At 71.9% G+C, this 54,778-nt stretch carries 59 protein-coding genes and 1 riboswitch (1 of these 60 cut by a window edge); of the genes, 37 read left to right on the top strand and 22 right to left on the bottom strand.

Annotated elements, in window-relative coordinates:
• Positions 1-86: 86 nt before the first annotated feature.
• Positions 87-3,197: a M14 family zinc carboxypeptidase gene (locus AB0J06_RS18830; protein WP_357430159.1), complete on the bottom strand. Its 3,111-nt coding sequence runs from the start codon at positions 3,195-3,197 to the stop codon at positions 87-89.
• A 145-nt stretch (positions 3,198-3,342) separates the two neighbouring features.
• Positions 3,343-3,813 carry a MarR family transcriptional regulator gene (locus AB0J06_RS18835; RefSeq protein ID WP_357430161.1) on the bottom strand — a complete coding sequence of 157 codons (471 nt, stop codon included), beginning with the start codon at positions 3,811-3,813 and terminating at the stop codon, positions 3,343-3,345.
• 95 nt (positions 3,814-3,908) lie between these two features.
• On the opposite strand from AB0J06_RS18835, the gene AB0J06_RS18840 reads away from it, so the two are divergent.
• From AB0J06_RS18840 to AB0J06_RS18850, 3 genes are all read left to right on the top strand, one after another.
• A complete protein-coding gene (locus tag AB0J06_RS18840; protein ID WP_357430163.1) occupies positions 3,909-4,280 on the top strand; it encodes a DoxX family protein in 372 nt (123 codons plus the stop codon).
• A gap of 58 nt (positions 4,281-4,338) precedes the next feature.
• Positions 4,339-5,196 carry an SDR family oxidoreductase gene (locus tag AB0J06_RS18845; protein WP_357430165.1) on the top strand — a complete coding sequence of 286 codons (858 nt, stop codon included), beginning with the start codon at positions 4,339-4,341 and terminating at the stop codon, positions 5,194-5,196.
• Positions 5,197-5,341: 145 nt separating this feature from the next.
• Complete coding sequence (locus AB0J06_RS18850; RefSeq protein WP_357430167.1) at positions 5,342-6,220, top strand: YcnI family protein; 879 nt, start codon at positions 5,342-5,344, stop codon at positions 6,218-6,220.
• A 3-nt stretch (positions 6,221-6,223) separates the two neighbouring features.
• Here the strand turns inward: AB0J06_RS18850 and AB0J06_RS18855 are convergent, their stop codons facing one another.
• Complete coding sequence (locus AB0J06_RS18855; RefSeq protein WP_357430169.1) at positions 6,224-7,894, bottom strand: copper resistance protein CopC; 1,671 nt, start codon at positions 7,892-7,894, stop codon at positions 6,224-6,226.
• Between the two features lie 190 nt (positions 7,895-8,084).
• Between AB0J06_RS18855 and AB0J06_RS18860 the strand changes: the two genes are divergently transcribed.
• The 6 genes from AB0J06_RS18860 (at position 8,085) to AB0J06_RS18885 (ending at position 13,567) form a co-directional block, all read left to right on the top strand.
• Positions 8,085-8,660, top strand: coding sequence for a type 1 glutamine amidotransferase domain-containing protein (locus tag AB0J06_RS18860; RefSeq protein WP_357430171.1), 576 nt, complete (start codon positions 8,085-8,087; stop codon positions 8,658-8,660).
• A 355-nt stretch (positions 8,661-9,015) separates the two neighbouring features.
• Positions 9,016-10,071: an iron ABC transporter permease gene (locus AB0J06_RS18865; protein ID WP_357430173.1), complete on the top strand. Its 1,056-nt coding sequence runs from the start codon at positions 9,016-9,018 to the stop codon at positions 10,069-10,071.
• Positions 10,068-11,105: an iron ABC transporter permease gene (locus AB0J06_RS18870; protein WP_357430175.1), complete on the top strand. Its 1,038-nt coding sequence runs from the start codon at positions 10,068-10,070 to the stop codon at positions 11,103-11,105. The genes AB0J06_RS18865 and AB0J06_RS18870 overlap by 4 nt, the downstream gene beginning before the upstream one ends.
• Positions 11,102-11,941, top strand: coding sequence for an ABC transporter ATP-binding protein (locus AB0J06_RS18875; protein ID WP_357430177.1), 840 nt, complete (start codon positions 11,102-11,104; stop codon positions 11,939-11,941). The genes AB0J06_RS18870 and AB0J06_RS18875 overlap by 4 nt, the downstream gene beginning before the upstream one ends.
• Positions 11,941-12,882, top strand: a complete 942-nt coding sequence (locus AB0J06_RS18880; RefSeq protein ID WP_357430179.1) for an iron-siderophore ABC transporter substrate-binding protein — start codon at positions 11,941-11,943, stop codon at positions 12,880-12,882. The genes AB0J06_RS18875 and AB0J06_RS18880 overlap by 1 nt, the downstream gene beginning before the upstream one ends.
• 271 nt (positions 12,883-13,153) lie before the next feature.
• Positions 13,154-13,567: a TrmH family RNA methyltransferase gene (locus tag AB0J06_RS18885; RefSeq protein ID WP_357430181.1), complete on the top strand. Its 414-nt coding sequence runs from the start codon at positions 13,154-13,156 to the stop codon at positions 13,565-13,567.
• Positions 13,568-13,574: 7 nt separating this feature from the next.
• Here the strand turns inward: AB0J06_RS18885 and AB0J06_RS18890 are convergent, their stop codons facing one another.
• From AB0J06_RS18890 to AB0J06_RS18900, 3 genes are all read right to left on the bottom strand, one after another.
• Positions 13,575-13,793, bottom strand: coding sequence for a hypothetical protein (locus tag AB0J06_RS18890; RefSeq protein WP_357430183.1), 219 nt, complete (start codon positions 13,791-13,793; stop codon positions 13,575-13,577).
• Between the two features lie 71 nt (positions 13,794-13,864).
• Entirely contained in the window at positions 13,865-14,095 is a 231-nt protein-coding gene (locus AB0J06_RS18895; protein WP_357430185.1) for a ferredoxin, read from the bottom strand.
• On the bottom strand, positions 14,089-15,297 hold the full coding sequence (locus AB0J06_RS18900; protein ID WP_357430187.1) for a cytochrome P450: 1,209 nt from the start codon (positions 15,295-15,297) through the stop codon (positions 14,089-14,091). Before AB0J06_RS18900 ends, AB0J06_RS18895 begins: the two co-directional genes overlap by 7 nt.
• A 573-nt stretch (positions 15,298-15,870) precedes the next feature.
• On the opposite strand from AB0J06_RS18900, the gene AB0J06_RS18905 reads away from it, so the two are divergent.
• On the top strand, positions 15,871-16,005 hold the full coding sequence (locus AB0J06_RS18905) for a hypothetical protein (RefSeq protein WP_357430189.1): 135 nt from the start codon (positions 15,871-15,873) through the stop codon (positions 16,003-16,005).
• 22 nt (positions 16,006-16,027) lie between these two features.
• Here AB0J06_RS18905 and AB0J06_RS18910 read toward each other — a convergent pair whose 3' ends face one another.
• The 4 genes from AB0J06_RS18910 to AB0J06_RS18925 form a co-directional block, all read right to left on the bottom strand.
• Positions 16,028-16,663, bottom strand: coding sequence for a hypothetical protein (locus AB0J06_RS18910; protein ID WP_357430191.1), 636 nt, complete (start codon positions 16,661-16,663; stop codon positions 16,028-16,030).
• A gap of 40 nt (positions 16,664-16,703) precedes the next feature.
• The gene (locus tag AB0J06_RS18915; protein WP_357430193.1) at positions 16,704-18,110 is read right to left on the bottom strand and encodes a selenium-binding family protein; all 1,407 of its coding nucleotides are present in this window, start codon (positions 18,108-18,110) and stop codon (positions 16,704-16,706) included.
• Positions 18,111-18,260: 150 nt separating this feature from the next.
• A complete protein-coding gene (locus AB0J06_RS18920; protein WP_357430195.1) occupies positions 18,261-19,358 on the bottom strand; it encodes a TIGR03118 family protein in 1,098 nt (365 codons plus the stop codon).
• Positions 19,359-19,755: 397 nt separating this feature from the next.
• Complete coding sequence (locus tag AB0J06_RS18925; protein ID WP_357430197.1) at positions 19,756-20,352, bottom strand: hypothetical protein; 597 nt, start codon at positions 20,350-20,352, stop codon at positions 19,756-19,758.
• A 233-nt stretch (positions 20,353-20,585) separates the two neighbouring features.
• On the opposite strand from AB0J06_RS18925, the gene AB0J06_RS18930 reads away from it, so the two are divergent.
• A complete protein-coding gene (locus AB0J06_RS18930) occupies positions 20,586-21,971 on the top strand; it encodes an acyltransferase (protein WP_357430199.1) in 1,386 nt (461 codons plus the stop codon).
• A 66-nt stretch (positions 21,972-22,037) separates the two neighbouring features.
• Here the strand turns inward: AB0J06_RS18930 and AB0J06_RS18935 are convergent, their stop codons facing one another.
• Both AB0J06_RS18935 and AB0J06_RS18940 read right to left on the bottom strand, forming a co-directional pair.
• Positions 22,038-22,706: a dienelactone hydrolase family protein gene (locus tag AB0J06_RS18935; RefSeq protein ID WP_357430201.1), complete on the bottom strand. Its 669-nt coding sequence runs from the start codon at positions 22,704-22,706 to the stop codon at positions 22,038-22,040.
• A gap of 43 nt (positions 22,707-22,749) precedes the next feature.
• Positions 22,750-23,976, bottom strand: coding sequence for an erythromycin esterase family protein (locus tag AB0J06_RS18940; protein WP_357430280.1), 1,227 nt, complete (start codon positions 23,974-23,976; stop codon positions 22,750-22,752).
• Between the two features lie 278 nt (positions 23,977-24,254).
• Here AB0J06_RS18940 and AB0J06_RS18945 point away from each other — a divergent pair, with 278 nt between their 5' ends.
• The 12 genes from AB0J06_RS18945 to AB0J06_RS19000 all read left to right on the top strand — a co-directional run bounded on the left by AB0J06_RS18945 (position 24,255) and on the right by AB0J06_RS19000 (position 32,621).
• A complete protein-coding gene (locus tag AB0J06_RS18945) occupies positions 24,255-24,458 on the top strand; it encodes a hypothetical protein (protein ID WP_357430283.1) in 204 nt (67 codons plus the stop codon).
• Between the two features lie 272 nt (positions 24,459-24,730).
• On the top strand, positions 24,731-25,180 hold the full coding sequence (locus tag AB0J06_RS18950) for a hypothetical protein (protein ID WP_357430203.1): 450 nt from the start codon (positions 24,731-24,733) through the stop codon (positions 25,178-25,180).
• A 214-nt stretch (positions 25,181-25,394) separates the two neighbouring features.
• On the top strand, positions 25,395-26,024 hold the full coding sequence (locus AB0J06_RS18955; protein ID WP_357430205.1) for a CDP-alcohol phosphatidyltransferase family protein: 630 nt from the start codon (positions 25,395-25,397) through the stop codon (positions 26,022-26,024).
• The gene (locus AB0J06_RS18960; RefSeq protein WP_357430207.1) at positions 26,021-26,977 is read left to right on the top strand and encodes a DUF881 domain-containing protein; all 957 of its coding nucleotides are present in this window, start codon (positions 26,021-26,023) and stop codon (positions 26,975-26,977) included. Before AB0J06_RS18955 ends, AB0J06_RS18960 begins: the two co-directional genes overlap by 4 nt.
• The gene (locus AB0J06_RS18965) at positions 26,974-27,306 is read left to right on the top strand and encodes a small basic family protein (RefSeq protein ID WP_357430209.1); all 333 of its coding nucleotides are present in this window, start codon (positions 26,974-26,976) and stop codon (positions 27,304-27,306) included. The genes AB0J06_RS18960 and AB0J06_RS18965 overlap by 4 nt, the downstream gene beginning before the upstream one ends.
• Positions 27,307-27,557: 251 nt before the next feature.
• Complete coding sequence (locus tag AB0J06_RS18970) at positions 27,558-28,442, top strand: DUF881 domain-containing protein (RefSeq protein ID WP_357430281.1); 885 nt, start codon at positions 27,558-27,560, stop codon at positions 28,440-28,442.
• A gap of 57 nt (positions 28,443-28,499) precedes the next feature.
• Positions 28,500-28,883, top strand: coding sequence for a glycine cleavage system protein GcvH (gene gcvH, locus AB0J06_RS18975; RefSeq protein ID WP_357430211.1), 384 nt, complete (start codon positions 28,500-28,502; stop codon positions 28,881-28,883).
• Between the two features lie 213 nt (positions 28,884-29,096).
• The gene (locus tag AB0J06_RS18980; RefSeq protein ID WP_357430213.1) at positions 29,097-29,549 is read left to right on the top strand and encodes an FHA domain-containing protein; all 453 of its coding nucleotides are present in this window, start codon (positions 29,097-29,099) and stop codon (positions 29,547-29,549) included.
• 124 nt (positions 29,550-29,673) lie between these two features.
• Positions 29,674-30,372: a MerR family transcriptional regulator gene (locus tag AB0J06_RS18985; protein WP_357430282.1), complete on the top strand. Its 699-nt coding sequence runs from the start codon at positions 29,674-29,676 to the stop codon at positions 30,370-30,372.
• Between the two features lie 213 nt (positions 30,373-30,585).
• Positions 30,586-31,050: a bifunctional nuclease family protein gene (locus tag AB0J06_RS18990; RefSeq protein ID WP_357430215.1), complete on the top strand. Its 465-nt coding sequence runs from the start codon at positions 30,586-30,588 to the stop codon at positions 31,048-31,050.
• A gap of 174 nt (positions 31,051-31,224) precedes the next feature.
• Positions 31,225-31,824 (top strand): MerR family transcriptional regulator, encoded by a 600-nt coding sequence (locus tag AB0J06_RS18995; RefSeq protein ID WP_357430217.1) that lies wholly within the window; start codon positions 31,225-31,227, stop codon positions 31,822-31,824.
• A 56-nt stretch (positions 31,825-31,880) separates the two neighbouring features.
• The gene (locus AB0J06_RS19000) at positions 31,881-32,621 is read left to right on the top strand and encodes an ElyC/SanA/YdcF family protein (protein WP_357430219.1); all 741 of its coding nucleotides are present in this window, start codon (positions 31,881-31,883) and stop codon (positions 32,619-32,621) included.
• Between the two features lie 185 nt (positions 32,622-32,806).
• Here the strand turns inward: AB0J06_RS19000 and mgrA are convergent, their stop codons facing one another.
• Positions 32,807-33,802 carry an L-glyceraldehyde 3-phosphate reductase gene (gene mgrA, locus AB0J06_RS19005; RefSeq protein ID WP_357430221.1) on the bottom strand — a complete coding sequence of 332 codons (996 nt, stop codon included), beginning with the start codon at positions 33,800-33,802 and terminating at the stop codon, positions 32,807-32,809.
• Positions 33,803-34,127: 325 nt separating this feature from the next.
• Positions 34,128-34,227, top strand: a riboswitch (glycine riboswitch).
• Positions 34,228-34,307: 80 nt separating this feature from the next.
• Here mgrA and gcvP point away from each other — a divergent pair.
• A complete protein-coding gene (gcvP, locus tag AB0J06_RS19010; protein WP_357430223.1) occupies positions 34,308-37,145 on the top strand; it encodes an aminomethyl-transferring glycine dehydrogenase in 2,838 nt (945 codons plus the stop codon).
• Positions 37,146-37,241: 96 nt separating this feature from the next.
• Here the strand turns inward: gcvP and AB0J06_RS19015 are convergent, their stop codons facing one another.
• Positions 37,242-37,442 (bottom strand): DUF5999 family protein, encoded by a 201-nt coding sequence (locus AB0J06_RS19015; protein ID WP_357430225.1) that lies wholly within the window; start codon positions 37,440-37,442, stop codon positions 37,242-37,244.
• 304 nt (positions 37,443-37,746) lie between these two features.
• Here AB0J06_RS19015 and def point away from each other — a divergent pair, with 304 nt between their 5' ends.
• A complete protein-coding gene (def, locus tag AB0J06_RS19020) occupies positions 37,747-38,244 on the top strand; it encodes a peptide deformylase (protein WP_357430227.1) in 498 nt (165 codons plus the stop codon).
• On the opposite strand, the gene AB0J06_RS19025 is transcribed toward def, so the two are convergent.
• The 3 genes from AB0J06_RS19025 to AB0J06_RS19035 are packed head-to-tail and all read right to left on the bottom strand — an operon-like array spanning position 38,241 to position 42,704.
• A complete protein-coding gene (locus AB0J06_RS19025) occupies positions 38,241-39,407 on the bottom strand; it encodes an alanine racemase (RefSeq protein ID WP_357430229.1) in 1,167 nt (388 codons plus the stop codon). The two genes, def and AB0J06_RS19025, sit on opposite strands and share 4 nt — an antisense overlap.
• A complete protein-coding gene (locus AB0J06_RS19030; protein WP_357430231.1) occupies positions 39,397-41,106 on the bottom strand; it encodes an IucA/IucC family protein in 1,710 nt (569 codons plus the stop codon). Before AB0J06_RS19030 ends, AB0J06_RS19025 begins: the two co-directional genes overlap by 11 nt.
• Entirely contained in the window at positions 41,103-42,704 is a 1,602-nt protein-coding gene (locus tag AB0J06_RS19035; protein WP_357430233.1) for an IucA/IucC family protein, read from the bottom strand. The genes AB0J06_RS19030 and AB0J06_RS19035 overlap by 4 nt, the downstream gene beginning before the upstream one ends.
• A 274-nt stretch (positions 42,705-42,978) precedes the next feature.
• Here AB0J06_RS19035 and AB0J06_RS19040 point away from each other — a divergent pair, with 274 nt between their 5' ends.
• A complete protein-coding gene (locus AB0J06_RS19040; protein ID WP_357430235.1) occupies positions 42,979-43,890 on the top strand; it encodes an alpha/beta fold hydrolase in 912 nt (303 codons plus the stop codon).
• Positions 43,891-43,918: 28 nt separating this feature from the next.
• Here AB0J06_RS19040 and AB0J06_RS19045 read toward each other — a convergent pair whose 3' ends face one another.
• Both AB0J06_RS19045 and AB0J06_RS19050 read right to left on the bottom strand, forming a co-directional pair.
• The gene (locus tag AB0J06_RS19045) at positions 43,919-44,689 is read right to left on the bottom strand and encodes a TSUP family transporter (protein ID WP_357430237.1); all 771 of its coding nucleotides are present in this window, start codon (positions 44,687-44,689) and stop codon (positions 43,919-43,921) included.
• Positions 44,690-44,901: 212 nt separating this feature from the next.
• Positions 44,902-45,615 carry a hypothetical protein gene (locus AB0J06_RS19050; protein ID WP_357430239.1) on the bottom strand — a complete coding sequence of 238 codons (714 nt, stop codon included), beginning with the start codon at positions 45,613-45,615 and terminating at the stop codon, positions 44,902-44,904.
• A gap of 348 nt (positions 45,616-45,963) precedes the next feature.
• Between AB0J06_RS19050 and AB0J06_RS19055 the strand changes: the two genes are divergently transcribed.
• From AB0J06_RS19055 to AB0J06_RS19100, 10 genes are all read left to right on the top strand, one after another.
• A complete protein-coding gene (locus AB0J06_RS19055) occupies positions 45,964-46,998 on the top strand; it encodes a hypothetical protein (protein WP_357430241.1) in 1,035 nt (344 codons plus the stop codon).
• A gap of 100 nt (positions 46,999-47,098) precedes the next feature.
• On the top strand, positions 47,099-47,770 hold the full coding sequence (locus tag AB0J06_RS19060) for an enoyl-CoA hydratase-related protein (RefSeq protein ID WP_357430243.1): 672 nt from the start codon (positions 47,099-47,101) through the stop codon (positions 47,768-47,770).
• A gap of 171 nt (positions 47,771-47,941) precedes the next feature.
• Complete coding sequence (locus tag AB0J06_RS19065; protein WP_357430245.1) at positions 47,942-48,322, top strand: hypothetical protein; 381 nt, start codon at positions 47,942-47,944, stop codon at positions 48,320-48,322.
• A complete protein-coding gene (locus AB0J06_RS19070) occupies positions 48,319-48,708 on the top strand; it encodes a hypothetical protein (RefSeq protein ID WP_357430247.1) in 390 nt (129 codons plus the stop codon). Before AB0J06_RS19065 ends, AB0J06_RS19070 begins: the two co-directional genes overlap by 4 nt.
• 257 nt (positions 48,709-48,965) lie before the next feature.
• Positions 48,966-49,322 carry a hypothetical protein gene (locus AB0J06_RS19075; RefSeq protein ID WP_357430249.1) on the top strand — a complete coding sequence of 119 codons (357 nt, stop codon included), beginning with the start codon at positions 48,966-48,968 and terminating at the stop codon, positions 49,320-49,322.
• Positions 49,319-49,753, top strand: coding sequence for a MerR family transcriptional regulator (locus AB0J06_RS19080; protein ID WP_357430251.1), 435 nt, complete (start codon positions 49,319-49,321; stop codon positions 49,751-49,753). The genes AB0J06_RS19075 and AB0J06_RS19080 overlap by 4 nt, the downstream gene beginning before the upstream one ends.
• Positions 49,753-50,013 carry a hypothetical protein gene (locus tag AB0J06_RS19085; protein WP_357430253.1) on the top strand — a complete coding sequence of 87 codons (261 nt, stop codon included), beginning with the start codon at positions 49,753-49,755 and terminating at the stop codon, positions 50,011-50,013. The genes AB0J06_RS19080 and AB0J06_RS19085 overlap by 1 nt, the downstream gene beginning before the upstream one ends.
• 27 nt (positions 50,014-50,040) lie before the next feature.
• The gene (locus tag AB0J06_RS19090; protein ID WP_357430255.1) at positions 50,041-50,373 is read left to right on the top strand and encodes a YnfA family protein; all 333 of its coding nucleotides are present in this window, start codon (positions 50,041-50,043) and stop codon (positions 50,371-50,373) included.
• Between the two features lie 140 nt (positions 50,374-50,513).
• The gene (locus AB0J06_RS19095; RefSeq protein WP_357430257.1) at positions 50,514-50,792 is read left to right on the top strand and encodes a hypothetical protein; all 279 of its coding nucleotides are present in this window, start codon (positions 50,514-50,516) and stop codon (positions 50,790-50,792) included.
• Positions 50,789-51,076 (top strand): hypothetical protein, encoded by a 288-nt coding sequence (locus tag AB0J06_RS19100; RefSeq protein ID WP_357430259.1) that lies wholly within the window; start codon positions 50,789-50,791, stop codon positions 51,074-51,076. The genes AB0J06_RS19095 and AB0J06_RS19100 overlap by 4 nt, the downstream gene beginning before the upstream one ends.
• A 92-nt stretch (positions 51,077-51,168) precedes the next feature.
• Here AB0J06_RS19100 and AB0J06_RS19105 read toward each other — a convergent pair whose 3' ends face one another.
• The 3 genes from AB0J06_RS19105 to AB0J06_RS19115 form a co-directional block, all read right to left on the bottom strand.
• Complete coding sequence (locus AB0J06_RS19105; RefSeq protein ID WP_357430261.1) at positions 51,169-51,678, bottom strand: hypothetical protein; 510 nt, start codon at positions 51,676-51,678, stop codon at positions 51,169-51,171.
• Between the two features lie 221 nt (positions 51,679-51,899).
• A complete protein-coding gene (locus AB0J06_RS19110) occupies positions 51,900-52,901 on the bottom strand; it encodes a tyrosine-type recombinase/integrase (protein ID WP_357430263.1) in 1,002 nt (333 codons plus the stop codon).
• A 508-nt stretch (positions 52,902-53,409) separates the two neighbouring features.
• Positions 53,410-53,718, bottom strand: a complete 309-nt coding sequence (locus AB0J06_RS19115) for a metalloregulator ArsR/SmtB family transcription factor (RefSeq protein ID WP_357430265.1) — start codon at positions 53,716-53,718, stop codon at positions 53,410-53,412.
• A 71-nt stretch (positions 53,719-53,789) separates the two neighbouring features.
• On the opposite strand from AB0J06_RS19115, the gene AB0J06_RS19120 reads away from it, so the two are divergent.
• Positions 53,790-54,778, top strand: partial view of an NAD(P)/FAD-dependent oxidoreductase gene (locus AB0J06_RS19120; RefSeq protein WP_357430267.1) — the 5' portion only. The gene runs 100 nt beyond the window's last position; the window shows 989 of its 1,089 coding nt (coding positions 1-989); its start codon is at positions 53,790-53,792; the stop codon falls past the right edge of the window.

Consider the following 54,778-nt stretch of genomic DNA (forward strand, 5'->3'; position numbering starts at 1 on the left):
GCCGGGCTTGGTTCGGCGATCATCGGAGACCACCTCGACCACGTCGGGATGCTACTCGCGCCGCACACCACGACGTCGCCACATGATCAGCGTCGTGACGCCGCCGCACCGAGCAGGTGCCGCATCGCGCGCGCCACCAGGTCGTCGCGGGCCGCCGGGGCGAGCCCTTCGAGTCCGAATCCGGTGTAGACGGTGTCGGCGGTGACGACCACCGCCCCCTCGTCGAACGCCTGCTGGCTGCGCGCCCAGTTGTTGGCCGGCTGCTGCGAACCGGCCGGTGGCGGCGCCACCGTCCAGCCGCCCAGGTCGGCCTCGAACGAGGTCTGCGCCACGGTCGCGCCGCCGACGACGACGCGGGCGTCGTCGAGGAAGACGCCGAGCCCCTGGGTGCCCCAGTCGGAGACGGAGGAGATGGCGATCTCCACCTGCTTACCGGCGTACCCGGACAGGTCGACCGACCACTCCTGCCAGCCGTTCGAGGCTCCGCTCGCCGCGTTCCAGCTGCCGGTCGTGCCGGTCGGCGAGCAGTCCGCGCCCTGGTAGTGGGCGAGGAACGGGTGCAGTTCATCCCAGCCCGACTGGCAGCTCTCCCCGGTGCCGGTGCTGGTGTGGCCGTTGCGGTCCGGCAGCGTGGTCCAGTTGTCGCTCCCCACCTCGTGCGCCTCGACGAAGAGGTAGTCCCAGTCCGCCTCGGTGTCGTAGGAGGTGAAGAACCGCAGCTCGCCGCTGGTCGCCGTGGAGAGGTCGACGGTGCGGGTGAGCCGCTTGTAGGAGACGTCGGACTGACCGCTGAACAGGTACCAGCCGCCGGCGTGCGGGTCGAACGGCGCGGCGCCGGGGCGCACCCAGTCCACCGGCGCGGAGCTGGCGAACTGCGGGAACTGGTCCGGCGGCAGGAAACCGGAGGTGGTCAGGAACGACGCGGTGTGGTCCTGGTTACCGGCCGAGCCGGCGGCGTTGAGCGGGCCGGCGAAGCCACCGAACGCTCCCGCGTTCCCCTCCAGCGGGTACGGCTCGCCGTCGGCGCCCGTACCGCCGTTGCTGACGTAGGTGTGGGCGCCGAGGTAGTACTGCTGGAAGTCGTTGAGGATCGGCAGACAGGGGGAGGCGTCCGGGGTGGTGCACTCCGGTGGCGTCAACGGGTTGTAGAAGTAGGAGCCGTTGGCCGCCTGCGCGAAGAGCGCGTTCTTGCCGCCGACCAGCAGCTTGCCCCCTTCGTTGAGGTAGTCGCGGACGGCGATTTCGGTGTCGAGCGCCGCCTTGGCGGTGGTGCCGGCCGGTTGTCCGGCGGCGCGCAGGATGACGTCGTCGCCGGTCTCCCAGACCACCGCGTCGTAGTGCGAGAGCACGCCGAGCGGGTGCGGGGCGTTGCGCCCCATGGCATCGACGTCGTAGACGTCGCTGCGGTGGCCGGCGGCGGTGAGCGAGGCGGTCACCTCATCGACGTACCTGGCGGTGGTCACGCCCTGCACGGGGCTGATGCCGGTGACGTCCTCGACGGCGAGCACCAGCACGTCGCCGCCGATGTCGTCGTGCACCCGGTAGGTGAAGTGCTCGCTGGCGACCACTCCGGCCCTGGATTTGTTGCCGGTGAACCAGACCTCGACCCGGTCGCCGGGCTTCGCGCCGCGCACCGTGCCGCGCAGTTCGGCGTAGTAGTCGTCGTGCGTGTCGCCGTAGCGCTCGCCGCCCTGCCACTCGCGCACCGGGACGGTCTTCGGTCGAGCGCCGTTGACCACGTAGTGCATCCGGACGTTCTTCAGCGCCCGCCGGGCGGTCACCGCGACCTGCTGGTCGGCGCCGTACGAGACGTCGAACGCGTCGACCGCGAAGTCGGGGGTGCTGCGGCCGACGACCGACACGGGGTTGTCGGGGGAGGCCGCCGACCTCGCTACGGCGAGCGCGAACGGCACGTTCTTGGCGACCTCGGCCGTGATCAGCTTCTCGTCGTCCGGGAAGGTGAAGATGCTGGCGCAGTCCTCGGGGCGCCACTGGTCGTTGGGGTCGACCGCGGAGGCCGTCTGGCAGGTCGACATCTCGGGGGTGAAGCCGAGTGTGCCGTACCGGACGGTGGCGTGCGTGTCGGTGTCGCCGTTGGTGGTGTAGAGCTCCGCGGAGAGGTCCGGGTCGTAGCCGGGCACCGCCGGGTGCGCGTCGTCGCCGGCCAGCGCCTCGTAGATCACGTCGTCCGCGGTCGGCGTGCTGACCTGCCAGCCGACGCCGTAGAGCAGCAGTTCGGCGGCGGAGTGGTAGTTGATGAAGAACTCGAAGCCGACGCGCCGCAGGAGCGAGTCGAACGCCTTGGTCTCCGGCTCGGAGTTGGCGCCGGAGCCGCGGTAGGTCTCGCTCGCGGGGTCGGGGGAGGAACCTTCGTTGTCGTAGCCCCACTTGTAGCCGAAGTTGCGGTTGAGATCGACGCCGTCGCCGCTGGTGATCTGGCCGTCGCCGTTGTTGTCGCGCAGGTTCTTGCGCCACAGCCGGTTTCCGGCGGTGAAGGTGAAGTCGTAGCCGTCGGGGTTGGCGACCGGCAGGAACCACAGCTCGGTGGTGTTGACCAACTGCGTGATGGTCGGGTCGCTGCCGTAGTTGTCGAGGACGTGGTGCAGCAGCCGCCGGTTCATCTCCGGAGTGATCCATTCGCGGGCGTGCTGGGCGCCGGCGTAGAGCACCGCGGGTCGCTTGCCGTCCGGCACACTCCTGGCGCCCTTGGTCACCTTGACCGCGAGGATCGGCTGACCCTTGACCGAGCGGCCGATCGTCTCGACCTTCGTCAGGTTGGGGAAGCGGGCCGCGGTGGCGGTGAGCTCATCGCGGATGCCGCCTGGCTCGCTGTACGACCGGAACGCCCGCCAACCGGCGCTGGCCTGCTCACGCAGTGCGGTCGAGGCCGCCTTGCCGCGCACCTTCTTGACACTGAGCGGAACGCCCTTGCTGGTGAGCCGGGTGGCCTGGCTCTTGGTCAGCACCGTTTCCACGGTGGCGTTGCCGCCCGCGTCCGAGCGCGCCGTCGCGTGGTCGAGGTCGACCCCGACATCGCGGAGCTCGTCCAGCTGTTTCGGATTGAGTGTCCCGACATACACCTCCAGGCTGTCGCGGCCGCCCGGATCGGACGGTGGCCGCGCGCTCGCCGGTGCGGTCAGCGCCATCGCGCCGACCAGAGTCAACACGCAGGCGGTTGCCAGTCGTGCTCTCCTCATTCGCGCCCCCTCGGTTGAAGGATCTCTATGCGCGAGCCTCGTGTCCGTGCTGATGGGTGTCAATCAGGCGGTCGGCCGCAGCATCCACCGGGCAGGCGGATGCCGCCGGGGCGTCCGGCGGGGGAGGTCGGTCGGGCGGGGTCGGTCAGCCGAGGCAGCTGTCATTGCCGAGGCGGCTCAGCACGGCGGTGCAGATCTCGTCGAGCTGGGCGACCTGTCGCGGGCTGAGGCTGTCGAAGAGCAGGGCGCGCACCTGCGCGACGTGCCCGGGCGCGGTCTCGACGACCTTGGCGTGGCCGGCGTCGGTCAACACGGCGACGGAGCCCCGGCCGTCGTCGCTGGCCCGCTCGCGGCGGACCCAGCCGCGTTCCTCGAGCTTGGAGATCAGGTGGGACAGGCGCGACTGCGACCCGTTGGCGAGGGCGGCCAGCTCACTCATCCGCGCGGCCCGTCCGGGGGCCTCGGAGAGCATCGCCAGCACCCAGTAGCCGAAGTGCGTCAGCTCGGCGTCCCGCTGCAGTTGGGTGTCGAGCGCCGCAGGCAGGAGCGTCATCACGGCGCCCAGTCGCCGCCAGGCCCGCTGCTCGTCGTCGGTCAACCATCGGTTGTCTTCCACTCGTCCACGGTAGCAGTACTTGACAATTCAAGTAACCGTCTCTAGGTTTGTCACTTGAATGTTCAAATAACTGCCCGCGATGTGGAGTGGTCCCCATGAACACCGTCCTGTGGGTCCTGCAGATCCTGCTTGCCGCCGCGTTCGCGATGGCAGGCTTGATGAAGGCCACCCAGCCGAAGCGGAAACTCGCGGCGAACATGCCGTACGTCGAGGACTTCTCCGGCGGCGCGATCAAGGCGATCGGCGTCCTGGAGCTTCTCGCCGCGCTCGGCCTGGTCCTGCCCGCCTGGACCGGCATCGCGCCGATCCTCACGCCGTTGGCCGCCACCGGCCTGGTCATCGTCATGATCGGCGCCGTTGTCGTGCACGGCCGGCGGAAGGAGTGGGGCAGCCTCCCGATCAACCTGGTGCTGCTCGTCCTGTCCGCGGTCGTGGCATGGGGGCGCTTCGGCCCCTACTCCTACTGACCTCACCGCACCACACGCCGACGCGGGGTTGCCCCGCGTCAATTTCCAAGGGAGCGCCATGATCACCATTACCGGGGCAACCGGCCAGCTCGGCCGGCTCACCGTCACCGCGCTGCTCGACCGGGGAGTGCCCGCGGGCGAGATCGTCGCCGCCGTCCGCAACCCGGACAAGGCCGCCGACCTGGCCGCACTCGGCGTACAGGTGCGGCACGCCGACTACAACCAGCCCGAGACGCTGGCCGAGGCGTTCGCCGGCACCGACCGGCTGCTGCTCATCTCCGGGAGCGAGGTCGGTCAGCGCGTCGCCCAGCACGCGAACGTCGTGGCGGCCGCGAAGGCGGCCGGGGTGCGGTTGATCGCCTACACCAGCATCCTCAACGCCGACACCAGCGGTGTCAGCCTCGCCACCGAGCACCGGGCCAGCGAGGCGCTGGTCCGCGACTCGGGCCTGCCGTTCGTGCTGCTGCGCAACGGGTGGTACCTGGAGAACTACACCGCCAACCTCGCCCCGGCGCTGCAGCACGGCGCCATCTTCGGCACCGCCGGAGAGGGCCGGGTCGCCGCCGCGACCCGCGCCGACTTCGCCGCGGCCGCCGCCGCCGTGCTCGCCGGGGAGGGCCACGAGAACGCGGTCTACGAGCTCGGCGCCGACCAGTCCTTCACGATGGCGGAGCTCGCCGCTGAGGTGACCCGGCAGAGCGGCACCGAGGTCGTCTACCGCGACCTGCCCGCCGAGGAGTACACGAAGGTCCTCGTCGGCGTCGGCCTGCCCGAGCCGGTCGCGGCGATGCTCGCCGACTCCGACCAGGGCATCGCCCGCGGTGAGCTCGCCACCGACAGCGGCGACCTCCGCACGCTGATCGGGCGGCCGACGACGACGCTCGCCGAGGGGATCGGCGCCGCGCTCGCGGCCTGACCCCGCCTCGTTCCGCTGCCCCGCCCGGTGATCCGGGCGGGGCAGCGGTGTTTCCCGGTCACGCGAGCGCGTCACACCGGGCCGTCGCCGCGGCCAATTCCGCCGCGATTTGAACTCTTCGGCCCCGGCAACCGAGATACAGGGTGTGAAGCGCGCGCAGCAGACCTCTCTTCGTCGGCGATCTCGGGCTCATGGCGAGGATTCGGGGCTACGGCTGAGCCGTGGTCCCGGGATCGCGGCGATCGTCGGCGGCGCTGCCGTCGCCGGGGCTCTCGCGTTCGCCCCGGCCGCCCTCGCCGACGTCACGGTCAGCCCCTCCGTCGCGGTCCGCGGGGACGCAGCGAAGATCACCTTTGAGGTTCCCACCGAGCGGGGCCCCGCCTACACCACCGCCGTGCAGCTACAGTTCCCGGTCGAGACGCCGGTCGCCGAGGTCTTCCCGATGTCCGTTCCGGAGTGGGCGCCGAAGATCACCGAGCGCAAGCTGGACCAGCCGATCGAGGCGATCCACGGCACCCGTACGAGCGACGTCGTCTCGGCCATCACCTGGACACGGGCCGCCCCACCGCCCACGGCGCCCGGCGAGGTGGTGCGGTTGCCGGTGTCGATCGGACCGCTGCCCGACGCGGAGCGGATCGCGTTCACCCTCCTACAGACGTACTCCGACGGCACGGTGGTGCGCTGGGGCGGCGCACCCGACAAGCCGGCGGCGGTGCTGACCCTGCGGCCCGTACCGCTCGACCCGCACGGCGCGGCCGAACCGGGCGACGATCCGGCCGCCCAGGCGGCGCCGACCGGCGACACCGGGACTGCCCCGCTGCTCGGCGCCGGGCTGGCCGTGGGGTTGGGGCTCGCCGTCGGCGGATGGTTCATCGCCCGCAGCCGCCGGCCGTCACTGGAGCCCGCCGGCCCGGCCGCACCCGCCCACCCGAACGCCGCTCGGTCACCGGACGCCGACGCGGCCGAAGACGACGAAGCCGCAGTCGACGCCGAGCCGTCGCGGTGGCGGTTGCGCCAACCGTGACGACTAGCGCACCCGCACGGTCGTGGTCACGGTCGCCTGGTCGATCTCCGAGATCCGCAGGGTGAAGCGCAGTTCCCAGTCGCCCGGAACCGCGAAGGTGACGGCGCCCACCGAGTGATGCGGTTCGAGCCCGAGCAGCGGAGTGGTGACCGGCTCAACGTCGCGGGCCGGTAGCGCCGCGGTCAGCCGCCACTCCGCCACCGGCAGCGCCTTCCCCTGCGGCGTGTACGCGTAGGCGTGCACCGTGTTGTTCTCGCCGAGCTGCACGGGATACACGTCGAACTGCAGCGTGTAGAGCGGGCTGGTCAGGGTCTGCGCGAACCCGTCCTGCGTGGCCACCTCCGCCTCCGCGACCGCCGTCCGCCCCGGCGTGGTCTGCACCAGCGCCGCGCTGAGCCCCAGCACCAGCAGCGTGCCGACCAGTTCGGCCAGCACGGTGCCGCGCAACCGCCGCGACGTCGTCGGGCCGCGAGTGCCTCCCAGTCGCCGCGCGTAGGCCGCCGCGAGCAGTACCAGCCCCAGCAGCCCCACCTTGAGCGCGACCAGTCGCCCGTAGTCGCTGCCGGTCAACGCGCGCAGGGAGCCGATCTCGAGCAACGCCTGCACCGCGCCGCCGAGCACGAGCCAGCAGACCGCCAGCGCCGCCCAACGCGACCACACCGGCAGAACCAGCGCCAGCACCCGGGGATGCGCCCGGCGCAGCAGGAACGCCACCAGCGTCACCAGCCCGCCCAGCCAGACCGCCATCGCCAGCACGTGCACGGTGTCCGCGACCACGCTCACGCCCGGCAGCGGCGCCGCCGCGGCGTGGCCGGAGAGCGGCCAGGTCGCCGCCCCGGCCAGCGCGAGCAGCGCCAGCACCGCCCCGCGCCGGGAGCCGCCCCGGCCGCGCAGCACGGGACCCAGCAGCGCCGCGACCGCGGGGAGCAGTGCCAGCCGCACCGTCAGGACGATGCCGAACGGGCTGGTCAGCACCGCGCCGAGTTCGGTGGCGGAGACGTCCAGGACACCCGCGCCGCTGGCGTACGGGGCCTGTAGCCAGAGCCCGGCCAGGGTCGCGGTGCCGATCAGCGCCAATCCGACCCGGACCAGCCGGATCGGTCCGGCCCGGGAGAGCCGGCGCGGCCAGAGCAGCGCGAGCATCAGCGTCGGACCGATGACGAGCGCCAGCCCGGCGTACCCGAGGTATTTGGCGACCGGGACCCCCACCCGCACTGCCGGGTCCACCCCGCCGTCACGCGGCTGCGGCACGGTGAAGGAGGGCGCGCCCACGGAGAAGGTGAAGCCGCCCGCGACCGGGTGGCTGTCCGCGGAGATCACGCGGTAGCTGACCAGGTACGTGCCGAGCGGGCGGTCCGGCACGCGGATCGGGATCGTCAGCGTCCGGCCGGCGAGGCTCGGCTCCCCGGCGGTGATCCGCTTGCCGTCCGGGGCGAGCACCTGTGCCTTCCCTGCCACCAGCCGCACCGGCTCGCTGAACGTCAGCACCGCCTGCGTCGGCGAACGTCCGATGACCGAACCCTGCACGGGCGAGGTCGAGACGAGCGCCGCGTGCGCGCTCACCGGCGGCGCGGGTCCGAGCAGCACGGCCGAAGCGCCGAGGAACGCGCCGGCCACCACCGCCCGCCACCCGCGGCCGCGTCGACCACCCGGCTGCTGCTGCTGATCTCTCACCCCAGGTAGTTCGGTCCGCGGCGTCGGAAGGTTCAATCTCGATGGGACCCCGGCCCTTCCGCGCACCCCGCGCGCCGTCCGGCCATGCCGTTTGCCCGCCATGGCGCCGGGAACGATGCAGGGTGAGCGGCGCAGACCGGCGGCACGCGTCGCCCGGGCGCGTGGTGCCGCGCCGCGAGAGGAGGGCGTCATGGCAGCACAGCAGACTCCGCTGCGGGGCAAGCGCGTGGCGTTCCTCGCCGCCGACGGCGTCGAGGAAATCGAGTACGTCGAGCCGCGGGGCGCGGCCGAGCGGGCCGGTGCGACGGTGGAGCTCATCTCGACCCAGTCGGGTTCGATCCAATCGGTGCAGCAGGACATCAACAAGTCGAAGACCTATCCGGTGGACAAGACGGTCAGTGAGGCGAACCCGGCCGACTACGACGCGTTGGTCCTGCCCGGTGGCGTGGTCAATCCGGACAAGCTGCGGCAGTTCCCGGACGCGATGCGCTTCGTCCGCGCGTTCTTCGACCAGTCGAAGCCGGTCGCGGCGATCTGCCACGGCCCGTGGTCGCTGGTCGAGTCAGGCGTGGTGAAGGGGCGGACGGTGACCTCCTTCCCCAGCCTCCGCACGGACATCACGAACGCCGGCGGGCGCTGGGTCGACGAGGAGGTGCACGTCGACTCCGGGCTGGTCACCAGCCGGAAACCGACGGATCTGCCGGCGTTCTGCACGCAGATGGTCAATGCGATCGCCAAGGGTGAGCAGGCCAAGGTGCCGGTCTGAGCGGTGCCCTGACGTGCCGGCGGCGCCGGATGGGCGCGCTGCGGGCAGGCAGGTGACGACAGTCCCGGCCGGAACCACTGGACGGGGTTCGGGCGGCCGTGGCCGACGTCGGTGCGATGAAGTGTCTGCGACGGCCACGGCTTTCTTATGCCGTCGATCACCTGCGCGCCGGTCGCACCCGGTTCCGTGGTCACAATCCGCCAGGTAACCGGATCGCGAGCCGGCAGTCGAGACATAGCCGGGGCGCGGGGAGGGCGAAGCCCGGCCCAAGCGCTATCCACGATCATGTATTAGGCGAGATGACCTCGCGGCCGTAAGGTTAGGCGATCCTAAGTTGAAGGTCGCAGGAGTCGTCATGCCTACCGTCGCGCTACGCCCCGCCGAGCCGCTCACCCGGCCCGACGCGGTGCACCCCCGCACCGCGCGGCGCGTCCTCGTCGTGACCGGGGCGCTCGCGCTGCTCGCCACCGTGGTGCTGGCGAGCTTCGCGCTGGGCAGCAAGCCACTCGCCCCCGCGCAGGTGTGGCACGCGCTCGTGGCGCCCGACGGAGGTGAGGCCAGTCTCATCGTCCGCGAACTGCGCCTGCCCCGTACCCTGCTCGGGCTCGCGGTCGGGGCGGCCCTGGCCGTCGCCGGGGTGCTGCTGCAGGCATTGACCCGCAATCCCCTCGCCGAGCCGCGGATCCTCGGCATCAGCGCCGGAGCCTCGCTCGGGGTCGTCCTGGCGATCGCCGTCTTCGGGGTCGGCACGCTCGCCGGATACGTCTGGTTCGGCATCGTCGGCGCGCTGCTCGCCGGCGTCCTCGTCTACGCGATCTCCGCCCGCACCCGCGACGGCGCGAGCCCGGTCACCCTGGCGCTGTGCGGCGTGGCCCTCGACGCCAGCATCGGCGCGGTGGTGTTCGGTCTGCTCACCGTCGACGCCCGCACCTTCGAGGAATACCGCTTCTGGGTGGTCGGTGGGGTAGCCGGCCGGGACACGTCGGTCGCCGTGCAGGTCGCGCCATTCGTCGCCGCCGGACTGCTGCTGGCGGTCCTCGTCGCACGCGGTCTGGACGCGCTGGCGCTCGGCGACGACGTCGCCCGCGGCCTCGGACACCAGGTCGGACTGGTGCGCCTCGGCGGCGCCGTCGGCGCGGTCCTGCTGACCGGCGCGGCGGTGGCGGCGGCCGGGCCCATCGCCTTCGTCGGACTCGCTGTGCCCCACCTGGCCCGCGCTCTGGTCGGCGCGGACCACCGATGGACGCTCGCGGTGGCCGCCCTGCTCGGGCCGGGCCTGCTGCTCGGCGCCGACATCATCGGACGACTGGTCGCGCCGCCCGGAGAGATCCCCGCCGGGGTCGTCACCGCCCTGGTCGGGGCACCGCTGCTGGCGATTCTGGTGCGTCGGGCGCGGGTGGTCACCGCATGACCACGTTGCCCGCCGGACGGTCGCTGCTGCGGATCGGCACCGTCAGCCTGCTCGTGCGGCGCCGCTCCCTCGTGGTCGCCGCCGCGCTCCTCGGTCTGCTCGCCGCCGCGATGGTGCTCAGTCTGTCGCTGGGCACGCCCTACGTAGCCCCCGCCGATGTGCTGCGGGCACTCGCCGCCGGTGGCACCCCGTACGACCTCGTGGTGCGGGAGCTGCGTCTGCCCCGCGTAGTGCTCGCGGCGGTCGCCGGAGCCGCGTTCGGGATCGCCGGCACCCTCGTGCAGAGCGTCAGCCGCAACCCCCTGGCCAGCCCGGACGTCATCGGGATCACCCAGGGCGCCGGGCTCGCCGCCACCATCGCGCTGACCACGGGCGCGGCTGCGGCCCTCGTCGCCCCCGCCGCGCTCGCCGGTGGCCTGCTGGCCGCGGCCGCGGTGCTCGCGCTCGGCGCCCGGCACGGGTTGGCGGCGCAGCGCTTCGTGCTCGCCGGCGTCGCCGTCGCGGTGGCGCTGCGCGCGCTGATCGAGGTGGTCATGCTCTCCGCCGACCCGATCGACGGGCTGCGCGCGCAGATCTGGCTGCTCGGAACTCTGGCCGGTCGTGGCTGGAGCGAGGCCGCGTACATCGGGGGGACGCTGCTGGTGCTCCTCCCGGTGCTGCTCTGGGCCGGCTGGTCGCTCAACAACGCCGCCCTCGACGACGACACCGCCCGGGGGATCGGGCTGCGTCCGGTGGCGCGACGGATCGGGCTCGCCGTGACCGGTGTGCTCGCCGCGGCGATGGTGACCGCCCAGGTCGGCGCGGTGGACTTCGTCGCGCTGGTGGCCCCGCAGGTGGCCCGACGAATGGTCCGGGCAGAGCGCCCGCCGCTGCTCTGTGCCGCGCTCGTGGGCGCGCTCCTCGTCGTGTTGGCCGATCTCGCCGGCCGGCGGCTGTTCGCGCCCACCCAGTTACCGGCGGGCGTGCTGACCGCCGCGATCGGCGGCCCGTACCTGTTGTTCCTTCTTGTTCGCGGCCGCGGGAGGCCCTCGTGAAGCTCTCCACCCGGGACCTCGTCGTCGGCTACGAGGACCGCGTCGTTCTCGACGGCCTCGACCTCGAGCTCCCCGCCGACGCGTTCACGGTCGTGCTCGGCCCCAACGCGTGTGGCAAGTCCACGCTGCTGCGCACGATGGCCCGGCTGCTCAACCCCCGCGCGGGCGCCGTGCTCCTCGACGGCGCCGCGATCCGCGACCTGCCGACCCGCGAGGTGGCCCAGCGGCTGGGGGTCCTGCCGCAGAGCCCCCTGGTCCCGGAGGGGATCACCGTCGCCGACCTGGTCGCGCGGGGACGTCAGCCCTACCAGCGGTGGTGGCGGCAATGGTCGGCGCGGGACGCGACCGCGGTGCACGAGGCGATGACCCTCGCCGACGTCGCCACCCTGGCCGACCGGCCGGTCGACACTCTCTCCGGCGGCCAGCGCCAACGCGTGTGGATCGCGATGACGCTCGCCCAGGAGACCGAGGCGCTCCTGCTCGACGAGCCCACGACCTTCCTCGACCTGGCCCATCAGGTCGAGATCCTGGACCTGTTGCGCCGGCTGCGCGTGGAGCGCGGCCGTACCGTCGTGGCGGTCCTGCACGACCTCAACCAGGCCGCCCGCTACGCCGACCACCTGATCGCCATGCGCGACGGCGCGGTCGTGGCGGCCGGAGCACCCGGCGAGATCCTCACCGCCGACCTGGTCCGCGAGGTCTTCGGACTCGACTGCGTGGTCGTGCCCTGCCCGGTGACCGGGGCGCCGCTCGTCGTACCGGGACCGCCCGCCGCCGCGCGACCCACGCCGGCATCGCAGCCTCAACCAGCTCCGTCTCTCCTGAAAGGACCATGATGCGTCGTCTCACCGTCGCGCTCGTCGCGGCCGTCGTCGTCGGTGCCAGCCTCTCCGGCTGCGCCAAGAGCGACCCCGTTCCCGGTGCCGGAACGGACCAGACCCAGTCCATCACGCACGCCATGGGCGCCACGGCCGTGCCGCTGCGGCCGCAGCGGGTCGTGGTGCTCGACACCGACAAGATCGACACCGCGCTGTCGTTGGGCGTCGTGCCCGTCGGTGCCGCGCGCGCCGGTGAGGTGCTGGGCTGGCCGACCTACTTCGGTGACAAGGTGTCGCAGATCAAGGAGGTCGGTGTCCTCACCGAACCCGACCTGGAGGCGATCACCGCGCTGAAGCCGGACCTGATCCTGGGCAGCAAGTTCCGCCAGGAGAAGTTCTACGACGAGTTGTCGGCGATCGCGCCGACGGTGTTCACCGAGAAGGTCGGCATCACCTGGAAGGAGAATTTCCTCCTCGACGGCAAGGCGCTCGGCAAGGAAAAGCAGGCGCGCGACCTGCTCGACGGGTACCAGAAGCGGGCCAAGGACCTGGGCGCGAAGCTCGGCGATCCGGCCGCGAAGAAGATCTCGATCGTGCGCTTCATGCCCGCCGAGATCCGGGTCTACGGCCCGGAGTCGTTCTCCGGCATCGTCCTGACCGACGTCGGCCTCGGCCGCCCCGAGCGGCAACTCCTCGCGGGCAAGCAGGACAAGCGGATGGACAAGGTCAGCCCGGAGCGGATCGCCGAGGTCGACGGGGACGTCATCTTCGTCGCCGCGTACGGCGAGAAGGCCGCCGCGGAGCGTGCCAAGGTGACCGCCGGCGGACTGTGGACCAACCTCTCCGCGGTGAAGGCCGGCCGGTCCCACGTGGTGCCGGACGAGACCTGGATGACCGGCATCGGCGTGACCGCCGCGGGCAAGATCATCGACGACCTGGAGAAGTACCTGGCCAGCTGAACGATCCCGCAGCGCCGGTCACGCTCGTCGTGACCGGCGCCGCGTTGGCCCCGCATGCCGTCGCGGTCTAAACTGGACCCGATCTTTCCGCCGGTGATGGCCCGTGTGCGCCGCGAAGCACATCTCTCATGACCAGACCCTCCGCCGCCGGAGCCCGTCCCGCCCGGTGAGCCCCGCGATCAGAGTGCGGCCCCGACGCGAACTGCGCGCCGTGCGTCGCCCCCGAGCGCACCGCTGCTGGGGCCATCTCATCGCCGCACCCCTCTGGCCCATGCACGGGGCCAATCTCGGCACCCTGTTGCGCACCTGCGACGCCGTCGGCGCCTGCCTCGCCGTACCACCGTTCGGCTGGGTGGACGAGGCGCTGGCGCGCGGCAACACGCTGCGGCGTCCCACCTGCGTCCACCGGGTCGGCGACCCGCTGCGCTGGCTGGACGCCGAGCGGGCGGCGGGCGCGCGGCTCCTCGGCGTCGAGCTCGCCGACGAGGCGATCCGTCTCGCCGACCTGCCCGCCGCGCGGCGCCGCACCGTCGCCGTCCTCGGCCACGAGCGGACCGGCATCCCGCCGGCGGCCGTCGATCTCCTCGACGTGGTGGTGGAGATTCCCATGGTCGGCACCGGTCTGAGCCTCAACGTCGCCGTTGCCGGCTCGCTGGTGCTGTACAAGCTCGCCGGGCTCGTGTAGCGCGCGGTCAGCCGGCGCGGTCGGCGGCACGGCCGTGGCGGGCGGGATCGAGGTCGTGGACGAGGCGCTCGAATTCGGGGCAGTGCATGAAGTCCTCGGCCGGGCAGGCCAACGCGTGCTCGACGAGGGACTTGGACTGCTGGGCCCGGGCGATGCGGCGGTCGAGCTCGGCGTGGTGACGGTCGAGCACGCCGCGCCGGGCGGCCGCGTCGTCAGCGGTGAGCATGACGCGCAGCTCGTCGAGGCCGAAACCGACCTGCCGCGCGTGGACGTCCCCAACCTCACGGGGCGGTACACCTAGGCCTCGGGTGCGATCAGCCGGCCGTCGACCGCGTCGCGTACGGCGATCGCCTCCATCGGGCACGACTCCGCCGCGTCGAGCACCGACTCCTCCGGCGGGATCAGCTCGTCGAGCGGAATGGAGACGGCGTCGACGAGGACGAAGTGATCGGGAGCGGCCCCCGCGCAGATCCCCGAACCGATGCAGCGTCGCGGATCGACGGTGACCCGCCACTCCGGGGTCACCACGCCACCGGCATCGTTCGCAGCCCGCGCACCAGCATGCCGCTCTTCCACTCCAACGACGGCTCCGGCACGGCGAGACGCAGACCGGGCAGATGGTGCAGCAGCGCGGCGAGCGCCACCTGCAGCTCCATCCGGGCCAGCTGCGCCCCGATGCAGTGGTGCACGCCGTGGCCGAAGCCCAGGTGCGGGTTGGCCGCCCGGGTGAAGTCGAGCGCGTCGGGATCGGCGAAGACCTCGCCGTCGCGGTTGGCGGAGGAGAGCGACCCGACCACCGGTTCGCCCGCGCGCACGAGCACCCCGCCGAGTTCGACGTCTTCGAGGGCGTAGCGGGCGAACGAGGAGGCCACCCCGAGTGGCACGTAGCGCAGCAGCTCCTCCACCGCTCCGGGCACCAGCTCGGGCTCGGCGCGCAACCGGGCGAGCTCGTCGGGGTGGGTGAGCAGGACGTAGACGAAGTTGGGGATCTGCGTCACGGTGGTCTCGTGCCCGGCCGCCAGCAACCCGGCCGCGAGCTGCACCATCTCCGTCTCGGTGAGCCGGTCGTGGTCGGCGTCGCGGGCCTGCACCAACGCGCCGATCAGGTCGTCGGTCGGCTGCCTGCGGCGCTGCGCGACCAACTCGGCCATGTAGGCGTACAGGTTGTCGATGTAGCCCCGGATCTGCTCGGGGGTCAGCGAGGTGGTCGACACGATCGCCTCGGACCAGACGTGGAAGCGGTCCTGGTCGGCGAGGGGGACGCCGAGCAGCTCGCAGATCACGGTGATCGGCAGGGGAGTGGCGAAGTCCTCGACGAGGTCGGCCGGTGGACCGGCGGCGATCATCCGGGCGAGCAGTTCGTCGGCGACCTGCCGGGCGCGCGGCCGGAGCTGCTCCACGCGGCGGGCGGTGAACGCCTTGGCGACCAGGCGGCGCAGCCGGGTGTGCTCCGGCGGGTCCATCGAGAGGATGCCGCCCTCCATCTGCCGTGGCGTGATCCGGGGTTCGTCGCGGCCGACGCTCGCGGCGCGGCTGAACCGGGGGTCACCCAGGACGGTGCGAACGTCGGCGTGGCGGGTGGCGAGCCACGCCTCCTCGCCGAAGGGCAGACGTACCCGGATCAGGGGTTCCTGCCGGCGCAGCTGGACGTAGAACGGGTCGACGTTGAGCCGGTCGGGTGGATTGAAGGGGTAGGCGTGCGCGGCGTTGGCCTGTCGGGTGTCCGTCACCGGGGGCTCCCTTCGCCGGGGGTGGCGCGGTGTGGCAGAGGAGCTCCACACCGTGTCGCGTGGACACCACGGATAGTAGAGAAATTGGTCAATCAGTGACAGCCCACGCGGACCTTCTGCTGGGAATGCCCGCGAAGCAACCGAATGCTGACCAGCTCGGCCCCGGAGATCACCGACGCTGCGGGTGCCGGATGGGTCGTCCCGTCAGGGATTTCATCCTAGGACGCTTTAGCGGGAGTGGCACAGGTAATCGGCTTGACCTCAACCGGCGTTGAGATCGCACGATGCTCAGCGCGCCGGACCCGCGTCAGGGGAGCCGATCGGACCGCGATGTCGACCCACCGCACCCGCCCGCGCCGGCTTCCGAGCCGGGGCTGCTGTCCCGGCACCTGCGCCCGCTGACCCTCGGGATCGTCGCGCTTGCCTCGCTGATCGCGTTCGAGGCCCTCGCGGTCGGCTGGCGTTGCTCGGGGCGGTGCTCGCGGGCCGCGTGCGGGTGGCCCGACGCGGTTAGCATGGCGGTCTCGGACGGGAGATCATGTGAAGAAAACGGCGACTACGTACGGCGGCGGCATGGCGATCGGCATCGCGCTCGGCGCGGCACTCGGCCTGACCGTGTTCGACAACATCGCGATGGGCATCGCGCTCGGCGCGGGCATCGGTGCGGCGTTCGCGGCGGTGACGAACAACGAGAAAACGAAGTCCTGACGCGCCGTCGGCACCGCTCCGGTCAGATCGCCGCCACGAGCGTGATCACTCCGGCGGCGACGAGCACCCCGGCCCACAGTCGGTCGAGGTTGAACCAGGCCGTGCGCAGCACGCCCAGCCCGACCACCTCGTACACCAGCAGCGCCAGCAGCGCCGCGGTGCCGAACATCGCCGCGGTGTGCACCCCGGCCGCGGCCAACCCGTCGAACGCGTCGACGGGCGCCGCGGTCGCGTGCGTGTGATGCCGGTCCGCCGCCGCCGGGCCGGCCGCGAGCACCGGCAACAGCATCAGGCCGGCGCCGTGTGCCGAGGAGACAAGGAACGACCAGCCGGCGAGCTGCGGGAGACTCAGCCGCATCCCGGCCCAACGGAAGTGACGGTCGGAGAGCATCCGCCACAGCCCGAAGCCGACCAGCAGGACACCCCCGCCGAGCGCGACCGCGGTGCTCGTGCCGGTCGAGCGGGTGGCGGTGACCAGGCTGGCGACGATCGCCACCGACGCGGCGTGCCCGGCCGCGATGGGCGGCAGTGACCAGAGCAGTGCCGCCCGGCGCTGTTCCTGCATGCCGCGGGCGACCGCGAAGAGCCAGCCCATCGCGGGGTTGAGACCGTGGAAGGCGCCGAGCGCGGCCAGCGCCGCCAGTTGCGGCCAGCTCATCGGCGCCCCACCGCGGTGCCCCCACTACGGGGGAGACGGGTCACGGGAAGCAGTACGAGTCGGACGAGGCGTCCCCGCCCTGCAGCCGGGTCTGGTGCACCCGCAGCCCGCGGAAGTCCTCGCCGTGCGGGAAGAACCGGGTGTCCAGCGCGAAGCCTCCGTCGGACACATCGACGTCGAGCTTGGCCTGCCAGGCGCCGACCCCGTCGGGGTAGAACTGGTCGTCCCAGGCCCCGTAGAGGGAGTTGGTCACGTAGACCCGCCGGCCGTCGCGGCTCACCTCGACCATCTGTGGACCACCGGCGAGGCGCTCGTCGGGTGCCGCCGGATGCGCGACCCGCCCCACGATGCCGCCCAGCCGCACCGAACCGGTCTCGACGGGGTGGAACGGGTCGCTGACGTCGTACTGTTTGAGCTCGCCGGTGCCCCAGCAGGAGACGTAGAGGAAGCGGTCGTCGACGGAGAGGTCGATGTCGGTGACCAGCGGCGGCACCGCGCCGAAGGGCTTGAGCAGGTCGGGCAGGAGTTCGGAGTCGGCCGGCTCGGCGGGGATCGTGATCACCTTTGTGGCCGCCCACCGGTCGCCGTCGCGGTGCCAGACCCAGATCGATGCGGAGAGGTCCTCAACGCTGATCACCACGCCCACGAAGCCGTACGCCTTGGTCGGGTCGTGGGCGGGACGGAGCTCCAGCGGCATCTGGTGCTGGTCGCCGAGATCGACGGTCTGCACGTGGCGGCGACGACGCAGGTCCCAGAAGTGCAGCGCGTGGCCGTATTTCCGGCCGAGCAGAAGCTCACCGACGATGCCGTCCTCGATCATCGACGGTGTGCCCCACTCGGAGGTGACCATGACGTCCTGGGTGAGGTGCCACCAGAAGTCGTAGGCGAGGAACTGGGGCCCCCGCTCGGCCTCCCACGCGCCGCGGACCTCGAAGCTGGTGTGGTCGAGGATGGCGATCCCGCCGGGACCGTCCCGGCCGTCGCTTCCGCCGAGGGCGGAGACGTAGATGCCGTCAGGTCCACAGTGCACGGTGTGCGGCCGGGAGTAGCCGGCGTGCTTGCCGAGCTCCTCGGCCTGCAGCACCTTGACCACTTCCGGACGCGTCGGATCCGCCTTCGTGTCGAGGACGTAGAGCCGGGACGAGCGCAGCCCCGGCACGATCAGGTAGCGACGCTCGACGTGCGGGTGCGGGGCGGTGGGGCAGAGCGCGCTGCTACAGGCGTTCCACCCGAAGTGGTGCAGCTCGTCGCCGAGGTGCGGGAGATCTGTCCAACCGACCACGGTGCCGTAGCGGGCGGACTCGGGGTCGACGTCGACCACGGCGATCGCGTCGGGGCGTTGCGCGCTGCGGTCGAAGGCGGCCACGTAGGCGAGCTTCTCGGCGGGTGCGTTGCCCGCGTCGCGCGGGGAGGCGTAGAAGGTCGGGTCGGGGGTCCACCGGGTCATGTGCGGCTCCTCACAGCAGATGGGCCTGCACCGACGATAGGAGCGGGCCCGCGGCGGCGGAAGGCACCGTCTGGCATATGGGAACGTGTCAATGCGGCGGTGCGCCGCTCCCCGGAAACCGGAGGGCGGCGCACGATCTGCTCGTCGGCGTCACCTCTTGGTGGGGATCAGCTGCCCCACCAGGCCGTGCGTCTCGTCCTCCGGTCCCGCGCTGAACCACAGCGTGCCCTCGCCGCCCGTGGTCTCAGTGCCGGGCAGCAGCGCCCAGAGACCATCGATGGTGATCTCCTGGTCCTTCTCGTCCCGCAGTTGCCCCTCGAACTCGTCGCCCTCAAAGACGCCGATCCGGCCGTCGCCGAAGTTCCCGACCAGTAGGTCGCCGGTGAACTCGCCGAAGCCCTCCGGCGCGATGGCCAGGCCCCAGGGTGCATTGAGCGTGCCCTGGCTGGCGATCCGCTTCACCTTCCTGCCGAAGTCGGTGAACAGGTCGACGAAGCCGAGCCCGGCGCCGGCCACGTCGTCTTCGGCGGCCGCGTCCTGCTTGGCGTAGGTGACGTAGACCTTCTCGTCGACCGCCAACACGTTGAACGGCGCGAACCCTTTGGGCACGTCCGCGTCCTGGAAGGTGCCCGCCGGCAGTGACACCCGCTTGAAGTCCTCGTCGAAGACGTCGATGCGGGCGTTGTGGAAGTCGGTTGCGAGCAGGAAGTTCCCGGAATCGGTCTTCAGGAGCGTCGCTCCCTTGTAGATCGCGCCGTCCCCGTGCGCGACCTCGACCGCCGAGCCCCTCGCCTGCGGGTTCCACGCGAAGACCTTGCCCGCTTCGCCGACGAAGATGAACCGGGCCGGCTGGTCCTCGCCCGCGCCGGGCACCTCGAAGTCGTCAGTGTTGTTGAAAACGGCGCCCGTCGGCGCGCCATCGGGGATGGCGACGGAAATGGCCTCCTTCCTGACCGGCTTTCCACCGACCCCGCCGCTGTAGACCGTGGCGGTGTCCCTGCCGTTGTTCGCGACCCAGAGCGGGGTGTCCGGCCCGAGTGCCAGGCCCCAGGAGTTGACCGCGATCGGGTCGACGACGGACGGCTGGCGGCTGGCCTGGTCGGAGACCTGGTTGATCTGGGTGAAGCGGGGTGTGCGGTCGTCGTGGCTGTCGACCATGTCGTCGGCGTAGGCCGGGGCCGCGCCGCCGAGCAGCGTCAGCGCCACCGCGGTGCAGAGCGTCCTACGGAAATTGAGACGTCGAGTCACAAGGTTCCCCCCTTGCGTGTGATGGACACACGGTCTATCGGGGTGGACGGCCGATTGGTTATGGCTGGTCCCGATTTATCCCGCATTTCTTCCGGCGTGTTGCGGTGACGTATTGGCATAAATGATGTATAGGCATCGAGCCGGATCGGGACGCGCCGAGGGTGTCCCATCGACCCGGCTCAAGGGGGGACAGCGTCTGAGTGCTCGCGGTGCGATGGATGGGGCGCTGCGGCCGACCAGTTCGGCGATTGTGGCGAGGCCCTGCCCGGGCGTAAGGGGGCCACGCGCGCGTCGCGGCCCGCGCGCCCGGCGCAGCACCTCGCTAACGGTGAGCTCCGGGTCCGACCACGCCGCGCTGCGCTCAAGCCCGCTCGGGCGGAGCCCTATGAAACGACGGTCAGTGCTGGTCCTGCTCGGGCGCCGCCCGGCGGCGGGGCGCCGGGTCGATGGGTGCGTGCGAAAAGATCACCGGCGCGACCGGACGCGGGGGCGGCGCCCCGGTCGGTGGCGCCGACGGTTCATCGGCCGGTCCGGTCCCGCCGGGCTGCCGTGGGGGAGTGTGCTCACCCGTGATCACCAGCAGTTCGTAGGCCCGCTCGACCGGCAGCCGCCCGGACGCGATGGCGAGTCGCAGCGCCACCGGCGCGGCGCCGGGAAACACCCCGGCGGGCAGGTCGAGCACCCGGGGGTCGACGCCCCGCCGCGCGAGATAGGCCGCCGCCGCCGGCGGAACGTCTGCGTCCTTCCAGAGGCGGACCGTGTCCTCGGTGAAGCCCTCGTCGATCCACTCCGCCGCCTGGGCGCTGACCCGGTCGGCGACGTGCTGGGGGACCACGTCGCGGCCGCCCAGGTCGTCGCTGAGCAGCGCGCGCGCCATGGCGGAGAGCTGCTCGACCGGCACCCACCGGGTGCGGGGCGCCGCTCGCCGCGTGTCGGAGTCGGCCGGGGCGGACGGCAGATCACGCCGGGCGTCCGGGTTGAGTTGGGCCGGCATAGGTCTATCCAAACATGATCGAGAGTCGTCGCTCGGGAGAAGGGGGCATCCGACGAGTGTGGCGAAACCGTACCGCCACCCGGTATCGGGCGACGAACGTGTCGCGGGATATCGGTGTCCGCGTCAGGCGGGGTGGGCCGGCAGCAACCGCGGGGTGGGATCGTCGGGACGCGCGCCGCCGCGTGTTGTCGCTACCCGCCGGCTGGCGGGGATGCGGCCGATAGGCTCACGGTATGCGCAGGCTGCGGCAGCTCGCCGAGCAGACGCCGCCGTCGCGGGAGCGGGTGGTCGATCTGCTCCGCGCGCTGGCGATCACCGCCGTGGTCCTCGGGCACTGGCTGGTCATCGTGATCGGCTATGCCCCGGACGGGCGGCTGACCGGGCACAGCGCGCTGCAGGATCTGCCCTGGGCTCGGCCGGTCACCTGGGTGGTCCAGGTCCTCCCGCTGTTCTTCCTGGTCGGCGGGTATGCCAACGCCGCATCCCTCACGTCACACCGGGAACGGGGCGGCGACGCGGTCGACTGGCTGCTGGAGCGCGCCGCCCGCCTGCTGCGCCCCACCGCGGTGCTGCTGGTGGTGCTCGCCGCCGCCGCTTTCGGTGCGCGGCTGCTCGGCGCCGATCCGGTGCAGACCCGCACCGCCGTGTGGTTCGCGTCAATCCCGCTGTGGTTCCTCTCGCCGTACCTCGGCGCGGTGCTGCTGACCCCGCTGATGTACCGGCTGCACCGGCGCTTCGGCTTCGCCGTACCCCTGCTCCTGGTGGGTCTGGTCGCCCTCGGCGATCTCGCCCGGTTCCGGCACGCACCGGACATGCTCGCCGCGGGCAACCTGCTGTTCGGCTGGCTCGCCATCCACCAGCTCGGCTTCGCCTGGCGGGACGGGCGGCTGCCGGCGCGGCGGGCGGTCGCCCTGCCGTTGCTCTTCGGTGGGCTCACCGCTGCCCTGCTGGCGACCGTGGTCGGGCCCTACCCGGTCAGCATGATCAACGTGCCGGGTGAGCGGGTGCACAACATGTCACCGCCGAGCCTCGCCCTGCTCGCCCTCGCAACCGCGCAGATCGGGCTGGTGCTGCTGCTGCGCGACCGCGCCGAACGCGGGTTGCGACGGCCCCGGCCCTGGCAGGTGGTGGTCGCGGTGAACGCGGTCGTCCTCACGATCTTCCTGTGGCACATCAGCGCCGTGCTCCTGGTCGTCGGCGCCCTGTGGTCCGTCGATCTGCTGCCCACGCCCCCGGTGGGCTCCGCCGCCTGGCTGCTCTGGCGGCTTCCCTGGCTGCTGGCCCTGAGCGTGGCGCTGGCGCTGCTCGTCGCGGTCTTCGGCCGGGTCGAGCTACGCGGCTCGCGCCGCCCGTCCCGGTGGCCGCGCTGGCTCCCGCGCCGGATCGCCGCGCTGCTCGCCCACCGGAGCGTCCGCCCGGTGCTCACCGTGGTCGGCGTCGCGCTCGCCGTGCTCGGGTTGGCCGGCAACAACCTCGCCCCGAAGACCGCACCCGCGCTGTTCGGGGTCCCGACCACCGCGCTGGTCGCCTTCCTGCTCGGCATGACGATCCTGGAGATGGTGCGGGCGGCACCGTCCGCGATCCGTGCAGAGGAACGCCCACCCGACCGGGCGGGTTGACCCCGTCGCGGGCCCGCGGCCACCCCGGTCACGTCGTGCGGCGGCCACTCTCGGGCGCGGCTGTCGTCACCGGTGCCCGTCACCGCCGCGCAGCTGCTCGCTGAACCACCCGGCCGCCTGGTCGGCGACCTGCTCCAACGTGCCCGGCTCCTCGAAGAGGTGGGTGGCGCCGGAAATCACCCGCACCTGCGCCACGCCGGGCATCGCCGCCCGCGCCTCCTCGTTGAGCTGCAGCACCTCCTCGTCGAGGGAGCCGACCAGCAGGAGCGTCGGAGCCCGCACGTCGCGCAGCGACGCGCCGGCCAGATCCGGCCGGCCGCCGCGGGAGACCACCGCCCGCACCACGTCGGGGCGGGCCGCCGCCGCGACCAGTGCGGCCGCGGCGCCCGTACTGGCCCCGAAGAGCCCCACCGGTAGCGAACCGGTCGGGCGTTGCGCCCGGAGCCAGTCCACGATGCCGAAGACCCGCTCGGCGAGGAGTGCGATGTCGAAACGCAGATGCCCGGTCTGCTCGTCGATCCGCTCCTCGTCGATCGTGAGCAGGTCGGCCAGAATCGTGGCCATCGCGTGCCGGTTGAGCACCCTGGCCACGGCGCGGTTGCGCGGGCTGTGCCGGGAGCTTCCGCTGCCGTGCGCGAAGAGCACCACCCCGGCCGCGTTCGGCGGGATCACCACATCGGCGTTCAACCGGGCGTCGCCGGTCGGAATGACCGTGGCGGTCGTCTGGGTCTCCATGGTTCGGCCTCCCGTGACGGTCAGTCAGGACCGGGGCGGGGTGTCAGACCCCCGCCGGGTACGTCTCCGGCTCCATCGCGTCGGCGCGCCGTGTACGCAGCGGGACGACCCCCTGCGTCTCGTCGAACCAGGCGAACGCGTCGTAGCGTCCGCCGAGCACGGTCGGCACGTAGTTGCCCCACGCCTCCCGATCGGGGTGGTAGACCACCCCGATCGCCCGGTGGTCGATCTCCTCGGTGAGCAGGTGCGGCTGCCCGTCGCGGGGGAAGACGAAGAGCGCCTGCGGCGGTGCCGAGTCGTGCAGCGCCGCCTCCAGCGATCCGCGCCGCGCCGGTGGCACCGTCATCCGCTGCATCGGCGCGCCCCAGGCGTCGCCGGCGACCACCATGCCGCGGTGGGTGCCGAAACCGACGAGCACCACCCGGTCCGCGCCGTACCGCTCCCGCGCGAGCTGGCCGATGTTGATCTCACCCGCCTCGGCCATGTCCGTCGCCCGCGCGTCGCCGACGTGCGTGTTGTGCGCCCAGACGACCGCCTTGGAGTGCGGGCCGTAGTAGCCCAGCAGCCGTTCGAGCGTCTCGTCCATGTGCCGGTCGCGGACGTTCCACGACTCGCCGCCGCCCCGCACCATCGCCCGGTAGTACCGTTCGGCGCCCGCGACGACCTCCGCGTTCTGCCAGGCCGCGAACTGCGACCAGCGCTCGTCGTCCGCGCTCGGCCCGGACGGCGGGTACGGCGGGACGGGCCGTCCCATCCGCTCCCGCAACTCGACCAGGAGCGCGACCACCTCTTCCTCGCAGCCGGCCGGCACGAACCGGGTCGCGAGCGCGTAGTTCTGCGGATCCTCGCCGTGCGGCTCGAAGCACCGGTAGGCCCGCAGCGCCACCGGCACCGATTCCGGTTCGTTCTCGCGCAGGTAGACCAGAATCTCCCGCAGCGATTCCCACAGCGAGTAGACGTCCAGGCCGTGGAACCCGGCCCGTGCTGACTCGTCCACCGTGGAATTGTGTCGACGCATCCACCGGGAGAAGTCCGCGACCTCCTCGTTCGCCCACATCCAGGTCGGCCACCGTTCGAACTGGCCCAGCGCGTCGCGGGGATCGGCGGGGGCGTTGGGACGGCAGCGGACGCTGCGGTCCACCCGGTCGCAGTCCGGCCAGTCACCCTCGACGGCCACGAACGAGAAGCCGCACTCCTCGATCAGCCGGCGGCTCAGCATCGCCCGCCACTGGTAGAACTCGTGCGTGCCGTGGCTCGCCTCGCCCAGCATCACCACCCGGGCGTCGCGGGCGCGCTCCAGCAGCACATCGAGGTCGCCGGCGTCGGTCAACGGGGCGGCCAGGTCGGCGATCTCGTCACGGTAGCGTGCCATCACGTTCTCCTCGCGCTCGCCGGTCTGCCCGCTGGCAATGTCCCCGCACCCGTCGTCGTGCTCCCTGGCCCGGGCGTACCCGGCGCGGAGGTGCCGAAACGGCGGGCCCCGACGTCGCGCCGGCGTTTGTCGCCCCTGCCGTCGGGTAGCCGGGCCGGGACAGAAGGGAGGGCGCCATGACCGCCAAGCAGCCGCGCCCGGAGCGGGAGCCGATGAGGTCCGCCGGCGGCGGGACCGACCGCGCGGGTCAGAAACAGCGTGCCGAGCAACGCGACTGGGAGGACGAGGCCGCGGAGGCGCGTACCGCGGACGACCCGCGCGCCCGAACGCCGCACGACCGGACCGGTACGCCGTCCATCGGCGAGCGGGACAGGGCCTGACCCGGTCAGCTGCGGCGCCCGTACCGGCGAGACCGTTCGATCGGACGGCAATGGTGCGCGACGTGGTGCAGTAGTTCAAGAGTTCACGATTCGCTTTGTCACGCCGTACGCCGGGGGTCTCCCCGGCGTACGGCGTCGTGCTGTGCCTCCGACGCTGCCCGGATCTCGTTCGGCCAGCGGCCCGGTGGGGGTTCGCGCCGGGTTTCCCGCCGCGGCGGCCGGGTAGCCGCGCGGACGCTGGCGGTGCGTCGGCCGTCGCGGAAGGGGCGCCGATGGACAAGTGGGAGTACGGCTACCTGTATTTCGTGCAGACCACCGGCAAACCCGACAAAGGAGTGATCCCGCCCGGACCCACCGTGGTCGTCGTCGCCGACCGCTCCGGGCACACCTGCGCGCCCCTGAAGGGCCGGCGACTCGAGGTGCTCAACGACCTCGGTGCGGCCGGCTGGATGATCAGCGACGGCTACTGGACGTGCCAGCACGTCCGCTGGCTCTGCAAGGCGATCAAGAGCGTCGAGGGCGTGGAGTCGATGACGGGCTACTGGCAGTTCTTCATGCGCCGCCCACTCGCGGAGGAGAAGCCGAAGCCGCCGGCCGAGGAGAAGTCCAAGCCGCCGGCCGAGGAGAAGTCCAAGCCGCCGGCCGAGGAGAAGTCCAAGCCGCCGGCCGAGGAGAAGGCGGAACCGTCGGGGGAGGAGAAGCCCAAGCCCTCGTCGACGTGATGCCGCCGACGGCCGCGGCGGTGACCGCGCCGACGCACCGGGGCATCGACGTACTGTCCCCTGCTGGTCAGCACGTTATAGTTGCGCCACGCCAGGTGCCCGGGCCCGTTCTCGACGCCGGGCGTTCTCGACGCCGTCGCGTCCGCCGGCGTCGTGGCGTGGTCCGGGATGGGCTGGTCGAGGGGTGACCCGGCCGGGCTGGGGAGGGAGACTCGTGTCGTATCCGTCTGCGCAGCAGGAGTCCGCGCGGACACCGACCGACGCGGGCCACCACCGGATCCTGACCATCCCCAACGTGATCAGCTTCGCCCGTCTGCTGGGTGTTCCGCTCTTCCTGTACCTCTTCCTGGTCGCCCACGCCGACGTCGCCGCCATCGTCGTGCTGGCGCTCGGCGGGACCACCGACTGGGTCGACGGCTACATCGCGCGTCGGCTGCGGCAGGTGAGCCGCCTCGGTGAGCTGCTCGATCCGTTCGCCGACCGCCTCTACATCCTGGCCACCCTCGTCGCGTTCACCGTCCGCGAGGTGGTGCCCTGGCGGTTCACCGCGGCGCTGCTGGCGCGCGAGGTGATGCTCGGCGTCTGCCTGGCGGTGCTTCGCCGCTACGGCTACGGGCCGCCCCCGGTGCACTACGTGGGCAAGACCGCCACGTTCATCCTCCTCGCAGCGTTCCCGGTGCTCCTGCTCGCGGCGACGGGCATCGCCGCAGGCGTCGCGGGCGCGATCGGCTGGGGACTCGCCTGGTGGGGGTTGATCCTCTACTGGGTCGCCGGCGTCCTCTACGTGGTGCAGGCCGTGACGCTGGTCCGCGCCGTCCGGGGCGCGCCCGCGGAGGCGGCATGACGGCGCCGGCGCAGCGCGGTTCGCAGCCGGGGGAACGGGTCCGCACGTTCGCGCCCGACTTCCTCACCGAACTCTTCCGTAACCCGCTCGAACCCGGCTACGCCGACGCGGCCGCCCGCCGCGCCGAGGCCGGGCCGCAGACCGGCTGGCGCGGGACGGCTCCGCAGGTGGCCACGGCGCTCGTCCTGGCGCTGGTCGGTTTCCTGCTCATCGTGGCCTACCGGCAGACCGTCGCCGAGGCGCCGAGCCGGTCGCAGGCGCGGTCCGGGCTGGTCACCCAGATCAAACAGCGCGAGACGCTGACCGACCGGCTCCAGGAGCGTGCCGACGGTCTCCGCGTGGAGGTGGGCCAGAAGCGGGACGCCGCCCTGACCGACACCGACGCGGCCCGCCTGCGCGACCTGGAGGCGTCGACGGGTTTCAGCCGCGTGCGCGGTGACGGGATCGTCGTCCGGGTCGCCGACGCCCCCACGGCCGTCGATCCCGTGACGGGCAAGGGACAGGCCGACGATCTGGGCCGGGTGCTCGATCGGGACCTGCAGGACATCGCCAACGGGCTATGGAGCGCGGGTGCCGAGGCGATCGCGATCAACGGCCAGCGGCTCACGGCGACCTCCACGATCCGGGCCGCCGGCCGGGCCATCCTCGTCGACTTCCGTCCGGTGACCGGCCCCTACGAGGTCTCCGCGATCGGCCCCGACCAGATGGAACGGCGCTTCAAGGACACCCCGGCCGCCCGCCTGCTGCGCCAGGTCTCCGCCGACCACGGCATGTCCTACGCCGTACGCTCCGCCGGTAACCTCAGCCTTCCGGCCGCCGGTGAGCCGCAGTTGCGGTACGCGCGACCGTCCCCCCCACCCGTCCCGACCCCGTCGGGCTCCGGGCCGTCCACCAGTCCTCCCGCGCCGACCGGCGCAGAGGCCTCCAGCAGCCCCTCGGGAGGCGGCCGATGATTCCAGTCCTCGCCCTGATCGTCGGGGTGGTCCTCGGCGTCTACTTCGATCCGATGGTGCCGGCCGCACTGCAGCCGTACCTGCCGATCGCCGTGGTGGCGGCGTTGGACGCGGTCTTCGGCGGCATCCGGGCCAAGCTCGACAAGATCTTCGACGACAAGCAGTTCGTGATCTCGTTCATCTCGAACGTGCTGGTCGCGGGCGTCATCGTCTACCTCGGTGACCAGCTCGGCGTCGGCGGGCAGCTCTCCACCGGCGTGGTCGTCGTCCTCGGCGTGCGGATCTTCGGCAATGTGGCCGCCATCCGCCGACACCTGTTCCGGGCGTAGGTTCGACGGCGATGACCGAGGACCAGAGGAAGCAGAGCGGCTCCGGCGATCCGGTGCCGGGTACGCCGTCCGCGGAGCAGGAGATCACCGTGGCGCTGCCCGCCGATGCCGGGGCGCCGGCCGCGTCGCAGCCCGAAACCGGTGCCGGGTCCAGCGCCCCGGCCGTCCCGCCGCTCCCGGCCACCCCGCAGGCCGATGCCGACCCGGTGCCGGCGGCCGACGATGCTCCGCGCGCCGACGCGGCTCCGACGATCGACGTCGCTCCGACGGCCGACGATGCTCCGCCCGCATCCGGCGGTCCCGTTCCGGCGGCGCCGGCGGCCGTGACCGGACCGAGCACCCCCCGCACCACCGCACCCGCGGTCGACGCTCCCCGGGTTGACCCCACGGCTGATGGCGCTGCGGCGGCCGACGGCACCGCGGCCGGTGCCGCGCCGGCGAAGCGGAAGCTCACGTCGGCCGGCGTCATGATCGCGGTGCTCGTCGCGCTGCTCGGGTTCACCCTCGTCGTACAGGTCAAGAACAACTCCGCCGATCCGACGCTGGGCGCCGCGCGGCAGGAGGACCTGGTCCGGATCCTGTCCGACCTGGAGGCCCGCGAAGAGCGGCTTCGGCAGGACATCTCAACGCTGGAGGAGAGTCAGCGCCAGCTGAACTCCGGCGCACAGGGACGGCAGGCCGCCCTGCAGGAGGCCACCCGGCGCGCCGACGAGCTCGGCATTCTCGCCGGCATGCTCCCGGCGCGCGGCCCCGGGCTCACCATCCGGTTCGCGAGCAGCGGGGAGCCGATCCGGGCCGCCGCCCTCCTCGACGCGGTCCAGGAGTTGCGCGGCGCGGGGGCCGAGGCGATGCAGATCGGCGGCGGCGACGGCAGCATCGCCCGGATCGTCGCGGCGACGTTCTTCCTCGACGCGGACGGCGGTGTCAACGTGGGTGGCCGGCGTTTGACCGGCCCGTACACGATCACGGTCATCGGCGATCCGAAGACGATGCGAACAGCGCTCAACATTCCCGGTGGGGTGGTCGCGTCGGTCAGCGGTGACGGCGGTAACGTGACGGTCCAAGAACACGAAGTGGTCGACGTGACGGCACTGAGCAAACCGAAAGATCTGCAGCACGCGCGCCCGGTATCCTGACCGGCGCGCTCACGCCGGTTCCGGCGTGGACCGAGCAGCGACGACGAAGGACCGGCTGTGATTCCTGAGGACCTGCGATACACCGCGGAGCATGAGTGGATCGCCGGCGACGGCGTAGCGGGCCCGGTACGGGTCGGCATCACCCATTTCGCGCAGGATGCGCTCGGTGACATCGTCTTCGTCCAGCTTCCGGACGAGGGCACTGTCGTCGAGGCCGGTGAATCGCTCGGTGAAGTCGAGTCGACCAAGAGCGTGTCGGAGATCTACGCGCCCATGTCGGGCACGGTGGTGGCCCGCAACGACAAGCTCGCGTCCGCTCCAGAGGAGATCAACGCCGATCCGTACGGGTCGGGTTGGCTCCTGGAGATCGCTCCCAGCGATCCCGCCGCGGTCGGCGATCTGTTGACCGCTGCGGCCTACCGAGAGCTCACCGATAGTTGAGCGCGGGCATCGGCAAGCTATGTTGTGCCCGCGAGTCTTGTTGACCCTATATTTCGGCGCTGGCTAGGCTCGCCCAGTCGACCGAGAAGCCAACAGTTGCGCGTTGTGGAAATATGCCTTCCCGGGCACGGGGGAGCCATCCGCCGGGCCATACAGCCCGGCGGTTGACCCGACACACCCGACGCCGACCGAACAGATCCGTGAGGTGGTCCCATGACGCGCCCAGGCGACGAGTTCCCCCCGCTCGACGTCACGTCGACGCTGAACCTCGGTTCGCTCGATGAAGTCCTGGAGGGTCCGGACGCCGACGTGGTTCCGAGCCGGATGTCCGGCTCCCTGCCGCCCGGCATGGCGCTGCTCGTCGTCCGGCGTGGTCCCAACGCCGGTGCGCGGTTCCTGCTGGATCACGACGTGACCACCAGCGGCCGGCATCCCGACAGCGACATCTTCCTCGACGACGTGACCGTGTCGCGCCGCCACGCCGAATTCCACCGTGACGGCGGCACGTTCACCGTCCGCGACGTCGGCAGCCTCAACGGCACCTACGTCAACCGGGAGCGCGTCGAGGCGGCGACCCTGAGCAACGGTGACGAGGTGCAGATCGGCAAGTTCCGGCTGGTCTTCATCGCGGGACCGCGGCCGGAGGACGAGGCCGGCCGGGGTTGATCGAAGCGAGCGAGCGGATCGGCTTGCTCGGCAGTAGTGTCCGGATGAGGGCCGGGCGGAGCGAGGTGGTTGCGTGAGCGAGCAGGCGGCGGTGGCACACACCGCGGGCACCGCGTCGGCGCTGATGAGCATCGGCGAGGTGCTCACTCATCTGCGCGTCGAGTTCCCCGACACGACCATCTCCAAACTGCGGTTCCTGGAGGCCGAAGGGCTGGTCGAGCCAGAGCGCACGCCGGCCGGTTACCGCAAGTACAGCTGGGAGGACGTCGCCCGGCTCCGGTTCGTGCTGACCGCGCAACGCGACCAGTACCTGCCGCTGCGGGTGATCCGGGAGCAGTTGGCGGCGCTCGATGAGGGCCCGGAGCCGGCCGGACGGCAGCGTCCGGCGCTGGTGGCGGTCGGGCCGACGGGGGAGGTCCCCCATCGGGGGCACATCGACTCCGCGCCGGTCGATGTACGACTCAGCCGGAGCGACCTGGTGGAGCGCGGCGGCGTCGACGAGTCGACGTTGACCGAGCTCGAACGGCTCGGACTGATCGTGTCCCGATCACCGGGCTGGTATGACGCGGACGCGCTGGTGATCGCCCAGACGGCCGCCGGACTCGGCGCGTACGGGCTGGAGCCGCGCCATCTGCGCGCGTTCCGCACGGCGGCGGACCGGGAGGTCGGGCTCTTCGCACAGCTGATCGCGCCGTTGGCCCGGCAGAACGATCCGGCGGCGCGGGCCAGGGCGGCCGAGACGGCGCGCGAACTGGTCGGGCTCGCGCAGCGGCTGCACGCGGCGCTGCTCCGCGCAGGGTTGGGTGACGCGCTGGGCCAGTGACGGGCGGGCTCACGCCGGCGCGAGCAGGGATGCCGGAAACAGCCGAGCCTACGGGCTTGCCGTAGGCTCGGCTGGGTAACCCTTCTGATACCGGGGGGCACCGCGTGCGCAGCGCGTGCAGGACGATCGTCCTATAGCCCGTGTACGGTTCAGGGAGGCTGCGGTGCTGGGATTTCGGGTGCCGGGGGACACGACAACGACACGGAGGCGGCGGTGCGCGAGCTGAGCGTGGTCGGGGTTCGGGTGGAACTGCCCAGCAACCAGCCGATCGTGCTGCTCAGAGAGGTCGACGGAGATCGTTATCTGCCGATCTGGATCGGCGCGGTCGAGGCAACCGCGATCGCTTACGAGCAGCAGGGCGTGAAGCCGGCCCGACCGCTGACCCATGATCTGTTGCGCGACATCCTGGCGGCGCTGAAGTCTCCGCTGCACGCGGTGGAGATCATCGAGCTGAAGGAAAACGTCTTCTACGCCGACCTGCTGATTGGCGACAACGTCCGCATCTCCGCCCGGCCGAGTGACTCGATCGCGCTGGCGCTACGGGTCGGCGCGCCGATCCGGTGCGCGGAACAGGTTCTCACCGAGGCCGGCATCGTCATCCCCGACGAGCAGGAGGACGAGGTGGAGAAGTTCCGGGAGTTCCTGGAACAGGTCAGCCCGGAGGACTTCGCGGGCTAGTCTGGGGCGGGGTGCGACACCCCGCCGGGCATGGCCGCAGGGCGTGTTCGTCCGTTCGCGGCGTGTCGCGGTAAAGCTTCCCCGGTGCCCCTCATGATGCGCTATAGGGTTGCCGTGTCGAGGGGTGCACGTCCCACTGGGGGCGGGGCACCGCACTGGCGGGGAGGTTGCCGCATGCATGAGCCACGAGACGCTGATCGGGCTTCATCGGAGCTTCCCGGTGCCGAGGCAGGCCCACCGGCCGCTGCATTTTACGACGTCGATGGCAGCGTCGGCTACCGCGGCGTGACCGCCTGCCACGCCGTGGGGATCAGCTACCGCCAACTGGACTACTGGGCGCGGACCACGCTGGTGGTCCCGAGCATCCGCGATGCCTCCGGCTCCGGCACCCAGCGCCTCTACTCGTTCCGGGATCTCGTCGTCCTGAAGGTCGTCAAGCGACTGCTCGACGCGGGTGTCTCGCTGCAGAACATCCGCAAGGCGATCGAGACGCTGCGTTCGCGCGGCGTCGAGGACCTGGCCGGGATCACCCTGATCTCCGACGGCACGACGGTATACGAGTGCAGGTCTCCGGAAGAGGTCGTCGATCTGCTCCAGGGCGGACAGGGGGTCTTCGGCATCGCGATCGGCGGTGCGTTCAAGGAGGTCCAGGGGTCGCTTTCGCACCTGCCCGCGGAGCCGGCGGCGCCGCCGACGGAGCAGGTCGAGGCGGCGGTCTCCGACGTCGCCGGCGACGAACTGGCCGCGCGTCGTGCCCGGCGCCGGGCCGGCTGACGTTCCCGTCCTGCCGTGTCCCCCCGTGGCGGTCCACACCGGCCCACAATGGGATCGTGAGCGTCGACCCCTCTGCAACAACGCCCGGTTCCGCCCGTAGCCTGTCGACTCCGCCGCCGCGTGCCACCCGTGCGACGCGGCTCTGGGTGCGCCGCCTGTTGGTGACCGCTCTGGCCGGTGCGTTCCTCCTTCCCTTGGCGATGGTCGGCAGCGTCGTATGGCTGCGCTCCGCGGCCCGCGACCACCTTTTCGATCTGGATTCCGTACCCCGGGCCCCGGTGGGCCTCGTGCTCGGGGCGAAGGTGCATCCCGATGGCACGCCGTCGGCGTTCCTCGCCGCCCGACTGGAGTTGGCGAAGCGGCTGTACGACGCGGGAAAGGTGCGCGCGCTGCTGGTCTCCGGCGACCACGCCCGGTGGGAGTATGACGAGCCCGGCGCGATGCGACGGTGGCTGGTTGAGCACGGGGTGCCGGCGGAGAAGGTGGTCCTCGACCATGCCGGTTTCGACACGTACGACTCGTGCCTGCGGGCGCACCGCGTCTTCGGCGTCGATCAGGCGATCGTCGTGACGCAGAGCTTCCACATCGCCCGCGCGGTCACCCTGTGTCGGGAAGTCGGAATCGACGCGGTGGGGGTCGGCGACGCGTCCGTCAGCCGGTTCGAGCGGTCCTGGGCGCGCGGCGCGATGCGCGAGTACGGCGCCGGCGTCAAGGCGCTCTACGACATCGCGACCCGCCGTGAGCCCGTCTTCCTCGGTCCCCGCGAGCGCGGCGTCGACGAGGCGCTGCGTCCCTGACCCCGCCGCCGTGGCCCTACGCCACGGGCCGCCGGCCCCCCCGCCGCGTGGCTGCCATCGATCAAGGACTTATGTGTCGATCAAGGGCGTATTCACACGATCGGTGATCGAATAATGCGAATACGCCCTTGATCGACGGGGCGGGGAGCGGCGGGACGGCAGCGGCGGGGCGGCGGGGCGGGGAGCTACTCGTCCGTGGCGTGGACGTCGATCTGAGCGAGCTCCTCGGGGGTGAACTGCGGGGTGTCGAGCGCGCCGAGGTTGCCCTCCAGCTGCGCGACGCTGCTCGCTCCGATGATGACGCTGGTCATGCGTGGGTCGCGCAATGCCCAGGAGAGCGCCAGCTGCGCCAGGGACTGCCCGCGTCGCTCGGCGATCCCGGTGAGTGCCCGCACCTTGCCCATCGTGGACTCGCTGAGGTCGCTCTCGTTGAGGAACACACTGGTCCGCACGCGGGAGTCGGCGGGAATCCCGCGCAGGTAACGGTCGGTGAGTAGACCCTGGGCGAGCGGGCTGTACGCGATGCAGCCGGCGCCGACCCGCTCGAGGGTGTCGAGCAGGCCGTCCCGCTCCACCCACCGGTTCACCATGGAGTAGGAGGGCTGGTGGATGAGGAGTGGCGTGCCCAGTTCCCGCAGGATCGCGGCGGCCTGCCCGGTCTGCTCGGCGGTGTAGTTGGAGATGCCGACGTAGAGGGCCTTGCCGGCGCGGACGGCCGCGTCGAGCGCGCCCATCGTCTCCTCCAGCGGGGTGTCCGGGTCGAAGCGGTGACTGTAGAAGATGTCCACATAGTCCAGCCCGAGTCGGCGCAGCGACTGGTCGAGGGACGCGGTGAGGTTCTTCCGCGAACCCCACTCACCGTACGGGCCGGACCACATGTGATAGCCCGCCTTCGTGGAGATGACCAGTTCGTCGCGGTACGGCGCGAAGTCGCCCGCCAGGATGCGGCCGAAGTTCTCCTCGGCGGATCCGGGCGGCGGCCCGTAGTTGTTGGCCAGGTCGAAGTGGGTGACCCCGAGGTCGAAGGCGCGCCGGCAGATGTCGCGCTGGCGCTGCCACGGGCGCTCGTGACCGAAGTTGTGCCACAGTCCGAGGGAGATGGAGGGCAGTCGGAGTCCGCTGCGCCCGGCGCGGCGGTAGGTCATCGACTCGTAGCGGTCGTCGGCGGCGAGATAGGTCACCGGGCAAGCCTAGGTGCCGGTCTGTCGATCTTCTACCGGAAGCGGATGCGACGCCGGCCGCGCTCGTGATTCGCTGCCGTTCCTGCTGAAGGACCGCGGGTGATGTCGGTCACGGGACATAACCGTTTCAGGAACGATTCGTGTCGCCCGATCTCCACGCAGAGTGTCCAGGGAGCGGTCCCGATCGGGTTCATCGGCAACGCGGGGCGGGATCCGGCGTCCACCTCAGGGGCTTAACCGGTCGGGCCCGCCGCCCGCGCAAGATCGGCGCGCGTGGGTGATGCCTGCTACGAAGGTCCACGCTGGTAGCGTTGTTCTTGCCGGTACCACCCGCGCGGGAGAGACCGTCCGACCCACCAGGTAGGCGGCGCCGAAGGGGCAAATCCTCCCCGGAACCTCTCAGGCAAAAGGACCACGCGGGCAGGCGACTCTGAAGTGTGTGCGCGCCAGCGCGGGCGCGCGACAGAGGGGGAGGTTGCCCGTCGACCTCGCCCTTGGAGTTCCCGTGACCGGACTTCCCGACCCCACAAGGTCGTTCGCCGCCCGCCACATCGGCCCCGATCCCGCGGCCGTGCGGCAGATGCTGGAGACGGTCGGCTACGCCTCCGTCGACGAGCTGATGGACGCCGCCATCCCCGAGGTGATCCGCTGGTCCGGCACGCTCGACCTGCCGCCCGCCGCCACCGAGGACGAGGCCATCGCCGAGCTGCGTGCCCTCGCCGCCCGCAACACGGTGGCCGTGTCGATGATCGGCCTCGGCTACTACGGCACGCACACCCCGGCGGTCATCCGCCGCAACGTGCTGGAGAACCCCGCCTGGTACACCGCCTACACGCCGTACCAGCCGGAGATCAGCCAGGGGCGTCTCGAGGCGCTGCTCAACTTCCAGACCATGGTCACCGACCTGACCGGGCTCGCCACCGCCAACGCCTCCATGCTCGACGAGGCGACCGCGGCGGCCGAGGCGATGACCCTCGCCCGCCGCGCGTCCAGGGCCAAGACCCCGGTGTACGTGGTGGACGCGGACACCCTCCCGCAGACGATCGCGGTCATCGCCACCCGAGCCGAGCCGCTCGGCATCGAGGTTCGCGTCCTCGATCTCGACGCCGAGCCGTTGCCGGCCGAGTTCTTCGGCCTGCACCTGCAGTACCCGGGCGCCTCTGGCGTCGTCCGTGACCACGCCCCACTGGTCGAGGCGGCCCACGCCGCCGGGGCGCTGGTGACCGTCGCCGCGGACCTGCTCGCCCTGGCGCTGCTGCGCGCCCCCGGGGAGATCGGCGCCGACATCGCCGCCGGAACGACGCAGCGCTTCGGCGTACCCATGGGTTTCGGTGGGCCGCACGCCGGCTACCTGGCGGTCCGGGCCGGCCTGGAGCGGATGCTCCCGGGCCGCCTGGTCGGGGTCTCCCGCGACGCTGACGGCGCTCCCGCCTACCGGCTGGCGTTGCAGACCCGCGAGCAGCACATCCGCCGGGAGAAGGCGACCAGCAACATCTGCACGGCGCAGGTGCTGCTCGCCGTGATGGCCAGCATGTACGCCGTCTACCACGGCCCGGACGGGCTGCGCGGGATCGCGTCGCGCACCCACGACCGCGCCGCCCGGCTCGACGCCGGCCTCCGCGCCGGCGGGGTGACGACCGCCAGCCCCGTCTTCTTCGACACCGTCACCGCCGTGGTGCCGGGCCGCGCCGCCCAGGTGTTGGCCGCGGCCGCCGGGCGCGGGATCAACCTGCGGCTGGTCGACGCCGACCGGGTCGGCGTCTCGTGCGACGAGACGACCACCGACGCGCACCTGGCGGCGGTCTGGGCCGCGTTCGGGGTGCCCGCGCTGACCGGCGGGGCGGTGGCGCACGCGCTGCCCGAAGCGCTCGCCCGGACCAGCGACTTCCTGACGCATCCGGTCTTCTCCGCCCACCGCTCCGAGACGGCGATGCTGCGCTACCTGCGCCGCCTCTCGGACTCCGACTACGCGCTGGACCGCGGCATGATCCCGCTGGGGTCCTGCACGATGAAGCTCAACGCCACCACCGAGATGGAGGCGGTGACCTGGCCGGAGTTCGCCAACCTGCACCCGTTCGCGCCGGCGGAGCAGACCGCGGGTTACCGGGACCTGGTCGCGTCGCTCGAGGGGTGGCTCGCGGAGGTCACCGGTTACGACGCGGTGAGCCTGCAGCCCAATGCCGGCTCGCAGGGTGAGCTGGCCGGGTTGCTGGCGATCCGCGCCTACCACCGCGACCGGGGCGAGACGCACCGGGACGTCTGCCTGATTCCGTCCTCCGCGCACGGCACCAACGCGGCCAGCGCGGTGATGGCCGGCATGCGCGTGGTCGTCGTCGCCTGCGACGCCGAGGGCAACGTCGACCTGGTCGACCTGGACCGAAAGATCGAGGCGCACCGCGACACGCTCGCCGCGATCATGGTGACCTACCCGTCCACGCACGGTGTCTACGAGACCGGCATCGCCTCGCTCTGCGCGAAGGTGCACGACGCGGGGGGCCAGGTCTACGTCGACGGCGCCAACCTCAACGCGCTACTCGGCTTCGCCAAACCCGGCCGGTTCGGCGCCGACGTGTCCCACCTCAATCTGCACAAGACCTTCTGCATCCCGCACGGTGGCGGCGGTCCCGGGGTCGGTCCGGTGGCGGTCCGCGCCCACCTGGCTCCGTTCCTGCCGGGCGATCCGCTCACCGCGACCGCGGGGCGGCCGTCGATCTCGGCCGCCGCCCACGGGTCGGCGGGCATCCTGCCGATCCCGTGGGCCTACCTGCGGATGATGGGCCCCGACGGGCTGGCCCGGGCGACCGGCGTCGCGGTGCTCGCCGCCAACTACGTCGCGGCGCGGCTGCGTGAGCACTACCCGGTGCTGTACGCGGGCAACAAGGGCCTGGTCGCGCACGAGTGCATCCTGGACCTGCGGCCGCTGACCAAGACCACCGGCGTGAGCGTCGACGACGTGGCGAAGCGGCTGATCGACTACGGGTTCCACGCGCCGACGATGTCGTTCCCGGTGGCGGGCACGCTGATGGTCGAGCCGACCGAGAGTGAGGATCTCGCCGAACTCGACCGGTTCTGTGCGGCGATGATCGCGATCCGCCGGGAGATCGACCTGGTGGGCTCCGGTGAGTGGCCGGCGGGGGACAACCCGTTGGTCAACGCGCCCCACACGGCGGCGATGGTGAGCGGCGACGCGTGGGATCACGCCTATCCGCGATCGGTGGCGGCCTATCCGGCCGGGGTGGACCGGATCGGCAAGTACTGGCCGCCGGTGCGGCGCATCGACGGGGCGTACGGCGACCGGAACCTGGTCTGCGCCTGCCCGCCGCCGGAGGCGTTCGTGGACTGAGCGCGCGTCATCGCGGGGCCGCCCTGGATCCGCTGGGGAAAAGGGGCGGCCCGATGACTCGGCGTTGAGTGACGCGGGGGGGGTGTCGGGCGGGCGTCAGGCGGCGAGCGCGTGGCGCGCCGGGCCGCGATGCGGGGCGATCATGCTGCCATCGGGGAGCAGTTCGCCGGTGTCCTCGAAGACGATGACGCCGTTGCAGAGAAGGCTCCAGCCCTGTTCCGGAAAGCAGGCGATGACCCGCGCCGCTTCCCGGTCAGTTGCCTCGGCGGACGGACAGGTCGGTTGGTGCTGACACATCGGGTTCTCCGGACTGTGGGGGCACTGTGTCATGGTTCACATGACCAGTGACGCACGCTACCAAGCCGAACGATGCGGTTTCGAGCAGGCAGGGCGGCCATGGCGAAAGAATCGGCCCTTCGGCTGAGGCGGTTCGGTCCACTCGTCGGTGCAGCGCTCCCGGCTCCAGACTATTGCTTTCTCGCGTACGCGACAGCCGGATCGCACGCATCCGCGACATCGAAGGCGTCTCTCTGCCGCCCGGCGCGCACGGGGGTCACGCGGGGGCGACGCGACCGGTAAGCACCGGTATAGCCTGACGCGCATGACAATGCGCCCCATCCGGATCATCGGCGACCCCGTGCTGCGCACCCCGTGCGAGCCGGTCACGACCTTCGATGCTGACCTGCGGGCGCTGGTCGCCGACCTGATGGACACCATGATGGGCAAGGAGGGGCGGGCCGGCGTCGCCGCCCCGCAGATCGGGGTGAGCGCCCGCGTCTTCGTCTACCAGGCTGACGGGGAACGAGGCCACCTGATCAACCCGACGCTCGAGCTCTCCGCCGAGCAGCAGGGCGACGAGGAGGGCTGCCTCTCCATCCCCGACCTCTACTACCCGACCCCGCGCGCGATGCACGCCACCGCCCACGGCGTCGACCAGTACGGCGAGCCGCTCACCATCAGCGGCAGCGGCTTCCTCGCCCGCGCGTTGCAGCACGAGACAGACCACCTCGACGGACGTCTGTACGTGGACACGCTGCGCGGCCAGACCCGGCGCGAGGCGCTGCGCGAGATCCGCGCGACCCCCTGGGCCCGCCGCTAGATCACGACGACCTCGGGGTGCGCATGGCGCAGGAAGTCGTGGTGCGAGATGTCCCAGCCGTACGCGCCGACCCGGCCGAAGACCAGCACGTCACCGACGCGCAGCCGGGCGACCCGTTGGCCGCGGGTGAGCACGTCGCGCGGTGTGCAGAGCTCGCCCACCGCGTCCACCGCCACGTCGCGCAGCTCCGGGCGCGCGAACGGGTAGGGCCAGCGCTCGACCGGCAGCACGGCGAACGGATGGCTGTAGCCCCACGCGGCCGGTAACCGGAAATGGTGGGTGCCGCCGCGCAGCACCGCGAACCACCGTCCGTGCGTCTGCTTCAGGTCGAGCACCTCGGCGGCGTACCAGCCTGCCTCGGCGGCCAGGAACCGTCCCGGCTCGAAGACCAGCCGCGCCCCCTCCGGCAGCGACTCGGGCACCCCGGCCAGCCCCGCCCGCAACACCTCGAGGTCGAACTGCCCGTCCCCGGTGTAGTCGACCCCCAGCCCGCCGCCGACGTTGACGTACTCCAGCGGCAGCCGCTGCCGGTCGGCGGTCGTCACCGACCAGGTGACGGCGTCCACGACGAAACCCGCGTACGCCCCGGCGTCCAGGTTGTTCGACACGGCGTGCAGGTGGAAGCCGGTCACTCGCACCGACGGCAGCGTGGCCGCGAGCGCCAGCACCCCGTCGAGCTGCCGCTCGTCGATCCCGAACGGCGTCGGCGTGCCGGTCATCCGGTGGCTGCCGGTCAACCCCGCCGTGGCCCGGTTGACGCGCAGCGCGACCCGTATCCGCACCCCGGCCTCCCGCGCGACCAACGCCAACCGCCGCAGCTCGTGCGCGCTCTCCACGTTGACCAGCGCGCCCGCGCCGACGGCCGCCCGCAGCTCCGCGTCGGTCTTCGCCGGTCCGCCGAAGACGATCTCCCGCGCCCCCGCCGCCACGGCCAGCGCCAGCTCGCCGCCGGAGGCGACCTCCAGCCCGTCCGTCGCCGCGGCCAGCGTCGAGACCACCTCCGGGTGCCCGTTCGCCTTCACGGCGTACAGCAGCGTCGACCGGGGCGGGAGCGCCGCGCGCACCGCCGCGGCCCGGGCGCGCAGCGCCGCGCGGTCGTAGAGGTACGCGCAGACCGGCGGGGTCAGCTCCGCGAGCGCCGCGGTCACCCGTTCACCCAGCATGGAGTGGATTCCGTACCGGCACGTACACGTCACCACTGCCGGCCAGGCGCATCCGCACCAGCGCCTTGTGCGGCACGTGCGGAGCGGTCAGCGCGGCGTGGTCGGCCCGCGCCGCGGCGGCGGTGAGCCGGTCGACGCGCAGCGGGTCGTAGACCTCGTCGACCACCTCGCGGACCGCCCGCCACGCCGCGGCCTCGTCCAGCCCGTGCGAGCCGGCCAGCCGCACCACCAGCTCACCCAGGTGGGCCTGGAGCGCCGTGTAGCCGAGCTTGGCGCGCATCACCGCCGGATCGTCGGTGCCGATCACCGAGCCGGGCCACAGCGGCAGCGCCACGCCCGCGGCGGCCAACCGCGGCTGGTGCACGCGCAGGCCGGCGAAGTCCCGCAGCACCAGCCGGTGTGGGACGCCGTCGACGAAGGTGGGCAGGCAGTTCTGCAGGTGGGCTTCGAGCGCGATCCCGTAGCGGGTCGCCAGACGCAGCACCGGTGGCAGCAACAGCCGGGCGTACTCGGTGAGGAAGGCCAACGCGGCCCCCGGGCGCCTGGTGCGGCCGCGCGTGCGGGCGTACCGGTCGACGAGGACGCCGAGCAGGTCGCCGGCGCTGAGCGCCCCGCCCGGGATCGCGCGTTCACCGGGGCCCAGCCGGTCGTCGAGCCCGTCGCGCAGGATCGCCGACATGTCCCGCCCGGAGCCGGTCGCCACCCCGGCTCCGGCCCTCTCCGCCAGCAGCAGCACCCGGTCCGCGTCCGGATCGTCGGCGAGCAGCCGGGCCAGCAGCGCCGAGATGACCGGTCCGTTGCGGGTGCTCGCCACCGAGATGGTGCGTCGGGTCGAGGTGACCTGGATGTCCAGCGACACCTTGAGGTAGCGGTGCCGCCCGTCCCGCCCGACCGGGAGCAGCAGGGTGCGCAGCGCCGCCGTCGGCGCGGCCGGCAGCGTGCCGTCGAGCGGGCGCAGCGCGCCGGCGCGGACCAGGTCGACGTAGCGGTCGCGCAGGACAGCGTCGAGCTGCCAGGCGTGCACCGGTTGCACCACGAAACCCGGTGGCGCGCCGGGCACCTGCGGGTAGGCGTCCGCGAGTGCGCCGGCCACGTCGTCCCCGACGTGCAGATCCCGGCGTACGGCCACGAACGCGATCGACGTCGACCCCGCCTCGAGGTCGTGCGCGAGCGTGTCGGCGACATCCCAGCCGAGCCGCGTCCGCCCGCAGGGGTGCAGGTTGTGTCCGTCGACGGCGTGCCGTTCGGCCTGCAGCGCCCGCTCGTCGGCGCTCGCGCCCTCGCCCGGCGGGGTGCCCCGGGCGTACGCCAGCGCGAGGTTCACCACGGCGTCGGTCAGCTCCACGGCGAGCGCCCAGCCGTGCCGGTCCATGATGGGGAGCGGGAGCAGGTCGGCCGGCTCGGTCGCGGCGACCCGGTCGAACTCCACGCGGTCGAAGGCGTGCCGCCGCCCCGCGTCGGCGTGCCGTACCCGGGCGTCGCCGATCTCCTCCCGGCACAACGCGCCGAGCAGCCGCCGCCCGACGCTCTGCGCCGCCCGCGGCAGCGCGGACCGGAACCCGTCGACGAGCTCCGGTGCGAGCGACGCGAGTTGGCGTTCGGTATGCGCGGCGGCGTCGCGTAACGTGCCCGCGCCCCCCGCGCAGCCGCACATCGGCCGCCGTCGCGCCGCGGGCATGGTGTCGAGCTCGCCGGTCATCGCGCCGCCGCCAACGGATTGGGCACCCGCGCCCAGATCGGGTCGAGCGGATCGGTGGCGAGGCGCATCGCGGTGGTGGCCTTCACCGGCAGCGTCGGTCCGAGCAGGACCGCCCGCTCCGCGTCGAGCCCGTCGCGCAGGGGGGTGGCCGCGATCGCCGCCCACAACGTCGCCGGGTCCACGTCGTACTCCCGGTGCAGGACGGCGACCTGCTCGCCCAGCACGGTCCCGAGCGCCGCGACGAGCGTGCTGCGCAGCTCGTCGGGATCGTCGCTGGACAGGTCACCGTGCAGCGGCGGCGGCTCGATGCCGTGGGCCCGCAGCCGGGCCGGGCTGACCCGCACTCCGCCGACGTCCCGGTAGAGCAGTCCGCGCGGCCGCCCTGCCTCGAACGTGACGAGCGTGTTCTGCCCGTGCGCCTCCAGCGCCACTCCGAGGTGCAGCAGCCGCAACAGCGGCGGCAGCAGGACTGCGACCAGATCGGTGACGAACGCGACGGGGTCCCCGGCGTAGCCCACCCGCACCGCCTCGGTCACCAGCGGCCGCCCACTCGCGGGGGAGGGGGCGGCGAGCGCGGCGAGGGGCACGGCGTTCGTGGGCGGGGCCTGCCGGACGACCACGGCAAGGCTGCGGCAGGGCTCGTCGTCGACCAGCGCGGCGCCGGCGGCGGTCTCCCGCAGCACGGTGAACCCGTGGAGCTCGCTGGTCAGATCGGTGAGGAAGGCGGTGACGGCCGGCCCGTTGCGGACCGCCGCGGGCGAGACGGTGCGTACCGCGCTGGTCATCTGCACGTCCACCGCGGTCTTCCACTGCTGGTCGGGGTGCGCCACCGGGGCCAGGGTCCGCAGCGACATCAGCGGGCGGGCCGGCACCGTGCCGTCGGTGGGCCGCAGCCACGGGTGCGCGTCGAGCACGTGCTCATGCTGCCACGGGTGCAGGGGCAGCATCGGCGGGAGCCCGGCTCCGGTGCTGAGCCACCGCGCGGCGGGGACCTCGACCAGCCGCAGGGCGACGGTGGGATGGTGCTCGGGGGCGTAGGCCAGCACCTCCGCTGTGGACATCCCCATCCGGCTGCGGCAGCCGGGATGCAGCGGATGACCGTCGACCACGGCCTGCTCCCAGAACGCGGGGTGTGGCGCGGGCCGGCTCAACGCGGCGGGACCGCCGGTCGGCGTCGGCTGGTCGGCGCGGGCCAGCGCCAGGTTCGCCACGCTGTTGGCCAGTTCGGTGGCGAGCCGCTCGGCATTGGGTAGCCCGAGTGCGACGAGCAGCGCGGCGGCGTCGTCGTACGGGCGCTCCCGCAGACGTACGGCGAGCCCGGCCGGGGGAGCGGCGAACGGCATCCCGGCGGCGGCGGGGCCGACGAGGGTCCGCCCGTCGGTGAGCGCCACGGTCAGCGTTCCGCCCCGGGTGTCCCGTCCGCTGATACCAGTGATCGGCTCGCGGGCCAACGCCCCCCAGAGCCGGGCGAGGACGGCGGCGCGGGCACCGGGCAGGGCCGCGGTGTACGCGGCGACGAGGTCGGGCCGGTGCCGGGTCAGGGCGCGCAGCGTCGTCGTCGCGTCCGGTCTCGGGGTGTCGGATCCGGCCTCGGTCACGGCGTCTCCCGTCTCGCGGTCGTGGACCCTTGGAAGGGGACATTCTTCGCGCGTCCCGCGACCGCCGGCTGCCCGGGGGCGGCTCTTCGCATTACACCTAGCTTCCTAGGACGCCTTAGCGGTTGTGCTTCCCGGCACAAAAGCCGGGAAGCACCGGGAGACCAGTCTTCGGACTCGGCTTGGAGAACAAGGGGAGAGGCCGCAGAATCCCGGCGACGGAGGGCAAGGACCAAAAGCCCTCGTCGAGCAGTTTCGACGTGGGAGAAGGGACGTCATGGCGCGGATCGGCGAGTTCCGGAGCCCGGCTGCCCGGGCACGCTTCTACACCGCCTACGACCGCACCTTCGCCCAGTTGTGGCCGATTCCGGGCGAGGCGCTGGACGTGGCGACGTCGTACGGTGCGACGCGGGTGCACCGGTGCGGGCGTGGCGACGGCGACCCGATGGTGCTGTTGCACGGCGCGGGTGGCAGTTGCCTGGCGTGGTACCGGCACGTGGCGGCGCTCGGCGAGCGGCATCCGCTGTTCGTGGTGGACACGGTCGGTGAGCCGGGGCGTTCGGTGCAGGAGGAGCCGCTGCGCGACGGCCGGGACGGGGCGCTGTGGTTGGCGCAGGTGCTGGACTGGGCAGGCGTGGATCGCGCGCATCTCGTGGGCTTCTCCTACGGCGGTTGGCTGGCGTTACAGCTCGCCCGGTACGCGCCGCACCGGTTGCGCACGCTCGCGTTGATCGACCCGGCGGGCTTCGCGGCCGTGGGTGCCCGCTTCTACCTGTGGTTGGTGGCGAGCGGCTGCGCGGCGCTCGCGCCGGGGCCGGTACGGCGTGCGGCCGCCGGCTGGCTGGCGAACGGCACGCTGCTGGAAAGCGATCTGCTGCGGCTGACGATGGCGGCGGTGGCGTTCCGTCGCCGGTTGCCGCCGCCGGAGGTGCTGAGGGATCACGAGCTACGGGCGGTGCGTACCCCGACGCTGATGCTGCTCGGCGAGCGCAGCGCGCTGCATGACGCGGATCGGGCGCGGGCACGGGCGGAGTCGGCGATGCCGGCGGTGCGAGCCGAGGTGGTGCCGGGTGCGGGTCATGCGCTGTTGATGGAGCACCCGGAGATGGTGAGCGCGCGGATCATCGAGTTCGCCGCGACCGGCGATGTCAGCCGGGATCGTTCTCGCTCACCGTGGCGGCCCGGGTGAGCAGCATGTTCAGCGTAAGCGGGTGTGGTCAGGCGAACCACTGGTCGTAGCCGAGCTTGGCGACCAGGGCGAGCACGACGACGAGCAGGACGATGCGTACGAAGCCGGAGCCGCGCCGCAGTGCCATGCGGGCGCCGAGGGTGGCGCCGAGGATGTTGCAGGCGGCCATGCCGGCGCCGAGGACCCAGTCGACGTGGCCGGCGGAGGCGAAGACGGCGAGCGCGCCGAGGTTGGTGCCGGCGTTGACGATCTTCGCCATGGCGGAGCCGTGGAGGAAGTCGGCGCCGACGAGGGTGGTGAAGGCGAGCACGAGGAAGGTCCCGGTGCCGGGGCCGATCATGCCGTCGTACAGGGCGATGAGGCCGCCGGCGATGGCGACGGCCGCGGCGGCACGGCCGCGGGTGCGCTTGTGGGGTTCGGCGATGACGCCGAGGCGGGGGCGGAGCGTGACGAACAGCGCGACGCTGACGAGGACGGCGAGCACGATCGGGCGGTAGGCGCCGGCGGGGATGCTGCCGGCGAGCGCGGCGCCGACTCCGGCGGTGACGATGGCGAGCGCGGCGGCGGGTCCGGCGAGGCGCCAGTCGACTTTGGTGCGGCGGGCGTAGGTCAACGCCGCCGTGCTCGTGCCGGCGATCGCGGCGAGCTTGTTGGTCCCCAGGGCGGTGGCGAGGGGCATGCCGGGGGCGGCGATGAGCAGGGTGGGCAGGAGCAGGAGTCCGCCGCCGCCGACGACGGCGTCCACCCAGCCGGCCGCGGCGGCGGCCGCGAGTAGCGTGCTGAGCGCCCCGACGTCCATGAGCTGGCATTCTTCCGGTCGGGGTGGCGGTGGCGCGTGGCGTTGTGTCGCGTCTCACGGGTCTCGCGTCCGGGGGTGGACGGTGGCGCCGTTGGGCAACGCCGGCCGGGGGTTGATCACGGACCTGCGCGTCGATCAAGGGCGTTCTCACATGACTGGAGATCAATCCGTGTGAACACGGCCTTGATCGACGCGACGCTCAGCGACCCGGGTCAGTCGTGGCTACCGGGTGATGAGGGGCGCCAGTACTGGCGGGTCTGCTCGTCGCGGACGACGTAGCCGAGTTTGGCCAGTTCCTTGCGCAGGTCGGCGATGTCCGCGCTCTCCTTCTTGTGCAGCGCGCGCTCCCGTGCGGCGAACAGGGCGTGTGCGCCGGCGAGCAGGTCGGGGGTGTCGGGGATCCAGCGGCGGTAGGCGTCGCGGTGCGGGTCGCCGTCGGGGAGCCACGGGTAGCCGTGGCGGGTGAACGCCCGGGCGACGCGAGCGGCGCTGGACTCGGGCTTGTCGCGGGCGAGTTCCTGGTCGGCGGTGCCGAGCAGGACGAGGTGTTTGCCGTCGAGGAAGACGGCGGTGATCTGCTCGCGCGGAATGGTCTGTTCGACGCCGTCCCTGCCGAGCCGGACCTCATGGTCGGTGAGGATGACGGCGAGGCTCTCGGTGATGGCCATGAACGCCAGCCAGAGGCCGGCCGCGGCGCCGAGCAGCGCGGTGATCGCCGCGGCCGAGGGGGTCTGCAGCGCCGCGATGAGCCGTACGGGGCCCGCGAACGGCACCCAGGGCAGCGTCAACGCGGCGTCGGCGAGGCGGGGAAGGAAGAACCCGAGGACGGCGCCGACGAGCGGAAATCCGATGAGGAGCAGGGCGCGGTCGCCGCGGGAGAAGCCGACGACGGTGGGCTGCTGGTCGGAGGGGAGCGGTTCGGGCATCTGAGGGCTCGCTTCGCTAGCGGGGGGTGACGGTCAGCGGGTGGCGCGGTCGAAGAGGGAGCCCACGAGCGCGCCCCCACCCCCACGTGGAGGTCGTCAGCGCCCGCGGCGTCGGCGTAGCCAGATCCCGGCGGCCCCACCGGCGATGAAGATCAGCATGGAACACATCAGCGCCTTGACGATCACCCAGTCACCTTCGCACACCGGGGCCGGTGGGTGCAGGGGTGCGCCCCGGCCACGTCGGAGGTACACGCAGTCCCCGCACGACCACATCGTCGGCTCCCGGGTGACGCTGTCGCGACGTCGTGGCTTGACCTCAACCATGCATGAGGTTGCAGCCTGGTGCGCATGGCGGACTCCATGCTCGACGAAGCGTACGAACGCCTGCGGCACACCGGCCCCGAGCGCGACGGCTGGCTGTCCAACCACGCCCCGATGGCGGTGGAAGCGCTGGTCCACCACGGCCACGACCGGGCTGTGCACCGGTGGCTCGACTCCTACGCCGACCGGTTGGAAGAGCGGCCACGCGGCATCCGGCCCATCCCCGCCAGCGAGTGGCGCGATCCCCTCGGAGACCCGGTACGCAGCGGCGACTGGCTGGACCACTTCGACCGCGAGTTGGCCGGACAACCCTGGCGTGAGGTGCTGGGCCGCTGGTGGCCCCGTCTGCTGCCCGGCATCGCCGCGGGCGCCACCCACGGGGTGATCCGGGTCGGGCACGCCGTGCGAGCGATACTCGACACCGAGACCGCCCCGCGCGTCAGCGAGCTCGGCCGAGGGCTGGCCTACTGGGCCGCCCGGTGGCAACCCCTCGCCCCGCCCGGCCGCGGACCCTACCCGGCGACCGACCCTCGATCCGCGTTCGACAGGGTGCCCCGCGTACCCGACCAGCGGTTCGGCATCCGTGCCCGCCTCGCCCAACTCGCCGACCTCGACCAATGGGAGGTGGCGGCCGGCGTCGTGCCCGGCAGCCCCGGCCAGGACGTGCCGGCCCGTCTCGCCGCGATCGTGGACGCCGCGGTCGCCCAGCACGACACCCACGGGTACGCCAACCCGGTGATGCTCGTACACGCCGCCACCGCGCCGAACGCGGTCCTGCGTGCCCTCCCGGCGCTGCCGCACGCCCTGTGGGCGCCGAGCCTCGACGCCGCCTGGGCCGCGGCAGCCGCCGTCACCGCCGCGTACGCCCCAGCCCGGGCCCGCCGGGCCGGACAGACCGGCGCGCGCCTGCATCCTGAGGAGCTCATGCGGCTCGCGGCGGCTTCCGGCGACGCCCACGCGATCAAATTCGTCGACGCCGCGATCGACGCGCACACCCGCCGCGGTGATGCTGCGGTCCTCGCCACCGCCGCCCGATCGATACGACAGATCACCGCCGACTAGGCACGAGCTGGTCTGTATGTACTATGTCGTGTGCCATAAGTTACCCGCTGGTAGCTTAGCGGCCGTGGTCATTCGCGCGACATCAGAGAGCTGAGCTGCCATGCCGACACTTGAGCGCCGGGACGACGTCTTCATCCTTGATCTCGGCGACACCGAGAACCGTTTCCACCCCGACTGGATCGACGCAGTCAACGCCGCGCTGGACGAGGTGGAGAACGCGGGAGCATCGTGTGCCCTGGTGACCGCCGCGACCGGGAAGTTCTTCTCCAACGGGCTGGACCTGGAGTGGTTGTTCGCCAACGGCGACCGATACCAGGACTATGTCGTCAGCGTCCACGAGCTTCTCGCGCGGGTGTTGGCCCTGCCGATGATCACGGTAGCCGCGTTGCAGGGGCACACCTTCGCCGCCGGGGCGATGTTCTCCCTGGCCCACGACTTTCGCGTGATGCGCGCCGACCGCGGCTACTGGTGTCTGCCAGAGGCCGACATCAACATCCCGTTCACCCGGGGGATGTCGGCGTTGATTCAGGCTCGGCTGTCGCCGCAGACCGCACACGAGTCCATGACAACCGCCCGCCGCTACGGAGCCGAAGACGCGCTCGCCGCCCGCATCATCGACCGCGCCGTGAACGAGGACGCGGTGCGATCGACCGCGGTGGAGATCGCCGCATCGCAGTTGACCAAGGCGGGTCCCGTGCTCGGCACCATCAAGACCCGCATGTACGGGCACGTCTTGGACGCCCTGCGGGACAAGGCGAAGCTGCTCGACTGACGCCGCGTGTGCCGCGGCACCTGCTGCTGCGCCGCCGCACCTGCTCGACCGGCACGTCGAACGCATCGGCGGCTCTCACGGGAGTAGCCGGGAGCGTCGCCTCGTACCGGCCGGTCGTACAGCGAGCATCGACGCTACGCCGCACCGCGCGACCCGGCGTACCCTTCTCCCATGACCACCGCCCGGGCGTTCGACATGCCGGCCGAGCAGGCGCGAGAGGCAGCCGACGTGGCCGCCGAGGGCAACGTCGTCTATCTCACCGACCCGGCCGGCCACCGACTCGCCGCCGTCGTGCCCACCGAAACCGCCGACACCGCGCTCGTCCTGGCCGCCGCCGCCCAGACCCGGCAACGCCTCGCCGCGTTCGAAACCGCCGCGAGCCAACGCGCGCTCGGCCCCGACGAGGCCACGGCCCACATGCTCGCCCGCGGCGAGGGCCCACCCGACGCCGAGCATTTCGCCCGGGTGCTGCGCGCCGAAGGACTCCCCGCCGACCAGATCACCGCCGAGGCGCACCGCCTCGCGACCGAGGCCGCCCACCGATCCGCGTGAGCGACACCGTCGGCGGCTGGATCCTCGACACCGGGGCACTCCTGGCCTACTGCAACGACGACACCTACGTGCGCGCCGTCGTCGCCTCCTGCCGCGGCCGCGGCCAGACCCTTCTCGTCTGCGACACGGCCCTCACCACCGCGCTCGACACCCGCCCCGAGGGCTTCGCCCGGCTGCTCGAACTACGCCGCCACCCCGCCACCACGCTCGCCGAACTCACCCACGCCGACGCCGAACACGTCGGGGCGCTGCTCGCCTACGCCGACGGCGACATCGAAATAGCCCACCTCGTCCACGAAGCCACCCGCCGCGAGTGGCCGGTGCTCTCCGACCGCCGCGAGCAACTCCTCGCCGTCAACGCCACCCTGCTGGTCGAACCCGTGTGAGGTGGCTGCGGGACACGCCAGCGAGCGCCATACCGTGGACAGGGCACACCGTGGACCACGCGCCGGACATCGTGGTCACCCCCAATCGCACCTGGCTCGACTTCCGCCCCGACCGCTCATGGCCGGTGCCGGCGTTGCCCAGCACGGGATGGGACAGGCCGGGCACGAGACGCGCACAGCGCCGTCACGGCACAGCCCGCACCGGGGACTTGCGTCGGGTTGCATCCGGTACCTAGGTACAGGCTTACCGTGGAGTCATGACCGACACGAGCTTGCCGGGCCTGGCCTGGACGCCAGCCGCGTGCACGCTGCCCACTGCGCAGCAGCCGCTGCGCCTGGCCGAGTTCGACGCCCTGTTCGCCACCGCGATCGAGCAGGCCGAGCGGATCAGCGACCGGCGGCTGCGGCTGACGATGACGGACGCCCCCGATCTGGAAGCCCGGGTGCGAGACCTGGCGGCCAGGGAAAGCGACTGCTGCGCGTTCTTCACCTTTACGATCACCGCGCCGCAGTCGGACCGGGTTGTGCTGGATGTCGAGGTTCCCGTCGGGCACATCGACGTACTGGACGCCGTCGCAGACCGGGCCGCGACCGTACGTGGCGATGCGCGGTGAGCACCGCGCTGCGCAGTGGTGAGCTGGCTGCGGCCGCAGGAGTGAACCCGCAGACTCTGCGCTACTACGAACGGCGCGGTCTGCTGGCAGAACCGGACCGTAGTCCGGGCGGCCACCGGTTGTATCCCGCCGAGGCCCTGACGATCCTGCGGATCATCAAGACCGCGCAGCGGCTGGGGTTCACCCTCGACGAGGTCGCCGAACTCGTCGATCTCGGTGGCCACCGGCACGGCCGGCATCCCGACACCGGCCTGCAACGCCGGGCCGCCACCAAACTGGCCGAAATCGAGGCGAAGATCGCCGACCTGCGCGTCATCGCCACGAGCCTGCGCACCGCGATCGACGCCGGCTGCGATGACCTGACCGCCTGCGCCACCAGCAGTTGCTGCCCGTTGCCCTTCGCCGACCTCGACCGAGGAGACCACCACTGATGAAGACTCTGCGTCGTATGCTGCCCGGCGGCCTCGGCGGGCTCACCGGCCTCGCCTGCGCCCTGTGCTGCGCCATTCCGCTCGCGATCGCGGCCGGCATCCTCGGCGGAACCGGCTGGGCCCTCCTCGGCCGGATCCTGCCCGGCATCGCCCTGGCCTTGGCCGCCGCGACGGCGCTGGCCTATTGGTGGACCACACGACCTGCCGCCCACGCCGGCGGATGCGTCGCCGGCAACTGCTCCTGCTCCCGGCCGTCCTGACCAGCGCGCCCCGGTACGCTGCCCGCCGTGACCATCGCCCGCTCCATCCTGCTGTTCGCCCTGGCGGCTGTGTTCGAGATCGGTGGAGCGTGGCTGGTCTGGCAGGGCTGGCGCGAACAGCGCGGCCTGTGGTGGATCGCTGCGGGCGTCATCGCGCTCGGCGCGTACGGGTTCGTGGCCACCTTCCAGCCCGATGCCCACTTCGGCCGCATCCTCGCCGCGTACGGCGGAGTCTTCGTCGCCGGATCACTCGCCTGGGCAATGGTCGTCGACAAGTTCCGGCCCGACCGTTACGACGTCATCGGCGCGGCCCTCTGCCTGGTCGGCGTCGCCGTCATCATGTACGCCCCGCGCCCCTGACCGGGCGTCACTCGCCCGACCGTTGCGGCCGGCGCCGGGAGCGGCGCGGCGGTGACGCCGACGCTCAACGGGCCTGCCGGACCGGGACGAGATCGCCGAACAGCAGACATGATCAGGATTACGGGTGTAATCTTCGCCCTGTGGAGGAGGCCTACCGCTTCGACGAGCGCAGCTACGACGCTCTGGACGCCGCCGGTGTCACCTGGCAGACCGTGCAGTACGTCCTGCGCAACCGGCCACGAGTACGCCGCCACATCGGCGCCGTCCTCAACATCGCCGGACAGGGCGCCGACCAGCAGTGGTACATGGTCGCCCTCGTCGAAGAAGCCGCCGACGAATACCTGGTCGCCGGCGCCCGCCCTCTCGACGAAACCGAGATCCAGGCAGTCAGCAAGATGCTCGAAAGGGGCGCGTCATGAACCGCGACGAGGCGCTGCAGTCGATGGCCGACACCGACTGGTCGGGGGCTGAGGTCGAGCGTGAACCGCGACGGATGGCGTTCGTCTACACCGTGCGGCTCCCCGACGAACTCGCCCGGTGGGTGGAGGGCAAGGCATCGGAGAAGGACCTCAGGCCTTCGACGCTGATCCGTGAACTGCTCGAGGCCGCCCGCCGTGTGGAGGCCGAAGATGAGCCGGTGGTTGTCCGCCGATCCGACCTGGTCCGGGCTATCGACGCCGCCGTACGCCCGGCAGCCGCTTGAGCGCGTCTGCTCATCCGCGTTTTCGATCGTTGCCCGCCAGGTGTCGCCGACGCGATCGACCACGTCGTCCCAGGCGCCGGGGGACTCGTCCGTCATCGGCGGTCCTGCTGCCGGCTCGCCCGCAGTTGTGCGGCGCAGCAGGCTCGCACGCTCGCCTTCAGTTCCTCGATCGGTCGGCCCCACTCGCCGTCCCAGGTGTACTCGGTGCCGTAGAGCGCGCCGAGAGGAAGGTCGATCACGTCGTTGTTGTAGTGGGTGGATATGACGACCGCTTCGACCTGCTGAACCACCGATCGCTCGCCGACGATCCCGGATAGGCACCTCTCGGCCAGTTCGCGGAAAACCTCGTTGGCGGCCGTGACGGTGGTCGTGGGCAGCACGCCTCCCGTGTCGGCCAGAGCGCGAGGAAGAAGGTCCCTCACCGCGTGCGGGTCCCGGCCGTTGAGCCCGGCCAGTTCCCGCAGCGCCTCGCCATCGTGACCATCTGCAAGCCATCGCGCGGCCCACCACGGAACGCGCTCGGTGGGTACCAGATCGAGCACGAACCAGGCCGCGACCGTGGCCGGCAGCGGCGTCGTGCCCTCGCGACGATGCTCAGTCATCGGCGGCCACGACCAGGTTCAGCGCACCACTCGCGCTTCCGATGAAAACCACGCTCATTAAACTCCTTCCAGTCGTCGAAGGCGGCCGGGCCGCGGTCGCGCCGCGGCTGGTACAGCTCGTGCTCCAGGTCGGCGCGCAGGGGACCGGCCAGAGGCGCGGTAGCGGAAAGCCCACCACCGGGTGATCACGGTCCCGCCATGGGGCGCCGACCTGTCACACGTCACTCCTGCGCGGCCGGGTAGAGGCGACCCAACACCCGGTTGGTCCGGTTGGCCCGCACCGCCGCCCGCTGCTGACCCGCCGTCACGTCGATGTAGTTCTGACTCGTCGTCAACGTCGCGTGCCCCAGCAACCGCATGATCTCCGACGCGCTCGCCCCGTCCTCAGCCAACCGTGTCGCGAACGTATGCCGCAACGCGTGCAACTGGGCGCCGCGCGGCACCCGATCCGTTACTCCGGCCCGCCGATAACAGGACTCCACCAGATACTGCAGCCCACCCCGGCGCAGCGCCTCGCCGAAGCGGTCGACCAGCAGCACCGAATCCCGCCGTACCGACCGTGCTCCGAACCGTCGCCGTCGACTGTCCAGATAGCTGTTGATGACGGCATCCAGCTCCGGCTCGATCGGGATGACCCGGGGCTTGCCTCCCTTGCCCGCCACATCGACCCGGCGCTCGCCGGGTCGACCGGCGAGCGAACCGATCCGCAGCGAGAGCAGCTCGGAGAGGCGCAGTCCGGCACAGAGCGCCAGGGCGAGCACCACCAGGTCCCGCTCCGGCCAGGGATGCCGCTGTCGGTGGTCGTCGCGCGCGACCGCCTCCAACAGTTGCTCGGGGGTTTCCTCGCCACGCAGCGGCTTGGGCGAGGGGAGGGGCACGTTGGGTTTGTCCACTGCCGGCATCGGGTTTCCGGCCACGATGCCGTCGGCGACGAGGAACGCGAAGAAGCTGTTCCAGGTGGACCAGGCGCGGTAGATGGAGGCGGCGGCGCGGGGGCCGGCGAAGCGGGCGAAGGCACCGCGCAGGGGACGGGCGGTCAGCGCGGTGATCGGCAGGGTCGCCAGGGGGAGGGGAGCGTCGGGATCCTCGGCGACCAGGCGGGTGATGGCGATGAGGTCGCGACGGTATGCCGCCAGAGTGTGCGCGGACGGCTTACGCGTGCTCCGTGAGATCAGGAACTCCTCGATGAGGGTAAGTACCAGTTCATCACCTTTGTGCTGCATAAGGAATATTATGCAGCATTTACCGGTTCAGCGCGAGAGTGGGATCGTGGGGCAGCACCCGACGGGAGCCGTACGAGACAGGTCGCGCAGTGGCGCGGCCACACCGAACGGCCAGGTCGACCCAGAGGGGTACGCGCACCGCGGCGGGGAAGGTGTACGGACGAGTCCCGATGCCGCCGGACCAACCCGTGGCGGCGACGCCAGCGGCCGTGCGCTGGTCGGCCGCCATCCGCATGCCGGCCGACCGTCATACCGAACGCGCGGTGAGGTCGGCCGTCCGCGCTGGCCGTCCACGGGATACGGCCACGCCTGGAGCCGGCCACGGGGAGGGCCTCACCCCTGGCGGGAGGCTCCCGATAATCGACTAGTTGACATAATGTGCATTATCGAACAAGTACAAGGGAGCGGGGTATCCCGGTGCGGGAGTGGTTTGTGAAGCCTCATCCAACCTGAGTGTCCGTTGCCGGTGAACCTGAGGCATTACCACCTGAGGCTTACTGTCGGCCGATCAGGCCGTCGGCGGACAGCACACGCGCAGCAGCGCCTGCAGTTCCTGAAGCGCGCTGCTGATGCCGTTGCCGTCGGCGCAGTAGCGGACGGTCTTGCCTTCGCGTTGGGCGCGGACAACACCGCCGCGGCGCAGGATGGCCAGTTGCTCCGAGGCGGTGGACTGTCCGATGCCGAGTTCAGTGGCGATCTCGCCCACGCTGCGGGCGGCGCCGTCGGCGAACAGCAGCAGGATCTGTTGCCGGTTCTCGCTGGCCAGGGCGCGCAGGAAGTCTCGCGTCGCCTCGGTCAGTCCTGGTGTCTCGCTCATGCACCACCTCCCCCGTGATCCTACCGACAACATCATATCGTCATTTCGCGTAACGACGATATGATGTTGTCATGCCTCTCATCGACATCCTGGTCATCGGCGGCGGACAGGCCGGTCTCGTCGCCGCGCACGCCGCCCGGCAACACGGCCTGCACGCACTCATCCTGGAAGGCGGGCCCACTGCGACGGGTTCGTGGTCGCGGTACTACGACAGCCTCAGGCTCTTCTCCCCCGCCCGATACAGCTCCCTTCCGGGATTCGCCTTTCCCGGGGATCCCGACCGCTACCCGACGCGCGACGAGGTCGTCGGCTACCTCGCCGACTACGCCGCCCGCCTGGACACCCCGATCGAGACAGCAACCCGGGTCACCGCGGTCGCCCGTACCGATGAGGGCTTTGCGGTCACCGCTGCCGATGGACGCGGGTTCGAGGCGCGCACGGTCGTCTCGGCGACCGGCGGCTTCGGCCGCCCCTACCGCCCAGACCTACCGGGACTCGACACCTTCGCCGGCACCGTGCTGCACTCGGCGGACTACCGCCGACCACAGCCGTTCGTCGGCCAGCGGGTGATCGTCGTGGGCGCCGGCAACTCGGCGGTCCAGATCGCGGCCGAGTTGGCCGAGGTCGCGCGGGTGACGCTCACGTCCCGCTCGCCGGTACGGTTCGCCCCGCAACGTCCCCTCGGCATCGACCTGCACGCCTGGCTGCACCGGACCGGAGCCGAACTGCTGCCACTGCGAGGGCGCCGGGGCGGCCGCGCGACACCGGTCCTCGACACGGGCCGCTACCGGGCGGCACTCGCCGATGGACGCCCCGACTGGCGGCCGATGTTCACCACGGTCGGACCGGAAGGTGTCGTGTGGGCCGACGGGACGACCGATGCGGTGGACGCGATCCTGCTCGCGACCGGCTTCCGCCCGGAAGTCAGCCACCTCGCGGGTTGCTACGGCCCGGATGGTCGCCCTGCGGTCGATGACCGCGGGCACCCGGTGCACACCGGTGGGGTGTCCACGACGGTGCCCGGCCTGGGTTTCGTAGGGCTCGAGCTGCAACGAGGGTT

Source organism: Micromonospora sp. NPDC049679 (assembly GCF_040659735.1).
GTDB lineage: Bacteria > Actinomycetota > Actinomycetes > Mycobacteriales > Micromonosporaceae > Micromonospora_I.

Bases quoted from the DNA above. Each gene is read 5' to 3' on its own strand.
- AB0J06_RS18995 (WP_357430217.1), top strand. From the start codon at position 31,225: ATGCATGAGCCACGAGACGCTGATCGGGCTTCATCGGAGCTTCCCGGT.
- AB0J06_RS18865 (WP_357430173.1), top strand. From the start codon at position 9,016: ATGCCTACCGTCGCGCTACGCCCCGCCGAGCCGCTCACCCGGCCCGAC.
- AB0J06_RS18870 (WP_357430175.1), top strand. From the start codon at position 10,068: ATGACCACGTTGCCCGCCGGACGGTCGCTGCTGCGGATCGGCACCGTC.
- def (WP_357430227.1), top strand. From the start codon at position 37,747: ATGACAATGCGCCCCATCCGGATCATCGGCGACCCCGTGCTGCGCACC.
- AB0J06_RS18840 (WP_357430163.1), top strand. From the start codon at position 3,909: ATGAACACCGTCCTGTGGGTCCTGCAGATCCTGCTTGCCGCCGCGTTC.
- AB0J06_RS19060 (WP_357430243.1), top strand. From the start codon at position 47,099: ATGCCGACACTTGAGCGCCGGGACGACGTCTTCATCCTTGATCTCGGC.
- AB0J06_RS18905 (WP_357430189.1), top strand. From the start codon at position 15,871: ATGGCGATCGGCATCGCGCTCGGCGCGGCACTCGGCCTGACCGTGTTC.
- AB0J06_RS19065 (WP_357430245.1), top strand. From the start codon at position 47,942: ATGACCACCGCCCGGGCGTTCGACATGCCGGCCGAGCAGGCGCGAGAG.
- AB0J06_RS18950 (WP_357430203.1), top strand. From the start codon at position 24,731: ATGGACAAGTGGGAGTACGGCTACCTGTATTTCGTGCAGACCACCGGC.
- AB0J06_RS18860 (WP_357430171.1), top strand. From the start codon at position 8,085: ATGGCAGCACAGCAGACTCCGCTGCGGGGCAAGCGCGTGGCGTTCCTC.
- AB0J06_RS18940 (WP_357430280.1), bottom strand. From the start codon at position 23,976: ATGCTGGGCGAGGCGAGCCACGGCACGCACGAGTTCTACCAGTGGCGG.
- AB0J06_RS18885 (WP_357430181.1), top strand. From the start codon at position 13,154: ATGCACGGGGCCAATCTCGGCACCCTGTTGCGCACCTGCGACGCCGTC.
- AB0J06_RS19055 (WP_357430241.1), top strand. From the start codon at position 45,964: ATGGCGGACTCCATGCTCGACGAAGCGTACGAACGCCTGCGGCACACC.
- AB0J06_RS19050 (WP_357430239.1), bottom strand. From the start codon at position 45,615: ATGCCCGAACCGCTCCCCTCCGACCAGCAGCCCACCGTCGTCGGCTTC.
- AB0J06_RS18910 (WP_357430191.1), bottom strand. From the start codon at position 16,663: ATGAGCTGGCCGCAACTGGCGGCGCTGGCCGCGCTCGGCGCCTTCCAC.
- AB0J06_RS18980 (WP_357430213.1), top strand. From the start codon at position 29,097: ATGACGCGCCCAGGCGACGAGTTCCCCCCGCTCGACGTCACGTCGACG.
- AB0J06_RS18945 (WP_357430283.1), top strand. From the start codon at position 24,255: ATGACCGCCAAGCAGCCGCGCCCGGAGCGGGAGCCGATGAGGTCCGCC.
- AB0J06_RS19075 (WP_357430249.1), top strand. From the start codon at position 48,966: ATGACCGACACGAGCTTGCCGGGCCTGGCCTGGACGCCAGCCGCGTGC.
- AB0J06_RS19110 (WP_357430263.1), bottom strand. From the start codon at position 52,901: ATGCAGCACAAAGGTGATGAACTGGTACTTACCCTCATCGAGGAGTTC.
- AB0J06_RS18845 (WP_357430165.1), top strand. From the start codon at position 4,339: ATGATCACCATTACCGGGGCAACCGGCCAGCTCGGCCGGCTCACCGTC.
- AB0J06_RS18890 (WP_357430183.1), bottom strand. From the start codon at position 13,793: ATGCTCACCGCTGACGACGCGGCCGCCCGGCGCGGCGTGCTCGACCGT.
- AB0J06_RS18915 (WP_357430193.1), bottom strand. From the start codon at position 18,110: ATGACCCGGTGGACCCCCGACCCGACCTTCTACGCCTCCCCGCGCGAC.
- AB0J06_RS18880 (WP_357430179.1), top strand. From the start codon at position 11,941: ATGCGTCGTCTCACCGTCGCGCTCGTCGCGGCCGTCGTCGTCGGTGCC.
- AB0J06_RS18965 (WP_357430209.1), top strand. From the start codon at position 26,974: ATGATTCCAGTCCTCGCCCTGATCGTCGGGGTGGTCCTCGGCGTCTAC.
- AB0J06_RS18925 (WP_357430197.1), bottom strand. From the start codon at position 20,352: ATGCCGGCCCAACTCAACCCGGACGCCCGGCGTGATCTGCCGTCCGCC.
- AB0J06_RS18935 (WP_357430201.1), bottom strand. From the start codon at position 22,706: ATGGAGACCCAGACGACCGCCACGGTCATTCCGACCGGCGACGCCCGG.
- AB0J06_RS19100 (WP_357430259.1), top strand. From the start codon at position 50,789: ATGAACCGCGACGAGGCGCTGCAGTCGATGGCCGACACCGACTGGTCG.
- AB0J06_RS19045 (WP_357430237.1), bottom strand. From the start codon at position 44,689: ATGGACGTCGGGGCGCTCAGCACGCTACTCGCGGCCGCCGCCGCGGCC.
- AB0J06_RS19025 (WP_357430229.1), bottom strand. From the start codon at position 39,407: ATGCTGGGTGAACGGGTGACCGCGGCGCTCGCGGAGCTGACCCCGCCG.
- AB0J06_RS18960 (WP_357430207.1), top strand. From the start codon at position 26,021: ATGACGGCGCCGGCGCAGCGCGGTTCGCAGCCGGGGGAACGGGTCCGC.
- AB0J06_RS19085 (WP_357430253.1), top strand. From the start codon at position 49,753: ATGAAGACTCTGCGTCGTATGCTGCCCGGCGGCCTCGGCGGGCTCACC.
- AB0J06_RS18930 (WP_357430199.1), top strand. From the start codon at position 20,586: ATGCGCAGGCTGCGGCAGCTCGCCGAGCAGACGCCGCCGTCGCGGGAG.
- AB0J06_RS19015 (WP_357430225.1), bottom strand. From the start codon at position 37,442: ATGTGTCAGCACCAACCGACCTGTCCGTCCGCCGAGGCAACTGACCGG.
- AB0J06_RS18985 (WP_357430282.1), top strand. From the start codon at position 29,674: ATGAGCATCGGCGAGGTGCTCACTCATCTGCGCGTCGAGTTCCCCGAC.
- AB0J06_RS19115 (WP_357430265.1), bottom strand. From the start codon at position 53,718: ATGAGCGAGACACCAGGACTGACCGAGGCGACGCGAGACTTCCTGCGC.
- AB0J06_RS19105 (WP_357430261.1), bottom strand. From the start codon at position 51,678: ATGACTGAGCATCGTCGCGAGGGCACGACGCCGCTGCCGGCCACGGTC.
- AB0J06_RS19040 (WP_357430235.1), top strand. From the start codon at position 42,979: ATGGCGCGGATCGGCGAGTTCCGGAGCCCGGCTGCCCGGGCACGCTTC.
- AB0J06_RS19030 (WP_357430231.1), bottom strand. From the start codon at position 41,106: ATGACCGGCGAGCTCGACACCATGCCCGCGGCGCGACGGCGGCCGATG.
- AB0J06_RS18830 (WP_357430159.1), bottom strand. From the start codon at position 3,197: ATGAGGAGAGCACGACTGGCAACCGCCTGCGTGTTGACTCTGGTCGGC.